The organism is Oceanobacillus oncorhynchi, assembly GCF_000821065.1.
Taxonomy (GTDB): domain Bacteria; phylum Bacillota; class Bacilli; order Bacillales; family Amphibacillaceae; genus Oceanobacillus; species Oceanobacillus oncorhynchi.
This window is the reverse complement of the sequence record NZ_CDGG01000001.1, coordinates 4321715-4379385: the sequence shown is the minus strand read 5'-3', so window position 1 is coordinate 4379385 and position 57671 is coordinate 4321715. Positions and strand designations below refer to the sequence as shown.

The 57671-nt window shown below is 39.9% G+C and carries 58 protein-coding genes, 1 riboswitch and 1 other annotated feature (2 of these 60 running past the window's edge); of the genes, 54 read left to right on the top strand and 4 right to left on the bottom strand.

Going from position 1 to position 57671, the window contains the following annotated elements; genetic code table 11:
• From cyoE to BN997_RS20970, 7 genes are all read left to right on the top strand, one after another.
• Nucleotides 1-475, top strand: the 3' portion of a protein-coding gene (gene cyoE, locus BN997_RS21000) for a heme o synthase (protein WP_042535235.1). Its footprint begins 470 nt before the window's first position; 475 of the gene's 945 nt are visible here — the last part of the coding sequence; the start codon falls outside the window, past its left edge; its stop codon occupies nucleotides 473-475.
• A gap of 65 nt (nucleotides 476-540) precedes the next feature.
• A complete protein-coding gene (gene coxB / locus BN997_RS20995) occupies nucleotides 541-1623 on the top strand; it encodes a cytochrome c oxidase subunit II (RefSeq protein ID WP_042535233.1) in 1083 nt (360 codons plus the stop codon).
• Nucleotides 1624-1665: 42 nt separating this feature from the next.
• Nucleotides 1666-3513, top strand: coding sequence for a cytochrome c oxidase subunit I (ctaD, locus tag BN997_RS20990; RefSeq protein WP_042536354.1), 1848 nt, complete (start codon nucleotides 1666-1668; stop codon nucleotides 3511-3513).
• Nucleotide 3514: 1 nt separating this feature from the next.
• The gene (locus BN997_RS20985; RefSeq protein ID WP_042535231.1) at nucleotides 3515-4138 is read left to right on the top strand and encodes a cytochrome (ubi)quinol oxidase subunit III; all 624 of its coding nucleotides are present in this window, start codon (nucleotides 3515-3517) and stop codon (nucleotides 4136-4138) included.
• 3 nt (nucleotides 4139-4141) lie between these two features.
• Nucleotides 4142-4462 carry a cytochrome c oxidase subunit IVB gene (ctaF, locus tag BN997_RS20980; protein WP_042535229.1) on the top strand — a complete coding sequence of 107 codons (321 nt, stop codon included), beginning with the start codon at nucleotides 4142-4144 and terminating at the stop codon, nucleotides 4460-4462.
• 207 nt (nucleotides 4463-4669) lie between these two features.
• Nucleotides 4670-5575 carry a cytochrome c oxidase assembly factor CtaG gene (gene ctaG / locus BN997_RS20975; protein WP_042535228.1) on the top strand — a complete coding sequence of 302 codons (906 nt, stop codon included), beginning with the start codon at nucleotides 4670-4672 and terminating at the stop codon, nucleotides 5573-5575.
• A 228-nt stretch (nucleotides 5576-5803) separates the two neighbouring features.
• Nucleotides 5804-6259, top strand: a complete 456-nt coding sequence (locus tag BN997_RS20970) for a DUF420 domain-containing protein (protein WP_042535226.1) — start codon at nucleotides 5804-5806, stop codon at nucleotides 6257-6259.
• Between the two features lie 794 nt (nucleotides 6260-7053).
• Here BN997_RS20970 and BN997_RS20965 read toward each other — a convergent pair.
• Entirely contained in the window at nucleotides 7054-7419 is a 366-nt protein-coding gene (locus BN997_RS20965; RefSeq protein ID WP_042535224.1) for a YugN family protein, read from the bottom strand.
• Nucleotides 7420-7730: 311 nt separating this feature from the next.
• Here BN997_RS20965 and BN997_RS20960 point away from each other — a divergent pair, with 311 nt between their 5' ends.
• The 7 genes from BN997_RS20960 to coaD all read left to right on the top strand — a co-directional run bounded on the left by BN997_RS20960 (nucleotide 7731) and on the right by coaD (nucleotide 12188).
• A complete protein-coding gene (locus tag BN997_RS20960) occupies nucleotides 7731-8798 on the top strand; it encodes a CAP domain-containing protein (RefSeq protein ID WP_042535222.1) in 1068 nt (355 codons plus the stop codon).
• A 372-nt stretch (nucleotides 8799-9170) separates the two neighbouring features.
• The gene (ylbD, locus tag BN997_RS20955) at nucleotides 9171-9593 is read left to right on the top strand and encodes a spore coat protein YlbD (protein WP_042535221.1); all 423 of its coding nucleotides are present in this window, start codon (nucleotides 9171-9173) and stop codon (nucleotides 9591-9593) included.
• 10 nt (nucleotides 9594-9603) lie between these two features.
• A complete protein-coding gene (locus BN997_RS20950) occupies nucleotides 9604-9837 on the top strand; it encodes a YlbE-like family protein (RefSeq protein ID WP_042535220.1) in 234 nt (77 codons plus the stop codon).
• Nucleotides 9838-10008: 171 nt separating this feature from the next.
• Nucleotides 10009-10446 carry a YlbF/YmcA family competence regulator gene (locus BN997_RS20945; protein ID WP_042535219.1) on the top strand — a complete coding sequence of 146 codons (438 nt, stop codon included), beginning with the start codon at nucleotides 10009-10011 and terminating at the stop codon, nucleotides 10444-10446.
• Between the two features lie 117 nt (nucleotides 10447-10563).
• Nucleotides 10564-10836, top strand: coding sequence for a YlbG family protein (locus BN997_RS20940; protein WP_042535218.1), 273 nt, complete (start codon nucleotides 10564-10566; stop codon nucleotides 10834-10836).
• Between the two features lie 296 nt (nucleotides 10837-11132).
• Nucleotides 11133-11702 carry a 16S rRNA (guanine(966)-N(2))-methyltransferase RsmD gene (gene rsmD, locus BN997_RS20935; protein WP_042535217.1) on the top strand — a complete coding sequence of 190 codons (570 nt, stop codon included), beginning with the start codon at nucleotides 11133-11135 and terminating at the stop codon, nucleotides 11700-11702.
• Nucleotides 11703-11705: 3 nt separating this feature from the next.
• The gene (gene coaD / locus BN997_RS20930; protein ID WP_042536352.1) at nucleotides 11706-12188 is read left to right on the top strand and encodes a pantetheine-phosphate adenylyltransferase; all 483 of its coding nucleotides are present in this window, start codon (nucleotides 11706-11708) and stop codon (nucleotides 12186-12188) included.
• A 95-nt stretch (nucleotides 12189-12283) separates the two neighbouring features.
• On the opposite strand, the gene ylbJ is transcribed toward coaD, so the two are convergent.
• Complete coding sequence (gene ylbJ / locus BN997_RS20925) at nucleotides 12284-13492, bottom strand: sporulation integral membrane protein YlbJ (RefSeq protein WP_042535215.1); 1209 nt, start codon at nucleotides 13490-13492, stop codon at nucleotides 12284-12286.
• A 289-nt stretch (nucleotides 13493-13781) separates the two neighbouring features.
• Here ylbJ and BN997_RS20920 point away from each other — a divergent pair, with 289 nt between their 5' ends.
• Nucleotides 13782-14801: a SepM family pheromone-processing serine protease gene (locus BN997_RS20920; protein WP_042536350.1), complete on the top strand. Its 1020-nt coding sequence runs from the start codon at nucleotides 13782-13784 to the stop codon at nucleotides 14799-14801.
• A 94-nt stretch (nucleotides 14802-14895) separates the two neighbouring features.
• On the opposite strand, the gene BN997_RS20915 is transcribed toward BN997_RS20920, so the two are convergent.
• Entirely contained in the window at nucleotides 14896-16101 is a 1206-nt protein-coding gene (locus BN997_RS20915; protein ID WP_042535213.1) for a nucleotidyltransferase, read from the bottom strand.
• Between the two features lie 291 nt (nucleotides 16102-16392).
• Between BN997_RS20915 and BN997_RS20910 the strand changes: the two genes are divergently transcribed.
• From BN997_RS20910 to BN997_RS20900, 3 genes are all read left to right on the top strand, one after another.
• On the top strand, nucleotides 16393-16923 hold the full coding sequence (locus BN997_RS20910) for a YceD family protein (RefSeq protein ID WP_042535211.1): 531 nt from the start codon (nucleotides 16393-16395) through the stop codon (nucleotides 16921-16923).
• Between the two features lie 46 nt (nucleotides 16924-16969).
• A complete protein-coding gene (gene rpmF / locus BN997_RS20905) occupies nucleotides 16970-17143 on the top strand; it encodes a 50S ribosomal protein L32 (RefSeq protein ID WP_042535209.1) in 174 nt (57 codons plus the stop codon).
• A gap of 161 nt (nucleotides 17144-17304) precedes the next feature.
• Complete coding sequence (locus BN997_RS20900) at nucleotides 17305-17766, top strand: RsfA family transcriptional regulator (RefSeq protein WP_042535207.1); 462 nt, start codon at nucleotides 17305-17307, stop codon at nucleotides 17764-17766.
• A 60-nt stretch (nucleotides 17767-17826) separates the two neighbouring features.
• Here BN997_RS20900 and BN997_RS20895 read toward each other — a convergent pair whose 3' ends face one another.
• Nucleotides 17827-18309, bottom strand: coding sequence for an N-acetyltransferase (locus BN997_RS20895; RefSeq protein ID WP_042535205.1), 483 nt, complete (start codon nucleotides 18307-18309; stop codon nucleotides 17827-17829).
• 329 nt (nucleotides 18310-18638) lie between these two features.
• Here BN997_RS20895 and BN997_RS20890 point away from each other — a divergent pair, with 329 nt between their 5' ends.
• From BN997_RS20890 to carB, 36 genes are all read left to right on the top strand, one after another.
• Complete coding sequence (locus tag BN997_RS20890; RefSeq protein ID WP_042535203.1) at nucleotides 18639-19019, top strand: DUF3397 domain-containing protein; 381 nt, start codon at nucleotides 18639-18641, stop codon at nucleotides 19017-19019.
• Between the two features lie 260 nt (nucleotides 19020-19279).
• Complete coding sequence (gene bshC, locus BN997_RS20885; protein ID WP_042535201.1) at nucleotides 19280-20908, top strand: bacillithiol biosynthesis cysteine-adding enzyme BshC; 1629 nt, start codon at nucleotides 19280-19282, stop codon at nucleotides 20906-20908.
• Nucleotides 20909-21104: 196 nt separating this feature from the next.
• Nucleotides 21105-21536, top strand: coding sequence for a division/cell wall cluster transcriptional repressor MraZ (gene mraZ, locus BN997_RS20880; protein WP_042535199.1), 432 nt, complete (start codon nucleotides 21105-21107; stop codon nucleotides 21534-21536).
• Between the two features lie 41 nt (nucleotides 21537-21577).
• Entirely contained in the window at nucleotides 21578-22555 is a 978-nt protein-coding gene (gene rsmH, locus BN997_RS20875; protein ID WP_042535198.1) for a 16S rRNA (cytosine(1402)-N(4))-methyltransferase RsmH, read from the top strand.
• Nucleotides 22555-22929, top strand: coding sequence for a cell division protein FtsL (ftsL, locus tag BN997_RS20870; protein WP_042535197.1), 375 nt, complete (start codon nucleotides 22555-22557; stop codon nucleotides 22927-22929). Before rsmH ends, ftsL begins: the two co-directional genes overlap by 1 nt.
• Before the next feature lie 17 nt (nucleotides 22930-22946).
• Complete coding sequence (locus tag BN997_RS20865; RefSeq protein ID WP_042535195.1) at nucleotides 22947-25220, top strand: penicillin-binding protein; 2274 nt, start codon at nucleotides 22947-22949, stop codon at nucleotides 25218-25220.
• 192 nt (nucleotides 25221-25412) lie between these two features.
• Nucleotides 25413-27347: a stage V sporulation protein D gene (locus BN997_RS20860; RefSeq protein ID WP_042535193.1), complete on the top strand. Its 1935-nt coding sequence runs from the start codon at nucleotides 25413-25415 to the stop codon at nucleotides 27345-27347.
• 152 nt (nucleotides 27348-27499) lie between these two features.
• Nucleotides 27500-28981 carry a UDP-N-acetylmuramoyl-L-alanyl-D-glutamate--2,6-diaminopimelate ligase gene (locus BN997_RS20855; RefSeq protein WP_042535191.1) on the top strand — a complete coding sequence of 494 codons (1482 nt, stop codon included), beginning with the start codon at nucleotides 27500-27502 and terminating at the stop codon, nucleotides 28979-28981.
• Between the two features lie 3 nt (nucleotides 28982-28984).
• Nucleotides 28985-30340, top strand: coding sequence for a UDP-N-acetylmuramoyl-tripeptide--D-alanyl-D-alanine ligase (locus BN997_RS20850; RefSeq protein WP_042535190.1), 1356 nt, complete (start codon nucleotides 28985-28987; stop codon nucleotides 30338-30340).
• A gap of 157 nt (nucleotides 30341-30497) precedes the next feature.
• The gene (gene mraY, locus BN997_RS20845) at nucleotides 30498-31481 is read left to right on the top strand and encodes a phospho-N-acetylmuramoyl-pentapeptide-transferase (RefSeq protein ID WP_042535188.1); all 984 of its coding nucleotides are present in this window, start codon (nucleotides 30498-30500) and stop codon (nucleotides 31479-31481) included.
• Nucleotides 31481-32830: a UDP-N-acetylmuramoyl-L-alanine--D-glutamate ligase gene (gene murD, locus BN997_RS20840; RefSeq protein ID WP_042535187.1), complete on the top strand. Its 1350-nt coding sequence runs from the start codon at nucleotides 31481-31483 to the stop codon at nucleotides 32828-32830. Before mraY ends, murD begins: the two co-directional genes overlap by 1 nt.
• A gap of 131 nt (nucleotides 32831-32961) precedes the next feature.
• The gene (gene spoVE, locus BN997_RS20835; protein WP_256706326.1) at nucleotides 32962-34086 is read left to right on the top strand and encodes a stage V sporulation protein E; all 1125 of its coding nucleotides are present in this window, start codon (nucleotides 32962-32964) and stop codon (nucleotides 34084-34086) included.
• 223 nt (nucleotides 34087-34309) lie between these two features.
• The gene (locus BN997_RS20830) at nucleotides 34310-35146 is read left to right on the top strand and encodes a cell division protein FtsQ/DivIB (RefSeq protein ID WP_042535183.1); all 837 of its coding nucleotides are present in this window, start codon (nucleotides 34310-34312) and stop codon (nucleotides 35144-35146) included.
• A gap of 198 nt (nucleotides 35147-35344) precedes the next feature.
• The gene (ftsA, locus tag BN997_RS20825) at nucleotides 35345-36628 is read left to right on the top strand and encodes a cell division protein FtsA (RefSeq protein ID WP_042535180.1); all 1284 of its coding nucleotides are present in this window, start codon (nucleotides 35345-35347) and stop codon (nucleotides 36626-36628) included.
• A 65-nt stretch (nucleotides 36629-36693) separates the two neighbouring features.
• Complete coding sequence (ftsZ, locus tag BN997_RS20820; protein ID WP_042535178.1) at nucleotides 36694-37848, top strand: cell division protein FtsZ; 1155 nt, start codon at nucleotides 36694-36696, stop codon at nucleotides 37846-37848.
• Between the two features lie 359 nt (nucleotides 37849-38207).
• Entirely contained in the window at nucleotides 38208-38786 is a 579-nt protein-coding gene (locus BN997_RS20815; RefSeq protein WP_084613002.1) for an RNA-guided endonuclease TnpB family protein, read from the top strand.
• 285 nt (nucleotides 38787-39071) lie between these two features.
• Nucleotides 39072-39992, top strand: coding sequence for a sigma-E processing peptidase SpoIIGA (spoIIGA, locus tag BN997_RS20810; RefSeq protein WP_042535177.1), 921 nt, complete (start codon nucleotides 39072-39074; stop codon nucleotides 39990-39992).
• 15 nt (nucleotides 39993-40007) lie between these two features.
• Nucleotides 40008-40727 carry an RNA polymerase sporulation sigma factor SigE gene (gene sigE / locus BN997_RS20805; RefSeq protein ID WP_042535175.1) on the top strand — a complete coding sequence of 240 codons (720 nt, stop codon included), beginning with the start codon at nucleotides 40008-40010 and terminating at the stop codon, nucleotides 40725-40727.
• A gap of 121 nt (nucleotides 40728-40848) precedes the next feature.
• On the top strand, nucleotides 40849-41631 hold the full coding sequence (gene sigG, locus BN997_RS20800) for an RNA polymerase sporulation sigma factor SigG (RefSeq protein WP_042535173.1): 783 nt from the start codon (nucleotides 40849-40851) through the stop codon (nucleotides 41629-41631).
• Nucleotides 41632-41752: 121 nt separating this feature from the next.
• On the top strand, nucleotides 41753-42013 hold the full coding sequence (locus BN997_RS20795) for a YlmC/YmxH family sporulation protein (protein ID WP_040979961.1): 261 nt from the start codon (nucleotides 41753-41755) through the stop codon (nucleotides 42011-42013).
• A 95-nt stretch (nucleotides 42014-42108) separates the two neighbouring features.
• Entirely contained in the window at nucleotides 42109-42927 is an 819-nt protein-coding gene (gene pgeF / locus BN997_RS20790; protein WP_042535171.1) for a peptidoglycan editing factor PgeF, read from the top strand.
• A gap of 12 nt (nucleotides 42928-42939) precedes the next feature.
• Nucleotides 42940-43620 (top strand): YggS family pyridoxal phosphate-dependent enzyme, encoded by a 681-nt coding sequence (locus BN997_RS20785; RefSeq protein WP_042535169.1) that lies wholly within the window; start codon nucleotides 42940-42942, stop codon nucleotides 43618-43620.
• A gap of 15 nt (nucleotides 43621-43635) precedes the next feature.
• The gene (locus BN997_RS20780) at nucleotides 43636-44073 is read left to right on the top strand and encodes a cell division protein SepF (protein WP_042535167.1); all 438 of its coding nucleotides are present in this window, start codon (nucleotides 43636-43638) and stop codon (nucleotides 44071-44073) included.
• Nucleotides 44074-44082: 9 nt separating this feature from the next.
• Nucleotides 44083-44343, top strand: coding sequence for a YggT family protein (locus BN997_RS20775; protein WP_374705734.1), 261 nt, complete (start codon nucleotides 44083-44085; stop codon nucleotides 44341-44343).
• A 21-nt stretch (nucleotides 44344-44364) separates the two neighbouring features.
• On the top strand, nucleotides 44365-45141 hold the full coding sequence (locus BN997_RS20770) for a YlmH family RNA-binding protein (RefSeq protein ID WP_042536345.1): 777 nt from the start codon (nucleotides 44365-44367) through the stop codon (nucleotides 45139-45141).
• Between the two features lie 84 nt (nucleotides 45142-45225).
• Nucleotides 45226-45729 carry a DivIVA domain-containing protein gene (locus BN997_RS20765; protein WP_042536343.1) on the top strand — a complete coding sequence of 168 codons (504 nt, stop codon included), beginning with the start codon at nucleotides 45226-45228 and terminating at the stop codon, nucleotides 45727-45729.
• A gap of 92 nt (nucleotides 45730-45821) precedes the next feature.
• Nucleotides 45822-46039, top strand: a binding site (T-box leader).
• Nucleotides 46040-46112: 73 nt separating this feature from the next.
• On the top strand, nucleotides 46113-48866 hold the full coding sequence (gene ileS, locus BN997_RS20760; RefSeq protein WP_042535163.1) for an isoleucine--tRNA ligase: 2754 nt from the start codon (nucleotides 46113-46115) through the stop codon (nucleotides 48864-48866).
• 132 nt (nucleotides 48867-48998) lie between these two features.
• Nucleotides 48999-49101, top strand: a riboswitch (TPP riboswitch).
• A 194-nt stretch (nucleotides 49102-49295) separates the two neighbouring features.
• The gene (locus BN997_RS20755; protein ID WP_175297072.1) at nucleotides 49296-50138 is read left to right on the top strand and encodes a lipoate--protein ligase family protein; all 843 of its coding nucleotides are present in this window, start codon (nucleotides 49296-49298) and stop codon (nucleotides 50136-50138) included.
• On the top strand, nucleotides 50131-51075 hold the full coding sequence (lipA, locus tag BN997_RS20750) for a lipoyl synthase (protein WP_042535161.1): 945 nt from the start codon (nucleotides 50131-50133) through the stop codon (nucleotides 51073-51075). Before BN997_RS20755 ends, lipA begins: the two co-directional genes overlap by 8 nt.
• 220 nt (nucleotides 51076-51295) lie before the next feature.
• Nucleotides 51296-51766, top strand: coding sequence for a signal peptidase II (gene lspA, locus BN997_RS20745; RefSeq protein ID WP_042535158.1), 471 nt, complete (start codon nucleotides 51296-51298; stop codon nucleotides 51764-51766).
• Nucleotides 51763-52674, top strand: a complete 912-nt coding sequence (locus tag BN997_RS20740) for an RluA family pseudouridine synthase (RefSeq protein WP_042535156.1) — start codon at nucleotides 51763-51765, stop codon at nucleotides 52672-52674. Before lspA ends, BN997_RS20740 begins: the two co-directional genes overlap by 4 nt.
• A gap of 169 nt (nucleotides 52675-52843) precedes the next feature.
• A complete protein-coding gene (gene pyrR, locus BN997_RS20735; protein WP_042535154.1) occupies nucleotides 52844-53392 on the top strand; it encodes a bifunctional pyr operon transcriptional regulator/uracil phosphoribosyltransferase PyrR in 549 nt (182 codons plus the stop codon).
• A 395-nt stretch (nucleotides 53393-53787) separates the two neighbouring features.
• Nucleotides 53788-54717 (top strand): aspartate carbamoyltransferase catalytic subunit, encoded by a 930-nt coding sequence (locus tag BN997_RS20730; RefSeq protein ID WP_042535152.1) that lies wholly within the window; start codon nucleotides 53788-53790, stop codon nucleotides 54715-54717.
• Nucleotides 54674-55957, top strand: coding sequence for a dihydroorotase (locus BN997_RS20725; RefSeq protein WP_042535150.1), 1284 nt, complete (start codon nucleotides 54674-54676; stop codon nucleotides 55955-55957). Before BN997_RS20730 ends, BN997_RS20725 begins: the two co-directional genes overlap by 44 nt.
• Nucleotides 55950-57050, top strand: coding sequence for a carbamoyl phosphate synthase small subunit (locus BN997_RS20720; RefSeq protein ID WP_042535148.1), 1101 nt, complete (start codon nucleotides 55950-55952; stop codon nucleotides 57048-57050). Before BN997_RS20725 ends, BN997_RS20720 begins: the two co-directional genes overlap by 8 nt.
• A protein-coding gene (carB, locus tag BN997_RS20715; protein WP_042535146.1) for a carbamoyl-phosphate synthase large subunit crosses the window boundary here: on the top strand, nucleotides 57043-57671 show its beginning. Its footprint extends 2572 nt past the window's final position; 629 of the gene's 3201 nt are visible here — the first part of the coding sequence; the start codon lies at nucleotides 57043-57045; its stop codon lies off the right edge, out of view. Before BN997_RS20720 ends, carB begins: the two co-directional genes overlap by 8 nt.

Genomic DNA, 57671 nt, shown 5'->3' with positions numbered 1-57671 from the left:
GAGAAGATACACATTAAACACGGCTATTGGAAGCTTGTCTGGTGCAATGCCTCCTGTGATTGGCTGGGCAGCAGTCGATCCTTCTTTTCATGTGGTTCCGCTTATCATGTTTTTAATTATGTTTATATGGCAGACACCGCATTTTCTTGCCTTGGCAATGAAGAAAAAAGAAGAATATAAGGCGGCTGGAGTACCGATGCTGCCAGTGGTTAAAGGCATGGGCATAACGAAAAGACAAATCAATGTTTATATCGCTTGTCTTTTACCGTTGCCGTTATTCTTGCTTCCTACACTGGGCTTAACATTTACAATTGTAGCAACAATATTGAATATCGCATGGCTGGTGATTGGTTTTATAGGGCTGTTTACGGAGAAGGATATGAAATGGGCTAATTTAGTATTTATATTTTCCTTGAATTATTTAACAATTCTTTTTCCGTTAATGATTATTGTCACACTGCCGATATTTAATTAATGATTGTTATTCCTTAAAATTTAAATATAAAAGGAAAGAACAAGAAGAAAGAGAGGTATTCTTACATGAGAGGTTGGATGGGAAAAACCAAAGTATTTTTCGTATTCACATTACTTGCATTATTTCTTGCGGGCTGCGGAATCGAAAATCTGACTGCACTAAAGCCTAAAGGTTACGGCGCAGAACAAGCCATGGATCTTATTATTTTGACCACATTGATCATGACAGGTGTGTTTATTGTGGTTATGGTGATTTATGTGATTACACTTGTTCGCTTTCGCAGAAAAAAAGGACAGGAAGACCATATTCCTGAGCAGGTGGAAGGGAACCACAAGCTGGAAGTAATATGGACAGTAATCCCGATTATTTTGGTGTTGATTATTGCTGTGCCTACTGTTCTGGCGACTTTTGATTTGGCAGATGACTCCAGTGCAGATGAACTCATCAATGTTAATGTAAAAGGAAATCAATATTGGTGGCATTTTGAGTATCCTGGAGAAGAAGTTCAAACAAGTCAAGACCTGTATATCCCTACAGGCGAGCGCGTTTATTTACATATGCTCTCTTCTGATGTTATTCATTCATTCTGGGTTCCATCAATTTCCGGGAAAATGGATGTCAATGCAGAGAATGTAAATACAATGTATATCGAAGCTTACGAGGAAGGTGTGTACTGGGGCAAATGTGCTGAGCTATGCGGACCTTCGCATTCATTAATGGACTTTAAAGTCATTGCTGTTTCACCTGAAGAGTATGAACAGTGGGTTGATGATATGCAGAACATAGATGCAGAAGCAGAACCTGAAACTGCGGATGCTCAGGAAGGTCAAGAGTTATTTGAAGCAAATAACTGTATGAATTGTCATGCGACAGATGCAGCTGCTTCCGGCATTGAAGCTGGCCCAGAGAATAACGGACCTTTTGGACCGAATTTATCAAACTTTGGAGACCGTTCCAATGTTGCCGGTGTGTTAGAGCATAACGAGGAGAACCTTGTAGACTGGTTAATGGATCCTGAATCTATTAAGCCGGGCAACCAAATGACGGGTCAATATCCAGAGCTGAATCAAGATGAAGCAGAAAGTATTGCAGCATATCTATTGCAATTACAGCCTTCAGAAATTACACCTGAAAACGCAGGAGATTAAAAAGTGAATGACTGTTACAAAAGGGAGGTTTAAAATTTGGGTATGACTAGTGCTCAAAAAAGCGGTTTCGGGGCTACCTTATGGGATTGGCTGACAACTGTCGATCATAAAAAGATCGGTATTCTATACCTTGCAGGCGGAGGATTCTTTTTCCTGTTAGGCGGTCTTGAAGCTGTAATTATTCGTATTCAACTTATTTCACCAGAGAATAATTTTATTAGTGCAGGGCTTTATAACGAAATGATTACCATGCATGGTACAACGATGATTTTTCTTGCAGCAATGCCAATATTATTAGGATTGATGAACTTTATTATGCCGCTGCAAATTGGAGCGCGTGACGTTGCGTTTCCGTTTCTAAACTCTTTAGGTTTCTGGTTGTTTTTATTTGGAGGATTGTTATTAAACCTTAGCTGGTTTACTGGTGCACCCGATGCCGGCTGGACCAACTATGCTCCTTTGTCAATACAATCACCGGGTCATGGGATTGACTTCTACATTATGGGGCTGCAATTATCCGGAGCAGGAACATTAATGGGCGGAATCAACTTTATTGTTACGATTGTTTTAATGCGCGCACCGGGTATGACTTATATGAGGATGCCATTGTTTACATGGACGACTTTTGTGGCTAGTATCTTAATACTATTTGCTTTCCCTGCATTGACGGTTGGATTATTTTTAATGATGTTTGACCGCATGTTTGGTTCTGCATTTTTCGATGCTGCATTAGGCGGGAATGCTATCATTTGGCAGCATTTATTCTGGATATTCGGACATCCGGAAGTATACATTTTGATTTTACCGGTTTTTGGTGTATTTAGTGAGGTTTTCCCGACATTTGCTAAGAAACGTTTGTTTGGATATACAGCAATGGTATTTGCGACATTTTTAATTGCATTTTTAGGATTTATGGTGTGGGCTCACCATATGTTTACAGTTGGCCTGGGGCCAGTTGCAAACTCTATCTTTGCAGTAGCAACGATGGCAATTGCTGTTCCGACGGGAATAAAAATATTTAACTGGCTGTTTACCCTTTGGGGTGGCAGTATCAAAATCAATACAGCAATGTTATGGTCATTAGCTTTCATTCCATCATTTACTATCGGAGGAATGACTGGTGTTATGCTTGCTTCAGCTGTTGCTGACTATCAATATCATGACACTTATTTTGTTATTGGACACTTTCATTATGTTATTGTCGGTGGAACAGTGTTTGGTATATTAGCTGGACTTCATTATTGGTGGCCAAAAATGTTTGGCAGGTATTTACACGAAGGGTTAGGACAGTTATCGTTTTGGACATTCTTTGTTGGGTTCCATTTAACATTCTTTATTCAGCATTTCTTAGGTTTAATGGGGATGCCACGCCGTTACTGGGTATTCTTGGAAAATCAAGGGCTGGATACAGGTAACTTAATCAGTACCATTGGTGCTTTCTTTATGTCATTTGGTGTTATTGTATTTTTGATTAATATAATCTACACAACCATCAAAGGGAAAAAAGCCTCTGGCGATGCTTGGGGAAGCGGGCGCACACTTGAATGGGCAATTTCATCCCCGCCTGTCCATTATAACTTTAAACAATTGCCATTAGTTCGCGGGTTAGATCCATTATGGATTGAAAAAACGGAAGGTAATAAAAAAGTGACTCCGGCAGAACCATTAGATGAAATTCATATGCCTAATGGGTCTATTCTCCCTTTCATTATGACTATTGGGTTTACGATTGCTTCCTATGGTTTTATTTATCAAACAGAAAGTAAATATTGGCTAATTGCTGTATATGCAGGAATGGCAATTGCATTAATCAGTATGTTAATCCGTTCATTAAAAGATGACCACGGACATCATATTTCTAAAGAAGAACTAGAAAGGGTGGGTGATTAATATGAGTCATGATCATTCCATTGATCCAAAGAATATGCCAAAAGATCCTTCAAAAGCAACAACAGAAGGTAAACATAAATTTATGGGCTTGTGGATATTCCTTGGTGGCGAGACAGTTCTTTTTGCCTGTTTGTTTGGTACGTACCTTGCCTTAAAAGATTCTGCTGCAGGCGGTCCGACAACGCAGGAATTATATGGCCTGGGTCTGGTATTCTTAATGACAGTTTTGCTTTTAACAAGTTCTTTAACAAGTGTGTATGCTATTTATCACATGAAAAATAATGACTTTAAAAAGATGCAGCTATGGATGGGAATTACAGCATTACTAGGTCTTGCTTTCCTTGCGTGTGAGATTTATGAATTTGCACATTATATTCATGATTATGGGTTTACATTTCGTTCTTCTGCATTTGGATCAGCCTTCTATACATTAGTTGGTTTCCACGGCGGGCACGTTGTATTCGGATTATCTTGGATTATTACATTGATGGTTCGCAATGCGAAGCGAGGACTGGATTTGTATAATGCACCAAAATTTAATACATTTGCGCTATATTGGCACTTCATCGATGTAGTGTGGGTATTCATCTTTACAGTTGTTTATCTGATGGGGATGGTGAGTTAATTTATGACAGATGAAATGAGTACAAGAAAAATTAATTCGTTCCAAAAGCAAAAGAATAAAGAAGAAATGCAAAAAATGGTAGTCAGCTTTGCTTTAATGATTTTCTTTACCTTAGTTGCATTTGCTCTTGTTATGTTAGAGGTACCATCTACGTATGTTATTCCAATATTACTGCTTCTTGCCTTTGTACAGGTAGGGTTTCAGTTTTTCTACTTTATGCACTTAAAGGATAAAGGACATGAGGTACCTGCCCAGATTATCTATGGGGGAATTTTTATTACAGTGATGGTAGCATTGACTTTTACTATCATTACTTGGTGGTAAGTAAGACAAATTGAAATCAATCCTTTTGAAATGACAAACGCTATGATGATTTATTTATTAAATCATCATAGCGTTTTGTTTATCATATGGAAAATATAGTGCGTAAAATAGAAAGATATGTTTTAAAATCGTCACAATCCCACTAGAGAATTCTTGTTTATTTTAAGGTATAATAGATAAAGTAGACTAAACTGGAGATGATTAGGTATGTGGTTAGATATACAAATATTCGGGTTTCGGGCATTATGGAGCCCTTACTTTATGATATTTACAGCTCTTATTGCACTAGCTTATTTTCTAATTACAGGACCGTACCGGCATAAGTTTGGCAATCATGATAAAGTTCCTGTGAAGCAGCAGATTTCTTTTTATACGGCAATAGTGTGTTTATACTTAGTAAAAGGCGCTCCAATTGATTTACTCTCACATATAACGCTGACTGCTCACATGATTCAAATGGCTGCTTACTTGCTGATTATCCCGATACTGGTTATCAAAGGGATACCTTCCTGGCTATGGCGAAAAGCAATTGACCGGCCTGTTATTAGACCGATTGTGGAAATAGGTACAAAACCGTTAATATCCTTATTGCTGTTTAATGGTTTATTTTCTCTTTATCATATACCATCTTTCTTTGAGTTTGCAAAGTCTTCGCCAGTCATTCATACGGTGATTCACGGGATTCTATTAATTGCAGCCTTCTTTATGTTTTTCCCGCTGCTGGCCCCTTTAAAGGAATTCGACCGGATGCAGCCGCTATTAAAAATAGGTTATATTTTTGCAAATAGTGTATTAATCACACCGGCCTGTGTATTGATTATTTTTGCACCTGAACCTCTTTACGCTACCTATACACAAGGAGGAGCATGGATGCAGGCGATGAGTCTTTGTGTACCGACAGATGTTTTACAGGGACTTGCTCCCGGTTTAACTGGACCGGAAATGTTTACACCGCTCAGTACACTGATTGATCAGCAGCTCGGCGGTATTATCATGAAGGTTATTCAGGAAATTACTTATGGAGGGGTTTTAGCAACAATTATTTTTTCTTGGGTTAACAAAGAAAAAAACACGATTGATCCGTTGCCGGCAAAACCAGCAGAATCACATTGAAAAGAGATATTTAGAAGTGGAGCTGAAGTAAAAGGATAGAAAGTATGTAGCGTATATAACGGGAGGGCAAAGCCTTAAACATCTATAATATATGGCTGCAATCTGTGTTCATATAATTATCGTTATACGGAGACATAAGCACGCTTTAAAAATGTCACTGTATGGGCATGGTTTCAAACTTTCTGAGAACTTTAGAACGCATAATTAGAAATACTGGAGGATAAAGCAATGCATTTACTACCAACAATCAGTACATTTTTTATTGCTTTGAGTGCAATACTTGTAGCAATAGGCTGGGTTTTAATCGTTAAAAATAAAAGAAAAGAACATAAAGCTGTGATGATATCAGCAGCTGTCAGTGCCCTTCTTTTCTTCATTATTTATGTATCACGTACCGTATTTGTAGGAAATACAAGCTTTGGAGGACCTGAAAGTATACAGACTTACTTTACGATTTTCCTGATTTTCCATATTATTTTAGCTACAGTTGGAGCTGTATTTGGAGTTGTAACGCTTGTATTAGCATTTAAGCGGAATATTAAGAAACACCGTAAAATCGGCCCGATAACAAGTATTATTTGGTTTTTCAGTGCGATTACGGGGATACTTGTTTATATATTTCTATATGTAATGTACGATCCGGGTGAAACCACGAGTATGATTAAAGCTATTCTTGGTTTTTAATCTGCGGATGGGATAATATATAGGCAGCATTTAAAGGATACAGTGCTTTATAAAGGAGCATGTATCCTTTTTTGAAGAATAAGAAAGTATATAAAAAATGCTGAATATATCCGCTCCAACGGGTTTCATGGGGTGAGTAATCTTAGGCCCCAGAAACACACTCCGCTTTCCGTGGGCCCCGAGCTCATCTCCTTTAAAGAAGACTTAGTGATTGGCAAGCCGACAGGCGCAGACAGAGCTAAAGTCGCACTTATGCCCCGAGGGTGAAAAGAAGACTTAGCGATTGGCAAGCCGACAGGCGCAGACAGAGCTAAAGTCGCACTTATGCCCCGAGGGTGAAAAGAAGACTTAGTGATTGGCAAGCCGACAGGCGCAGACAAAGCTAAAGTCGCACTTATGCCCTGCGGGTAGAAAAAAAGAAGGTCACTTTTTTTCCTGCGGGGTCTTCCCACTGGGAATGCGATTACTCGCCCCATCAAAACCGTCGCTAGTATTAGTGTCATTTCTTTATAAAAAGCAAATAAAACATAATTCTTCTTAGATGGGAGCGGATGTTGTCGACTCCTGCAGGAAAAGAAACAGGTAGACCTGAGCAGGAAGCGGTTTTCTTACCGTGTGGCTGAACGTTGCCCGCGGAAAGCGACTTCCCGTAGCGGACATCTCTTCGGCGAGAACACCGATGTTTTAACAAGTGGTATTCTTGGTTTTTCTTATCTGATTAAATCATTCAGAATATAAAAAGAGCTGACATATTAACTGGAGATAATATGTCAGCTCTTTTGAATGGTGTCTTTTTATTTTTTGTAATATTGCAGTTCGTCGCTAAGTTTTGCGAGTAATGTGTTCGTTCTTTCTACAACGCTTTCAGGAAAGTTCTCTTCTTCGCCATACTCAACGCCGTGTGGATAATAATGTTTACCAAGTAAAGGAGTCATTAATTTAATAACGGCGTTGCGCTTATCCACATCACCTTCGATAGCATAACCTTGCACGCGGATATAGTATGTAATACCTTCTTCGTTGGATCCGATTTTGTAATCATAGGTAACGCGTTCATAATCCCATTGCCCGGCCCGGATAAAGGCAAGATTTGCTGTTACGTGATCCAGTACCTGTACATCAATAATTGTGTCTTCTATCCCAGTGTTTTCAAATCTCATTTTACTTTCACCTCATCAATAATATTCTGCTTAATTTAAGGATAATACGAAACGGTAATAGATGCAATAGAAACCATGGACGATAGCAAAGAAAGGGTATAATATTATGATAATAGGGTATAAAATAGATAAGTAGATTATACATAGAAAGTTCAAAAAGTCCCCGAATGATAAAACAGCAATCGCTTTAGCTGACGCGTTGTATCAGATAGGAAAGAAGGATGCAGGCACCCGCCTATCGGAAATCGCCGGCTGCTTTTTGAACATGCATTGATAATGTTTTATTTATCTGCTGGATGGGGGTTCCAATCATGAAAAGGCTTCGTAATGTAATGATAATCATGATTATTGCACTCCTTGTATTTATTGTTATATACCAGATGAATTCATCACCTGTAGAGGTTGTAAGAGAAGCAGCGTCCCATCTTAATGAGGATGAAGAAACGATAGAGCCTAAAGGAACAGCAGCAGAGCTTCCTCAGATGAATTTAGAAGGCGATTTATATCAATGGATAGGAAAGACGTCAAATGAACTTACAGAAGAACTGGGAGAACCGGACAGAATTGATGTTAGTGCATATAATTATGAATGGTATGTATATAATGACTCGGAAAGCCAATATGGTCAGTTTGCTATTTTAGAAGATGAGATTGTATCTGTTTATGCCATTGGGGATAATTTAGAGATATCTCCAATTGACTCTGGAGCGGATTATATCGAAGTGGCAGATACATTTCCTTTTTTAAATGAAGTAACTTATACGGATGGCGATTCTTCGTTTACTTTCCGGTTAAACACAGAAGACCTTCAGACGAGACCGCTGGTGAAAATAAGTGACTCTACTTTTATTCAATTTTATTTTGATACGTTTACAGAAACGTTGTCGTCTATGAGGATTTCTACAGGAGATGCGCTTTTATTGCAAAGGCCATATGAAATTGAATATCAGGGAGATCTGCCTGAACAGCCTGAATTTAATGAAGAGGAATGGAGAGAAATTCAGGAAGGGATGGAGCAGCAGGTTTTTGATATTTCTAATATCATGCGTTATAAACATGACTTGCCGCACTTAGAATGGGATGATCAAGTAAGTCTTGTTGCATATGACCACAGCAAAGATATGTACGAGAATGATTATTTTTCTCATGTTAGTTTAGATGGAGATGGTTTAAGAGAACGTCTGGAGGAAAAACAGGTTGCCTATGTTGCTGCTGGAGAAAATATCGCAGCGCAATATCCGGACGCTCCTGCGGCAATGGAGGGCTGGTTAAACAGTGAAAGTCACCGGGAAGCATTACTAAGTGATGAATATAGTTATCTTGGAGTGGGTGTATACCGCTTTTATTATACACAGAACTTCTTAGGAAAACCTTTTTAACGTACTTATGTTTGTTTAACAGAGAAAGAAGCCGCACACCTGTGGCTTCTTTATTTTTTGTAGAGTAATAAAGTAAGGATAGCCGCTCCAACGGACATCTCTTTGGCGAGAACACCGGTATTTTAAAAAACAAGCGGTATACCTAGTTTTCTTGTACAGAAAATAATAAGCCGATAGCACATTTTCAACCGATTTACATAGGTTATTGTAGGAAGTTATAAATAACGCTTAGCAGGCTGAGCCTCACAAATAAAGGATTACTTTCAATGGGACTGGTAGTAGAATCGCGATTACTCGTTCCAACAAAACCATGCACATACTGTAGCTTTCATAACTGTATGCCCCTAAAGTGTAAAAAGGACGGTGAAAAAAATGAGTCAATTACATCCTAGTGTTGCAGCATTTAAAGCCTTTGTGAACCGCCATCCTAAGTTGTTGGAGGAAATCAGAAAAAGCGGTAGGGGATGGCAGGAGTTTTATGAAAAGTGGGCAATTTTAGATGAAGATGACCCGTTTTGGGATGAATATAAAACGGAAGATAAAGCGGCAAAAACAGAATCAAAGAGTCAGGGCGAATCAACAAATCAAGAAAGCAAAAAAAGTAAGAAAACGGATCATTCCGATATTATCCGGCAGATTGTAGACTATACGCAAAACTTAGATTCGGAAAAAGTACATGGACAAATCGAACAATTAAGTAAAGCGATTGGTGTTGTTCAGGAAATGATTGGTGATATGAAAAAGCCTTCCGCTAATAAAGCGCCCCGGGCTCCTTTTTCACTAAGAAAAGATTAGAGGGGATAACATGGATAATGACGTCATTGCCTACCTTAGAAAAAATCCGGAACTTGCTGAATTTGTCCGATATCATCCTATTTGGTATCGTTATTTGATGCGTGACCCCGGCCGTCTGACAGAATTGAAAAAAGAAGCAAAAAAATTTTATGGAAAAACATTTCCTCAAAAAGTGAATACCTTCTCGAATCAATTACAAATGGTAAGAATGTTCGCAGAGATGGCTAAATCGATGAAAGATTGAAGTCAGCTCTGTTTTCTTTCGAATAATAAAATGGTATGATAAAAAGGATAACTATTAATTGAGGATGCAGTAAAATGAAAGAACATCTATTTTAATAGGAAATGGCATAAACCTTACTAAGAGATTGTTTCTCTTGTTTACATTTATTCATTTATTCGCGGAGGTGTGGAAATGATTGCTACAATGGAATATGTAGATATATTAGATGAGTCGGAGCATGTCGGAAAAATGATCCTGCAGTCCGATATCATGCAGCAATACCAATCGGCTAAGAAAGTTTTGGATGAAGATAAAGAAGCACAGAGGCTGATTAGAACATTTGCAGATGTTAAAGAGCACTATGAAGATGTGCAGCGGTTCGGCAGATATCATCCGGATTATTATGATATTATGAAGCAGGTCCGTTCCAAAAAAAGGGATATGGATTTGAACGACAAAGTAGCTGCTTTTAAAATTGCTGAAAGAAATTTGCAAAATTTATTGGATGAAGTCAGCCAGTTCGTAGCAGAGAGTGTCAGTGAGCAAATTAAAGCTCCTAAAGACGGTGCAGCGTTAACAGACAGCGGCTGTGGCTGCGGCAGCGGCGGAGCTTGCGGCTGTGCCTCGTAAAATGAAACTTCCTTCCGCAGGGGGTTCCAGACGGTTATTTGTGATAAGACGTAGAGCAGGGTCCAGAAAGCGGACTGCCTGCTTTATACATATAGAAATAAAAGGAGGGATGACAGCATGGTAGAAAGACAAGGAATTGTTGTCTGGTTTCAACATATGAAGAATGTCAGGCAGCTAAAAAAACATGGTCATCTTATTCACGTATCTAAAAAGCATCGTTATGCGGTTATTTACGTTAATCGCGAGGATATTGATGCTATTGAGAAAAAATTTAATCAGTTTGCTTTTGTTTCTAAAGTGGAACGTTCTCAAAAGCCGTTTATTCCGACAAACTATGAAAACGCGAAGCCGGATAAAGCGAAGCAATACGATTATAAAATGGGAATTTAAAGAAGACGTCTAAAAAGAAATATATCAAATAAAAAGAAAAAACCTGCAGTCAAAATTACTGCAGGTCCTTTTATTTTTATGAAAAATAAAAGGCTAAAGGGAGAGGAGAAACCGGATGAAGAGCTTATGGGGAAGAATAAGCCTTCTTCCGTTTCAACTAAATCATATTTAGCTGAATCATTATGATAGTATAGACAAAGTAAAAAATAATATACATAACGAATAAAAATAATTTGCTAAAGCGGCGAATCGTGGTAGACTATTGACGAGCTAAAAGAAGCTGAGGTGATTCAGAAGTGCGCGTTATAGCAGGAATACATAAAGGAAGAGTGTTAAAAAGTGCAGCTGGTGAGTCTACAAGACCGACTTCTGATAAAGTAAAGGAAGCTGTGTTTCAAGTAATGGGTCCTTACTTTTCAGGAGGGCTAGCTTTAGATTTATTTGCGGGAAGCGGGTCTCTGGGAATCGAAGCATTAAGCAGAGACATGTCTAAGGTGATTTTCGTAGATAAACATCCCAAGGCAGTTCAAATCATTAAAGAAAATTTGAAATCGCTCCAATTAGAAGCGCAGGCAGAGGTCTATCGAAATGACGCAGAGCGTGCTTTAAAAGCCATCGCTAAACGAGAATTACAATTTGATTTAGTGCTTTTAGATCCGCCGTATAAAAGTAAAGATTATATGAAATTACTTGATTATCTTCTCGATAGCAAAATGCTGAATAAGAATGCGATTGTCTATTGTGAGCATGATAAGACAAACATGCTGCCGGATACGTATAAATCCTTGAAAGCAATCAAACAAGCAGATTATGGCGGTTTAGTTCAAGTAACGATTTACCAATCAGATAAAAGAGAGGAAGCATAAATGATGAGGAAATTAGCGATATGCCCCGGGAGTTTTGATCCGGTAACGAATGGCCATCTGGATATTATCAGACGTGGTGCTAAAGTGTTTGAAGAGATAGTAGTTACCGTGTTTAATAATCAATCCAAATCTCCACTCTTTACAGTAGAAGAAAGAATGCAGTTATTAGAAGAATCATTGAAGGACCTGCCAAATGTACGGGTCGATTCTTCGAGCGGATTACTCATGGATTATGCGGAAGAAGTAGGAGCTACTGCAGTTATTAGAGGATTGCGGGCAGTCAGTGATTTTGAATATGAGATGCAGATTACGTCGATGAACCGGAAGTTAAACGAAGATGTGGAAACCTTATTTATGATGACAAACACAAAATATTCTTTTTTAAGCTCAAGTATGGTAAAGGAAGCGGCTAAATACCAGGGAAATATTTCTGGTCTTGTTCCAGAAGTGGTGGAAACGGCACTGAAGCAGAAATATAATCAATAAAAAATAACGAACGGACGCGGATTTCATTCGTTACATATTTTCAGAAGAAGAGAGAGTCAGCGGTCAAGCGGCTCTTTCTTCTTCTTTAGGAAGAATTATTTTTTTCTGACTTTATTAATAAGGATGAAAATAGCAGCCCCTAAACTGATGATTGTCAGGCTTGGCCCAATTGCCTGTAATAGATAGTATATTTGTATCCCGATGGGGGTCTCTTGTATTGTGCCGGCAGGAATCTCGTTAGAATGAAAAACGATTCGCTCCAGGTATAACGGTTTGTATAATAAAATAGTTAAAATCACAGCAAAAGTTCCGTGTAAAAGCCGGGCGAAGAAATAAGGGTAGAAACGGATATCTGTCTTGGCTAAGATGCTGGCTACCTGTGCTTGGATGGATAATCCATTAAAGCCAAGGATGAAGCTGATCAAAATTGCTTTTTGTAATAAAGAATCCGTGGTGACCTGTGAAATTAAGTTTGATCCGACGGTAATTTCAAATAAACCAGAAATAAATGGAAGTCCCAGCTCTTTTGGCAGATCAAAAACAGGGAAAATCGGTTCAATAAATGCAGATATAAAAGATGTGATGTCCATCAGGAAAAGCAATTTAATAAGAACGGAAAAGAGAATAATAAATCCTCCGACCATCACAAGAGTCTGAATCGAATTTAATACCGCATCCCCTAATATTTCTCCGAAAGGCCGGGGATTTCTTAACCGATTTCGATGCATCTCTTGAAATGCTTTTTTCAGTGAAAAGGGCTGTCTCTTTTGTTTGGTAATCTGCTTTTCCTGCTTTCTGCCATGAAAACGCATAACAACCCCGACGATCGTATTAGCTCCGTAATGACACACAGCCAATAGAAGCCCCAGTTTGATATTATAAAAAAAGCCTGCAGAAATGGCACCGAATATAAAGAGCGGGCTTGAATTATTGGTAAAAGACACTAATCTTTCAGCTTCTATCTGTGTGACTTGCTTTTCTTCACGGAGTCTTGCTGCTATTTTGGCACCGGTAGGATAACCGCTGGCCATTCCCATAATCCAGCCGAAGCTGCCGGCACCGGGGATATTAAAAAGCGGCCGCATGATCGGTTCAAATAAAATGCCTAGAAATTTCACAACGCCAAAAGCTAATAATAATTCAGCGGTTATGAAAAAAGGAAGCAAAGATGGAAATACGACCTCCCACCACATATTTAATCCACGGATGGCTGCTTCTAATGCTTGATCTGGAAAACGTATTAAACTAAAAAACAAAAAAATGGATATGCCGCCATAGCCTAGTGTTTTCAGCTTTTGCTTCAATCTGATGTCCCCCTATTAGTGCGTGTTTAAAAAATGGATGTATTATTTTAATTCGTTTTTTTGAACATCCTTTATTCGTTAGAAGAAAGCATCTTCATGCTGTTTTTATCTTCCTGTTATGAAGTCTCGTTCTGTACAATTATGGTAGGAAGTAGTAGAATAATGCTAGCTTGTCCGATGTATCGTTTTAATAAAAAAGTTGCTATATATGATATATACGCGAATACCATCTGAAAATATGCCATAGATATATTTTTAGTAAGAGTGTCAGGAAGGGGAATAAGCAGTGTTGCGATTATCAAAACGGAGGATTATAGGATTATTAGCGGTTGTACTGATTGTTTATTTTTTGGGAGTGTATCAATTGCCGTATTATATACAAAAACCAGGCGGAGCCGATGCATTAGATCCCATTGTCGAAGTGGACGACGGCTATCCAAGTGAAGGGGATATGCATTTAGTGACCGTCAGCGGAATGCAGGCAACTCCCATTTTATATGCTGCAGCCTTCGTCCTTCCACATCAGGATATTCTTCCTTTAGATCAGGTTTTCCCGGAAGGAATGTCTCAGGAAGATTATATGGCAGCACAGCTTCAGGTAATGGAAAGCTCTCAGGAAGCTGCAACTGTGGTGGCCTATGAAACAGCAGAAAAAGATATAGATATCCATTTTAATGGCGTCTATGTGGTTGCTGCGGTGGATGGCTTGCCGGCAGATGGTAAATTAGAGAGTGGAGACCGTATCATCGGAATTGATGATGCAGAAGTGCATGAATCTCAAGATTTAATTGATTATATTGATGGAAAAGAAGCCGGAGATACAGTGACAGTTTTGTTTGAAAGAAATGATGAAGAACACACTGCCGAGATGGAATTAGAACCGTTGGATGACGAAGGAACTCGTGTGGGCGTTGGAATAAATCTTGTCACAGATCGTGAAGTAACTGTAAATCCAGAAGTTCATTTTTCCAGCGGTAATATTGGCGGCCCGAGTGCAGGGCTCATGTTTTCATTGGAAATCTATGATCAGTTAACAGAGGGGGATTTAACCGGCGGCAAGCAAATCGGCGGAACTGGTGAAATTGACTATGAAGGAAATGTCCATCGAATTGGCGGGATAGATAAAAAAGTTGTCGCTTCCGATAGAGAAGACGTTGATATTTTCTTCGCTCCGAATGAAGGCGGCCGGGAAGGGTCCAATTACCAAGTGGCAGCAGAAACAGCAGAAAGTATCGGGACAGATATGGAGGTTGTTCCGGTGGATACGTTTGAAGATGCTGTAGAATATTTAGAAAGTGTTAATGAATAAATGAATTAAATAAAAGAGGATTTCCGTATTATAATGAAGACGGAAGTCCTCTTTTTTGTAACGTCTGAAAGAATTGCTTCAACAAAATGAAGTTTCACTTTATAATAATCGGTGATTTAATCTCCTGTAAAAAGAAGTCTCTTTGCTTCTTGCCGGGTAAAATACTGTAATACGCCTTCGCAGCCCGTTCCTCGATTTCCAGGAAGGGGTGTTTGATTTGATTTATTTTTGTAATAAACGGGAGGTCCGCTTTCTTTTTCTGCTGATTAAGATAAGCCTGGCCGGTTTTATTCATGGCCAGTACCCGTATATAACCTGTCTGGGTACCAAGTATATTATCTTCTTTTCTTGTATTGGTTAAAATATGGACAAAAATACGTTGAAGCCTTGTCCATGTATAACGTTTTGTTTTTAAAGCAGTCATCCATCCTTGAAAAGAGGAAGCCTCCATAGCTGTGCGTACAATACGATGCTCCAGCCCCTCAACAATCCCTTCGATCTGCTGCAATTCTGCTAACGTCATTGTTTGTACTCGATATTTCAAAAAAGAGAAATATAACTCCCAATCATGCCAGTACCCTGAGGCATGTTTATAGCTCTGTAAAATATCTGATGTGGTCTCCGGCATAGCTTCAGCAGCTGCTTTGCTGGCAGTCGGGTTATTCAGCACTTCTTTACGGATACTTGTTGCACTTGCTATATTTCCAGTAATAGCAGTGTCGTGATAATTATTTTCGATTCGTTTTATAGTGATTGGTTTTATTGGATAATGGGCGTCTTTAATTGCCCGGACATAGCTTAATCCTAAAATATTATTTGGTCTGGACACATCCAGTATATCAGATATACCAAAAATATGCTGATATGCTTTTGTTGCTGCGTCTGGATAGGCATGTCCCTTATTTAAATATTTTTTAACAAAGGATTCGTATTGATTCTGATGCTCTTTCTGGTGCTGATAAGCATCGGAAAAAGAATCGATTATGCCTGCTTCACTTCCAAAGCATACAGCACTGACGCCAGAATGATAAAGCATATCGATTGCTCCTTTGGCGAAATAATCGCTGTGCTGTACAGCATAGACATACGGCAGCTCAACAACTAAATCAGCGCCACCGAGAATGGCCGCTTTGGCCCGGTTATATTTATCCATAATGGCCGGCTCGCCACGTTGCAAAAAATTCCCGCTCATAACCGCAACAATACAGTCTGCATCAGTTTTTTCCCTGGCTTGTTTTAAATGATATTGATGTCCGTAATGGAAAGGATTGTATTCAACTATTAAACCGCAAGCTTCCATACACTCACCTCTATTTTTTCAAGTAGCTTTATTTTAACATATTCCGGAATTTGTAGGACGAAAAGAGAAATAGAATGACAAAAAGAAAAACTGCGGTTAGAATAGTTTTAACTGTTGTTTTTTATACACTGTAACAGGGAATACTACGTATGTATGGAAGATTTAGCAATTGGCAAGCCGACAAGGGCTGTCTGAGCTATAGTCGAACTTATACCTGTGGTGTAAAGAAAATATATTGACAAACGAAGCATTTTCTTTTATCATTTATCTTGTTGCCTAGAGGTGATTTTAATGAAATTGACTGTTAATCAGATTAGAAAAGGTTCCGTAAATGAGCCATATTTCTTTGATAGCCAAGCCGATGTGTCAGAACTGGAAACGATGAGTAATGATATACGAAAAATACCTCCAGTACATGTGACCGGACAAGTAACTGTGCATGGTGAAGAATTCTATGTGAATTTTCATGTGACCGGAGAAATGACACTCCCGTGCGCACGTACATTGGTGGATGTTCCTTATCCATTTGAAATAGATGCAAATGAGGTCTTCTCTGCATCTGCTTATTATGGAAGAGAGGAAGAAGAACAAGAAATTCATCCTATTCAGGGAGAAGTTCTTGACTTAACACCATATATCAAGGAAAATATATTATTGGAAATTCCATTCCGCGTTTTTGCTGAAAACGCTGATTCGGATGAAGCAGCTCCTTCCAGCGGGAAGGACTGGGAATTTGTATCTGAGACAAAGGAAGAGAAGCCCATCGATCCAAGATTGAAAAAATTGGAATCTCTCCTTAATAATAACCAGAAAGAAAAATAAGAATCTGATTCAAGTTTTACTTTCATTTTTGAAGGAGGTGTAAGTCATGGCAGTACCTAAAAGAAGAACTTCCAAAAAAGTAAAGAACCAACGTCGTACGCATAAAAAACTACATGTACCTGGTATGGTAGAATGCTCCAACTGTGGCGAATTAACGAAACCTCACCATGTTTGCAAAGCATGTGGAAATTATGATGGAAAAGAAGTTATCAGCAACTAATTTTAATTAACGAAAACAGATCACACTGCGTGGTCTGTTTTTTTCGTTTTCCTCCACGTATATATTTTTTTAAGAGCTTTCTGGATATTTTTAATATAAAACGATTCTAGCATACCTATTTTTTGCATACATTGATAGCAAACCCTAATAGGAGGTATGTTATGAACGATACAAGGCAGGACGCGTGGACAGAAGAAGAGGACAGATTGTTAGCAGATACCGTACTTCAATGTATTCAGGAAGGGAGAACCCAATTAGAAGCTTTTAAGGAAGTTGCTGAAAAGCTATCCAGAACATCTGCAGCATGCGGATTCCGCTGGAATGCGAAAATAAGAAAGCAATGCCAGGACCAGGTGCAGGCTGCAAAGGACAAAAGAAAAGCAGGGTTAAAGCAGCGAATTGCCTATCCGGCTATCGAAACCTCATCGATTCAATCTATTGATGCTGCTATTCAGCTGCTAGAAAAAATGAGGACAGATATTCCACAGCAGGATGATTTTGTGAAGCGGGAAGAAGTAGATAAAATCTTAAAGGAAAACAAAGAGTTAAAAAAGCAGATGGAGAAATATGAAATGGTGTGGGGAAAAATAAATCAACTTATTCATACGGTCTCCAATCCATAAGAACCCCAGATAAAGGGGACGCCTTCATTTAATCTTATATGATGCAAAAAAGCACGAAGCTTATTGCTTCGTGTCTTTTTCTTCAACGCCCTCAGGCAGCCAGAGCAGTGGATTTTCTCCTAAATCGCGTTCCATTTCATAATGTGGTTTGATGAAATCCATCTTTTCCCAAAATCCATGCGAATTAATACGTGGGCTTGTTTTAATAGGAAGGTTAAAGCTTTTTGCAAAATCTACAAGCGCTTTTCCATAGCCTTTTCCTTGATAATCGGGAAGCACTTCTAATTTCCAAAGTGTCAAATAATCCTGAGAAGGCTTAAAGTAAAAATCATACTTTCTGCTCACTTCATAAAGACTCATTCTGGCTACTAAATTATCCCCGATATAAATTCCATAAAAAGGAGATTTACTATTATTCTCGATAATCTTATTCTCTAAATCTTCCATCATGGTCAATTCCTGGTTTCCATATTCACGAAAACGCTTAAATTTTTCTAGTGTTTTAAAATTAATCAGTAAATTTTCTATCTTTATATTTCCCATGTTAACCCCTCCTGAATAATTATCCTGTTATCAAAGATGAATGTAGATTTCCTTCTCTGTCTAAATTATAATACATAGGAGACAAATTTAAAATTATTTCTGTTATATTTATATTAGAAAACTTTTGCATTCATTAAAAGGAAGACTTGAAAGCGGGCTTAGTTTTCTAAAAATCGCTTCTGTTCAGAAGTGCATTTATAGGCGGACAGACGCCGGGGTTATGCAGTGGATGCCGATGCTGGTGCATTATGTCAAAATAAACTTGCATACATCAAAGCGGTCATCTTAACTTGATAGAAATAAATTGTTTAAAAGCAGGGAGGAAAAGGATGAGAGATTATATATATTATACAATAGCTCTTTTTATTGCATTCCCATTCATCATTACTTTTTTAGCATATGGGATAACGAAGCTCCGGAAACAACATACATGGAAAGCCGTACATAATGCTGTCCAGTGGTCAACGATCTTTTTTATCTTAGGTGTAGGTGTCTTGCTGCAGCTTTTGTTTGAACGAAGCTTTTTTGGCTGGATAATCCTGCTGTTTCTGATAAGTTTGACGGGAATATTGATTCATCAATATCAGAAGCAAAGTGATATAGAGATTTCAAAAGCAATTAAAATTGTTTGGAGAAGTGCATTTTTATTATTCTCTTCTGCTTATCTTGTTTTAAGTCTTGTCTATATTATCAAAGAAGTATTATCTTAAAATGCGGCAGTAAGAATATAGGTAACCAGTTAAGGGCGCAGAGCCTGGAAGAAAAGCTGTCTCTACAAGCTTTTTTTGCTTTCCGGAGAATGCTGCGCCAGCCCCGCCAAGATACGGGGGGTGAAAAGCTCTCGTTTGAGATAAAATAAACTTCTTCTGAAAAAAGTTTATTCGTTTCCCCGGAAGCAGATTAGTTTGATTCTTGCTGTTTTTTCTGTACAATACGGAATGTATTCAAATCGATATAAGGGGAAAATGATATGCAGATAAATTCGTTAACTTTGCCTGCTGCCAACAGGTTAGTAGCTGATTATAAAAAAGAAGCAGAAAATATAACACAGTTGTTTGATTACCATCCATATAATGATTTTCATAAACGATTACAAGATGTAGCTGAAAAAGATTTTGACCGGCATGGGCTGACGAATGTATTACATACATTAAACAAAGAATGGGGAGCGCCGGAAGAAACGCTTAAACAAATTGAACGTTTAAACGATAAACAGAGCACCGTTGTTATCGGCGGACAGCAAGCGGGCCTTTTGACAGGACCTAGTTATACAATCAATAAAATTATTTCTATTCTTGAACTGGCGAAACAGCAGGAAAAACTATTGGAAGCACCAGTTGTCCCGGTTTTTTGGATTGCTGGTGAAGATCATGATTTTGAGGAAATCAATCATATTTATTGTCCGAAAGACGATGGAGATTTTCATAAGCTAAAGCTGCGGACTAAAAATATAGATGCGGGGAGAAAGGCTGTTTCGGAATTAGAAATGGATAAGAAAGAACTCTCCAAATGGGTGGAAGCTGTATTTGAAGCTTTGCCTGAGACAGCATATACAAGAGACATCTACACAGTGATTCAGGAAATACAACAAAAAGCTTCTAATTACATTGATTTTTTTGCTCGTCTTATTTTTGCACTATTTCCAAATCAAGGGATTGTATTAGTGGATTCTGGCAACGCAGCATTTCGTAAACTGGAATCAGAGTGTTTTGTGGAATTAATTCAGAATCAATCTCAAATCAGCGGTTCCGTAGTCAAGACGCTGAAAACGTTAGAAAAGCATCAATATCCGCTTGCTATTGAAGCAGATACATCAGATGGGAATATATTTTACCATGATGATATACAAGGAAGAATTTTGTTAAACGTAGACGAGAGTGGAAACTGGGTCGGTAAGCAGCAGGAGATTTCCTTCAATGTGGAGGAGCTCAAGGATATTGCCAGAAATACACCGTGGAAACTAAGCAATAACGTGGTAACAAGACCAATTATGCAAGAGTATATGTTTCCTACGCTGGCTTTTATAGCCGGTCCTGGGGAGATAGCTTATTGGGCTGGATTAAAGGCGGGTTTTCATGTAATGAACCTGCAAATGCCACCAGTTGTGCCAAGGCTTTCCCTGACTTTTTTAGACGCAGCTACGAAAAAATTAGTCACAAAATATCAGCTGACGGTGAAAGATGTTATCTTAAATGGCGTTCAAGCAACGGTGAAAGATTACATGGAGAGAAATGGTCAGCGGGAAATTGATCAAATAACAGAAGACGTGGCGGAGAAAATTAAAGAAGCGCACCAGCCAATCCGGGAGATGGCTTCTGAAATGGGTGACGATATTCAGGCGCTGAGCAAAAAGAATTTAGCTTACTTATTAGAGGATATTCAATTTATGAACAAGCGGTTCCATAAGGAATTTGAAAAGAAGCATGCTAAAGTTTTATGTGAATTTAATCAGCTGGAGCAAGTGCTTCATCCGCATGGAGGCTTGCAGGAGCGCGTTTGGAATCCGTTATTCTTATGGAACCATTATGGTACAGAATTTATTTCACAGCTGACTGCCTTTTCATTTGATATGGAACAAGGGCATTGGGTGGTTGAATAAAATCCCCCACAACTCTCCCCCACAACTATATAGTTGGAAGAAAAACTGTCTATCTATTGATACGGCAGTTTTTTTTCATGTCTTAAAAAGAGATATAAAACACAATGGAAAAGAGAAATAAAATATTTTTGAAGAAATAGTGGAGCATAGTGGGGGGATGTGGTATTATGAATTTACGAAAGTAGGGGGCGTCTATATGTTCATGGGAGAATTCCTGCATAGCATTGATACAAAAGGACGAATCATTGTCCCTTCCAAGTTCAGAGAAGAATTAGGGACAAGTTTTGTATTAACGCGTGGACTCGATAAATGTTTATTCGCATACCCTAAGCAAGAATGGGAAATTTTAGAAGGAAAGTTAAAGCAACTCCCACTGACTAAAAAGGATGCCCGGGCTTTTACACGTTTCTTTTTCTCTGGTGCTGTGGAATGCGAAGTGGATAAACAGGGAAGAATAAATATTCCTGCGAATCTTCGGACCTACGCTAATTTGGAGAAGGATTGCAATGTGATTGGTGTTTCCAATCGTGTGGAGCTTTGGGCGAGCGATCATTGGAATACGTATGTGGAAGAATCTGAAGAATCGTTTGCCGAGATTGCTGAGAACCTAATGGATTTTGATATTTAATTAGAACACGCATTATAAGGATAAAAAAGTTGGTGGCTAAAATGTTTGAGCATTACAGTGTTTTAAAAGAAGAAACAATAAAAGGATTAAAAATAAAGCCGGATGGTACTTATGTAGACTGTACGGTTGGAGGCGGCGGTCATTCCTTAGAAATTGCCTCAAGATTGAATGAAAACGGCAGGCTTTTTGCTTTTGATCAAGATATTCAGGCATTAGAAGCTGCCCGGGAACGCTTACGTATACATCAAGAAAAAATTACATTTATACACTCTAATTTTGAAGGGCTGGAAAAAAGTCTGTCAGAGCTCGGGGTGGTACAAGCTGATGGAATTCTTTTTGATTTAGGGGTTTCTTCCCCGCAATTAGATCAGGCAGACAGAGGTTTCAGCTATCATCAGGATGCAAAATTAGATATGCGTATGAACCAATCTCAGGTTCTCACTGCATATCAAGTGGTAAATGAATGGACCTATGAACAATTGGTATCTATCTTTTTTCGATACGGTGAGGAGAAATTTTCCAAAGGGATTGCCCGTAAAATTGAAAAAGCAAGAGAGGAAAAACCGATTGAAACGACCGGAGAGCTGGTAGATATTATTAAAGACGCGATACCTGCACCCGCCAGAAGAAAAGGCGGTCATCCGGCAAAACGTATTTTCCAGGCGATAAGAATCGCTGTAAATGATGAGCTGGAAGTGTTTAACCAGGCACTTCATCAGGCTGCGGAATTGACAGGTGTAAATGGAAGAATTGCAGTCATCACATTCCATTCATTAGAGGATCGTCTTTGTAAGCAGGCTTTTAAAACATGGAGTACAGATAAACCTGTACCCAGGAACCTTCCTATTGTCCCGGAAACACACCAGGCTCCATTTAAATTAATAACCAGAAAACCAATAATAGCTCATACGGATGAGCTGGATGAAAATAGACGATCGCGTTCGGCCAAGCTGCGGATTGTCGAAAAAATAAATGAATGGAATAATGATTTCCGTTATGAAGAAGGGTGGAAAAAGTAATGAGTGAAAATCAGGCTAGAAAGTGGCAAGTAAATCCCCAATATAATCCCCAAGAAGAAACGAAAACGATAGTCAAAAAGGTAAAGAAAACACCTTGGATCAGTAAAGGCGAAAAAGTGATTTATTCGGTTACCAGTGCTGCGATTTTAGTATTTGGAATCGGAATGGTCTCCTACGCTTCTGGGACAGATAGCTTAAATCGGGAAGTACAGCAATTAGAAAACTCCATAAATCAGCAAAAAATCGTAAATGAAAACTTAAATTTTGAGAGAGAGGAACTGTCGCGTCCAGAGAGAATCACAGAGATCGCAGAGAAAAACGGTTTAAAAATCCAAAATTCGGAAGTGAAACAAGCAGAAACAGTTAACAACTAGCAAGGGGTTTCTTGAACATGAAAAAAAATAAGACGGCAAATGTCATGGCTAGCATTTATATGCTAGTTTTCGTTGCTTTATTCCTTGTGCTTGCAGGCAGGTTTATGTATATACAGGCAACGGGTGAAGTTAGCGGCGTTGCATTGGATGAATGGGCAGAAAACCAGCGGACAACCTCCTATAAGATGAATGCAGAGCGTGGGCAAATCATGGATAAGAATGGCATGGTATTAGCTTATGACCGTCCGGCGTATCGGATGTACGCCATCTTAGATGAAGGATACTCAGAAAATTCACCGGAAGCCCTGCACGTTTCAGACACGGAGGAAACAGCGGAAGAATTGGCATCTATTTTAGATGAGGATGAAAGTGAAATAAAAGGGATACTGGATGAAGCGGTAGAGGCGGAGAGATTTCAGGTTGAATTTGGTCAGCTGGGACGTCAGCTGTCTCAACAAGAAAAAGAAGCCATTGAAGAAGCAGAAATTCCAGGTATCTACTTTGACGAAGAGCCGATGCGGTATTATCCAAATGGTATGTTTGCTTCACATATTATTGGTTTTGCCCGCGAAGTGGAAGAAGAAACCGAGGATGGCATTGAACACAGCATCACCGGTGTAACTGGAATGGAAAATGTCATGAATGAGGTCCTTGGAGGAAAGGATGGATTTATTTCCTATCAGCGTGACCGTTTTAACAGCAAACTATTGGATCCTGATGAAATTATTCAAGAGCCGGAGGATGGGGATCAGGTTTATTTAACCATTGATCAAAAAATCCAAACCTTGCTGGAGGATTTAATGACACAGGTAGATGAACAATATAATCCTGTGAAAATGAATGCAATTATTATGGATCCAAAAACGGGTGAGATTATGGCGATGAGTACACGGCCAAGTTTTAACCCAAATAGCCCTGAAAATGTAGAGAACTGGTATAATGATCCGATTTCTTCTCCATTTGAGCCGGGATCAACATTTAAAATATTTACTTGGGCAGCAGCGATTGAAGAAGGTGTCTATAATGGAGAAGATACATTTGAATCGGGAACGTATCAGCCCAATGAAAGAATTGAGGAAATCAGAGATCATAATCAAGGAGAAGGATGGGGGACGATTTCCTACGATGAAGGCTTTATGCGTTCTTCCAACGTAGCAGCTTCTAAATTGCTTTGGGAAGATATTGGCGCAGATGAATTCTATGAATATATCCAGGCGTTCGGTTTTGAAGAAACTACCGGAATTGACCTTCCTGATGAATCTGTCGGCCGGATACAATATAATTGGCCATCAGAGAAGTTAAGAACGGCTTTTGGTCAAGGGACAACTGTTACCCCGATACAGCAGATGAGAGCTGCTTCAGCCATCGCAAATGACGGACAAATGGTAAAGCCGTATGTAGTGGATAAAATTGTTGATTCTACGACAAACAATGTACTGGAAGAAACCGAAGCAGAATACACCGGTCAGCCAATTTCACCGGAAACTGCGGAAGAAATGAAAGAATTGCTTGCTTCTGTAGTGAATGATGAGGATGGAACCGGCGCCCCATATAAATTAGATGATTATGTGGTTGGAGGCAAAACTGGAACCGCACAAATGCCGGACCCTGAAGGCGGCGGCTATTTAACTGGAAAAGAAAATCATGTGTTTTCCTTTTTAGGGATGGCTCCAATGGATGATCCTCAGTTAATGGTTTATGTATCTATTCAGCAGCCGGAATTGGAGGATACAGAATCAGGTTCCGCCCCGCTTGCGTTTATCTTTAATAATGTAGTTGAAAATAGTCTTCATTATTTAGATGTAGAGCCCGAAGAAGATGAATCTAACAAGATTCAAGAGGTGGAATTCCCTGAAGTAGCAGAGCAATCTGCAGAAAGTGTTCAGTCTGAATTAGAGGAACAAGGAGTCCAGCCAATTCTGATTGGCGAGGGAGAAACCATTGTTGCCAGTAATGTGGAAGCAGGAGAGAGAATACTGCCAAATGAAAAAGTTCTGTTGCTTACAGATGAACCAACAATGCCTGATATAACAGGATGGTCGTTAAGAGAAGTGATGAGCTTTGCTGATCTGCTGAATCTGCAGACAGAAAGATTCGGTAATGGTTATGTCACTTCACAGGGTATCGAAGTTGGAAAACCGATTCAGGAAGGTGACTATTTAGGTTTTGAATTAGAAGTTCCTTCCGGAGAATCATCTGATGAAAATGATGATGATAATGCAGGTGAAGAGGAAACAGAAGAAGGAAATAACAACGACGAAGCAGGGAACGAAGAAACTGAAGAGGAATAGAGAGAAGGCTTGCTGAAAAAAGGATTACTTTTTCAGCAAGCCTTTTTTTACGACAGTCATACTATAAGCCTAAGTTTAGGAGAATCTGTTCTCAATAGAAATACATGAGGGACAAGTAGAAAAGATAGCTTGTTCTATTCCATTTTTTACATTCATATAGTGGATACAAAGCAGGTTGAAAGGAGTTCTTTCATGAAACGCGCATCCACCATTATCATAAAAAAACGAATGATTACTGTTTTTTTATTTGCGATTTTAATTTTTCTGGTTATTATTGCAAGATTAGCCTATGTTCAACTGGTATTAAGTGATGATTTATCTGACAGTGCCAATGATTTATGGACAAGAGATATCACTTTTGCTGCAGAAAGAGGGTATATCCTTGATTCGGAGGGAGAAATCCTTGCAGAGAATGTAACTGCTCCTACGGTATTACTGATGCCGCGGCAAATTAAAGAACCAGAAAATACAGCGAAGCTTCTGGGGGAGGTCCTTGACGTGCCAGAGGACAGAATGCTGGAATTAGTTACACAGAATTCATCCAGTGTGATGGTGCGCCCTGAAGGTATTAAAATAAATAATGAGCAGGAACAGGCGATTCGAGAACTGGATTTGGATGGTGTTTATTTAGCGAAGGATTCCAAGCGTCACTATCCAAATAACAGTGCTTTATCACATGTGCTCGGATTTACAGGGATTGATAATCAGGGGTTAATGGGACTTGAATTGTACTATGATGATAAATTAAAAGGAGAAAATGGGAGGCTGTCATTTTATTCCGATGCCAAAGGTGGAAGATTAGAGCAGCTGGCAGACGAATATACATCTCCAAAAGATGGTTTGAATTTAAAAACAACGATTAATAACAAAGTAACCACCATTATGGAAAGAGAGTTAGACCAGATTGTAGCGGAATATAATCCGGATGGGGCGATGGCCATTGCAGTTGACCCTAAAACAGGCGGTGTGCTGGGGATGTCCAGCCGTCCCAATTTTGATCCGGAAAATTATCAGGACGTGGATGCATCTATATTTGGCAGGAATTTGCCTATTTGGAGCACCTATGAGCCAGGGTCAACCTTTAAAATCATTACGTTAGCTGCTGCTTTAGAAGAGGGAGTCGTTGATTTAGAAAAAGATCGTTTTTACGATGATGGCGATATTAAAGTCGGCGGAGCAACGATTCATTGCTGGAAACGCGGTGGGCATGGAGATCAGTCGTATCTTGAGGTTGTTCAGAATTCCTGTAACCCGGGATTTGTTAATTTAGGACAAATGCTTGGTACGGAAAAGCTTTTTTCTTATATTGATGCTTTTGGTTTTGGGAGGAAGACAGGGATTGATTTGCAGGGAGAAGGAAACGGAATCCTATTTAAACCAGAAAATGTCGGTCCTGTGGAGCTGGCAACCACATCCTTTGGACAGGGTGTTTCGGTAACGCCGATTCAGCAGGTGATGGCTGTTGCAGCAACGGTAAACGGCGGTTATTTATACGAACCGATGATTGCGAAAGAATGGGTGGACCCTGTGACCGGAGAAGCGGTTGAAACCTATGAGCCGCAGTTAAAGGAACAGGTTATCTCCCAGGAGACCTCCGAAACGATTCGGGAAACCTTAGAGACAGTAGTTGCTCAGGGAACAGGAAGACCTGCTTATGTCGATGGATATCGTGTCGGCGGGAAAACGGGGACCGCTCAAAAGGTAGGACCGAACGGCGGATATTTAGAAAATAACTATATTGTATCCTTTATTGGCTTTGCACCGGCGGACGATCCGGAAATTGTTGTTTATCTTGCTGTCGATAATCCAAAGGATACGATTCAATTCGGCGGTGTTGTTGCTGCGCCAGTTGTCGGAACGATTATTGGTGACAGCCTGCGGGCGATGAATGTAGAACCGCGGACAGATGGATTAGAAAAAGAATATGCCTGGCCGGACCAGCCTAAAATTGAAGTACCGGATTTTATAGGTGAAAGTACAGATAAACTGGCGGAATATCCGTTAGATCTTTCCATTGAAGTAAACGGTGAAGGGGATGAAATCATTGATCAATCCCCAAGTGCGGGAACAATGCTGGAATCTGGAAGTACGATTCGATTAATATTAGGTCATAAAAATAATCGTTAAATCGTTAAAAATTTGCTATAATAGATTCTGTTGTAAGAGGATGTTTAACAAGTCCAGCAAAAATGTGAACAGAACATTCATGACAACCCTCTTAAACGATAGTTTTTTCGAGAATACATTAAAAGGAAAAGAACAGAAATAGGGTGTAAAAAATGAGACTAAAAGAATTATTGGATGGAATCGAATTCTATCAAACATCAGAATCTATTAAAGATATAAATATTGTCAATGTAGAAATGGACTCCAGAAAAGTAGAGCCGGGGAGCTTATTTGTCTGTATTGAAGGCTATACTGTGGACGGTCATAATTTTCTGCAGCAAGCGATAGACAAAGGTGCTGCGGCTGCAGTTATTTCCAGGGACGTAAACGTCAGCGGTGATATTCCACTTATCCGGGTCAGAGACACGGGACGTGCCTTGGCGATGCTGTCAGCCGCATACTATGATTATCCAACAACGAAATTTCCGCTGATTGGGGTTACCGGCACAAATGGTAAAACAACCACGACCTATTTATTAGATACTATTTTTGAAAAACAGGGTAAGAAATCGGGTGTCATTGGCAGCATCCAAGTGAAAATTGGCGATGAAACATTTCCAGTAAATAATACGACACCTGATGCATTAGAGTTAAATCGCATCTTTCATCAAATGCAAAAAAAAGAAACAGACCAGGTTATTATGGAGGTTTCTTCGCATGCTTTAGACATGGGAAGAGTTTTTGGCTGTGATTATGACATTGGTATTTTTACAAATCTGTCGCAGGATCATCTCGATTATCATAAAGATATGGATGATTATTTGCGGGCGAAGAGTCTTCTCTTTGCCGGTTTAGGGAATGACTATCATCAAGGGAAGAAAAAATATGCAATTATCAACGAGGATGATGCTTCAAGCGACTTATTAAAACGAAGTACAGCGCAGCAGGTATTAACTTACAGCTGCAAGCAGGATGCGGATATAATGGCAAAAAATATTATGCTTTCTCCTGCCGGTGTGGCATTTAACCTTGTGACTCCAATAGGCACAGTCCATATTAAAACTGGTTTAATCGGCATGTTCAATGTGTATAATATGCTTGCGGCGAGCGGCGCTGCTATCGCATCGAAGGTGGATTTAGATGTGATTAAAGAAGCCCTGGAGAATACAAAAGGGGTAGATGGCCGGTTTGAACCAATTAATGAAGGTCAAGATTTTTCTGTCATTGTTGATTTTGCGCATACACCGGATTCATTAGAAAATGTGCTTCAATCGAGCAAGGAATTTGCAGAGCGTAAAGTGTATGTAGTTGTGGGCTGCGGTGGGGACCGCGACCGTACTAAACGGCCGTTAATGGCGGATGTTGCTGTTAAGTATGCAGACCATGCGCTGTTCACATCCGATAATCCGCGTACAGAAGACCCGGTGCAAATCCTTGATGATATGACAAGTCATTTAACGGAAGAGGAAGCAACCTTTGAAGTAATTGTGGACCGGACAGAAGCCATTAAGCATGCGGTGAAGCTTGCTCAAAAGGATGATATTATTTTGATTGCGGGCAAGGGACATGAAACCTATCAAATCATCGGCAAGAAAAAATTTGATTTCGACGATCGTCAAATTGCCCGGGAAGCAATTAAAGAGAAAGGGGAGTAAAAGATGTTATTTACTGCATCACAATTAATGAAATTATTCCCCCGGCATCAAGGGAACGTCTCCGCTGATTTAGAAATTCATGAAGTAGTCCATGATAGCCGGGTGAATACAAACCACGGGCTCTATGTACCAATTGCTGGTGAACGGTTTGATGGACATCAATTTATTGGCGGAGCAGTGGAGAACGGGGCAGCAGCAGCCTTTTGGCAGAAAGAAAAGCCGCTTCCGTCAAATCTTCCTGACTCTCTGCTGATATTATTTGTAGAGGACACTGTAAAAGCATTACAGGAGCTGGCTGTTGCGTATCGGAAGGACGTCAACCCGACTGTTATTGGGATTACCGGATCAAATGGGAAAACAACGACGAAGGACCTGACTAATGCTGTCATGCAGACAACGTTTAAAACCCATGCTACAAAGGGGAATTTCAATAATCATATCGGGCTCCCATTGACGATTTTATCGATGGACCGGAAAACAGAAGTGCTGATTCTTGAAATGGGGATGAACCATTTTGGAGAAATCGAGATGTTGAGTAAGATCGGGGAGCCGAATCAGGCGATTATTACCAATATTGATGGGCAGCATATTGAAAATTTAGGCTCTAAAGAAGGAATAGCCAAAGCCAAATTAGAAATTGTGTCGGGTATCAAGCCAGAGGGTACATTGGTTATTGATGGGGACGAACCGCTGTTAACAGATGCAGCTGTGCCTGTAGCTAAAACACGGGTCGGCTTCAGTGAAGACAATGATGTAGTGGTTCGCAATATCACCGTAGAGGAAGAAACGACAACCTTTGATGCAGGAGAGAAAACTTACCAGATCCCGCTCTTAGGAAAGCATCACGCAAAAAATGCCGCTTATGTTATTCAACTGGCATCCGGGATGGGAATAGCTCCTGAAACAATCCAGAAAGCGTTCGGACAATTAGAAATGACGAAAATGCGCTTTGAAAAGCATACAGGCAAAAATGGTATTACGATTATTAATGATGCTTATAATGCTTCTCCTGCATCTATGAAAGCATCGATTCAAGTAGTCGAAGAAATGAAAGGCTATCAGCATAAAATACTTGTATTAGGTGATATTTTAGAGCTTGGTGATTATGCAGAAGAATTTCATCGCGGAATTGCAGATGTTATTCATTCTGATATTACAGCAGTGTATACGTATGGTAATCATTCGCATTACATACATGACGAATTAAAAAAGAAAGGTACGGAGCTGATTGCTGTCCACTTGCAGGATAAGCAGGAGCTGGTGAATCAGATTGAACAATATCTGAAACCGGAAAACCTTATTTTGCTGAAAGCATCAAGAGGAATGAAATTTGAAACATTTTTAGAACAATTACGTTAAGGCATCTTATAGGTATTGTTTACATCATCAGGAAACAGAATCAGTGCGGTGGATTTGAGGATTAGAGAAGTTTCAGCAAATGCTCATAAGAATTGCACTGATTCTGGCATGCTTTGTTAACAATTCTATAAATGGTTACAAATGAGGTGGAGAGAAAATGAATATTACAGGTTTATTAATTACAATCGCAGTAGCGTTTCTTATAACAGTTCTTCTATCTCCAATTTTTATCCCTTTTTTAAGACGATTAAAGTTTGGACAGAGTATTAGAGAAGAAGGCCCTGAGTCTCATCAGAAGAAATCAGGAACACCGACAATGGGCGGAGTTATGATTGTATTCAGTATTGTGATTACATCCCTGATTATGGGAATGAGAATGGACACAGGGATCGGCTATGAGCTGTGGCTGTTACTTTTTGTGTTATTTGGCTATGGCTTACTAGGGTTTTTAGATGATTATATTAAAGTAGTAATGAAACGAAATCTAGGCTTAACTTCAAAGCAGAAGCTATTTGGACAAATTATTATTGCACTTGTATTTTATTTTGTTTTGCGCGGGCAGGAAGACTTCTCGTCAGCAATTGCCATTCCGGGAACAACGGTTGAATTTGATATTGGCTGGTTCTATGCAATTCTTATTATTGTAATGCTTGTAGGAGCCTCCAATGCTGTTAATTTAACGGATGGCTTAGATGGTTTATTAGCTGGTACTGCAGCGATTGCTTTCGGTGCTTTTGCCATTATTGCCTGGTATGGCGTGCCAAATGATATGGTAACCGTCTTTGCTTTAGCAGTTGTCGGCGCTCTGTTAGGATTTTTAGTGTTTAACGCGCACCCTGCCAAGGTGTTCATGGGAGATACAGGATCATTGGCGTTAGGGGGAGCAATTGCTGCCATTGCGATACTTCTGAAGCTGGAGATTTTATTAGTAATTATCGGCGGTGTGTTTGTTATTGAAACCTTATCTGTTATTATTCAGGTTATTTCCTTTAAAACGACAGGAAAACGTATTTTCAAAATGAGCCCGCTGCATCACCACTATGAGCTGGTAGGATGGTCAGAATGGAGAGTCGTTACCACATTCTGGTCTGTCGGCCTGCTATTTGCGATTCTTGCTATTTATATTGAGGTGGGTATCTAATGAACACATGGAAACAATTTCCCGAAAAAGTGCTTGTCTTAGGATTGGCCCGAAGCGGTACAGCTGCTGCGAATGTTTTGTTGGAGAGCGGCAAGGATGTAACGGTGAATGATGCGGCAGCATCCTATGAAGATGTACCTGTTTTGGCGCTTCAGGAAAAAGGAGCCCGTCTTGTGCTCGGCTCTCATCCGCTAAGTGTTTTAGAAGGGATAGAGATGGTTGTTAAAAACCCGGGTATCCGTTATGATCATCCGGTTGTTGCAGAAGCACAGAAACGCAGTATTCCGGTAATTACAGAGGTGGAATTGGTAGCTTATATAACCGAACAGCCGATTATCGGAATTACTGGTTCCAATGGAAAAACAACCACAACAACGTTAGTTACGGAAATGCTGGAAAAAAGTGATTGTAAGGTAAAGCTTGCCGGGAACATTGGAATTGCTGCAACGGAAGTGGCCCAAACGATGCAAGCAGATGAAAAGGTGGTAATGGAACTATCCTCCTTTCAGCTGCAGGGAATAAATACATTTCGTCCATCGACAGCAGTCCTTTTAAACATTTATGAAGCGCATTTGGATTATCACGGCGATTTAGAAAGCTATGTCAGAGCTAAATGTAATATATTTAAAAACCAGCATGCCGATGATTATCTGGTATATAATGCTGATGATCCGACACTTGAAGAAAAAGTGAAGGGTACAAAAGCAAAAAATATAGCCTTTTCGGCAACAAAAAATCTGTATCATACAGGCGCTTGGGCAGATGATACGCATGTATACTTTTTCGATGAAGCAATTATTCCTTTAGAGGATATTGTCTTGGTCGGGAAGCATAACTTAGAGAATATCCTGGCAGCTGTTGCAGCAGCAAAATTAAATGGAGCAACTAATGAAGGCATACAGCATGTCTTAAAAACTTTTTCCGGTGTCAAGCATCGTTTAGAGTTTGTCGGGCTGCTGCATGGCCGCTATGTTTACAATGATTCGAAAGCAACAAATATCCTAGCTACGCAAAAAGCATTAGATTCCTTTAAAAAGGATATTGTCCTTCTTGCAGGCGGCTTAGATCGCGGGAATGAATTTGATGAGCTGATTCCACATTTGCATCATGTTAAAGCAATGGTTGTATTTGGAGAGACGGCACCGAAACTAGAGCGAGTTGGAAAAGAAGCCGGTATCCAGGTGATTGAGCACGCAGCCGGCGTAGATGATGCAGCTAAAACCGGTTTTTCATTAGCAGATGAAGGTGATATCCTATTGCTTTCTCCCGCATGTGCGAGCTGGGATCAGTACAAAACATTTGAAGAAAGAGGAGACATATTTGTTCAAGCAGTTCATACAATGAAGTAAGGGGCTTGAACAAATACTAATCCTAAACAGCAAACCATATTCGGACAAGCCGAGAATGATACAGCATATTTAAAATGCCCCTATTTCCAAAGTTTATCTCATGGAAAGAAGGGGTATTTTTGTCTAAGTTCATTCAAAATCAAAATAAAGTAGACAGAGTATTATTTGGAATAATCATTCTCCTTTTATGTATCGGTATGCTGATGGTTTACAGCTCATCCTATATTTGGTCGGAGTATAAGTTCAATGATGCATTTTATTACTTAAAAAGACAGCTTTTATTTGCCGGCATCGGGTTTATCGGAATGGTTGTTATCTCTTACTTTCCTTATTATATATGGAAAAAGTATGCAAAGATTTTATTATTTTCTTGCTTTGTTCTGCTTCTCCTTGTGCTTATTCCGGGAATCGGCATGGTGCGCGGAGGAGCACAGAGCTGGATTGGCATCGGTGCATTCAGTATTCAGCCCTCTGAATTTATGAAGCTGGGTTTAATTATTTTTCTGGCATCTATATTATCTGATCATCAAAAATATATTACCTCGTTTAAAAAAGGGTTTTTCCCGTGCCTTCTATTGATTTTTACGGCATTTGGTCTGATTATGCTTCAGCCAGATTTAGGAACTGGAATGGTGCTGGTCTTAACATGCATGATTCTGCTTTTTGTGGCAGGTGCAAAGCTTTCTCATTTTTTTGGACTGGCCGGCATTGGAATTATTGGGTTTATCGGATTGATTGCTTCTGCACCTTACCGGATTAATCGGATTCTGGCTTTCTTAAACCCATGGGAGGATCCGCTAGGACATGGATTTCAAATTATTCAATCTCTTTATGCTATCGGTCCCGGGGGACTGATGGGACTGGGGCTGGGCAACAGCCTGCAAAAATATTTTTATCTGCCGGAGCCGCAGACAGATTTTATTTTTTCAATCATTGGTGAGGAATTAGGTTTAATTGGAGGTTGTACAACTATTTTATTGTTTTTTCTGCTATTATGGAGAGGGATTAAAATTGCTATTGAAGCTCCGGATTTATTTAGCAGGCTGTTAGCGCTGGGAATCGCAAGTATGTTAGCATTACAGGCGATGATTAATATTAGTGTAGTCATCGGATTGATTCCGGTAACGGGAATTACCCTGCCTTTTCTCAGCTACGGCGGTTCATCACTAACGTTAACACTTTGTGCGGCCGGGATTCTTCTAAGTATCAGCAGGCACGCCAAAAGTATGGAAAAAAGTACGAAGCCGATTATTTAAAATAGCAGCGAAGAACATTTATATAAAACGTAAATCCCGTCCATGGAAGAAGTAAGAAAACTTCTGCGGACGGGTTATCCGTGATAAAAAAGAAAAAACTTCAGAAACAATAGAAGTCAATGACGTGTAGCACCATAATTTATGATATAATTTTTGTAAATACTAGGGAGTAAACTGATACAGTTATATTCCCTGAAAATAATGGATAAAGGAAGAAATGGAGATGAGTGATAAAAATATCGTTTCGATTGAGGATCGAATTCCAAAATTGAAGCAAGCTAGGAAGAAAAAAGCAAACAGACGATTAATATTTTATCTATCTATATTTTTCTTTCTCATTGCTATCATTGTTTACTTGCAATCTCCATGGAGTGAAATACGCACGATTGAAGTAAACGGCAATGTATTCTTAACGGATGAGTATATAATAGATGAGTCAGGGGTAACAGAAGGAACAAATATCTGGTCCATGAATGGATCATCTGTTGCAGCCGGGATGGAAGAAAATCCCGTCATTGAACATGCATCTATTAATCGGAGTTTTCCCAGCACCGTTGTGATTGAGGTAGAAGAACAGCCTGTCCTTGGCTATGTTCAGGACGAAAGGGAATTTTACCCGGTTCTTGCAGACGGTCAAGTCATCCAGCAAAATGCACAAAACTCTATCAGCAATGCTCCATTAATAACAGGCTTTAATGAAGCGCAATTAACAGAATTGGCAACAGCCATGGATAATGTTCGCCCAAGTATTTTTAATATGATTTCTGAGATTGAACGAAAAGATTCAGATGAAGAAGAGGATACGCTGCAGGTTAGATTGTATATGAGTGATGGGTTTCTGGTAGAAGGCATTGCAGATCAAATGTTGGACAGATTGGATTACTATCCTTCTATTGTGTCACAGCTTGACGAAGAGGATAGTGGTATCATTCATATAGGTGTCGGCATTTATTTCGAATCTTTTCAAAAAGATGAAATGGAAGAAGTAGATATCGAAGATGAAATTGAAGAACTCAATGAGGAAATTAATGAAGAAAATGAAGAAACAGGAAATGAATAATTTGCAGAATGAAGTCATATATCATCCTTTTTAAACGAATGGTATAATGTCGATTTTTATAGAAATAGATTACTTGAAAAAAATAAGCATAAAATATGTTTATTTTTTATTCATTTTCTTTTAGAATTAAAGACTATACAAAGGATAACGTGGCAGTAAAAATATCGTCAGCATATTTTTACGGGGAGGTGCTCTTTTTTGAACAACAGTGAGATATTAGTTAGTCTTGACATTGGGACAAACACGATAAAAGTAATTATTGGAGAAGTACAACAAGACTCTTTAAATATTATTGGAGTAGGTACTGCAGCGTCAAACGGAATGAAGAAGGGTGCTATAATTGATATTGATCAGACTGTTCATTCTATCAGGAATGCAGTAGAACAAGCAGAACGAATGGTAGGGATGGAAATTCACCGCGTAGTAGTGGGGATAAACGGATCCCATATCCAGCTTCAGCCTTGTCATGGCGTTGTCGCTGTACAAAGTGAGAATCGGGAAATAAATGATGAAGATGTAACGAGAGTAATTGACGGAGCTCAAGTGATTTCTATTCCGCCGGAGCGGGAAATCATCGATGTGATTCCGAAGCAATTTATTGTGGATGGATTAGATGAAATTACGGATCCGAGAGGGATGATTGGTGTCCGTCTGGAGATGGAAGGAACGATTATCACCTGCTCAAAAACGATTTTGCATAATATCTTAAAATGTGTGGAACGGGCTAATTTGGAAGTATCTGATATTTGTCTTCAGCCGCTTGCTGCCGGAACAGTTGCTTTATCAAAGGATGAGATGAATATGGGCTCTGCCCTGATTGATATCGGAGGAGGCTGTACAACGGTATCTGTATTTGAAAATGATCATTTGGCTGCGACAAGTGTTATTAATTTAGGCGGAGACAATATAACGAAAGATTTATCCGTCGGCCTGCGTATTTCTACAGAAGAAGCAGAGCAGATCAAACTAAATTATGGCTATGCATTTTACAACGATGCTTCTGAAGATGAGACATTTGAAGTCACAACAATCGGAAGCAATCAAAAACAGGTATTTAATCAACTTCAATTAGCTGATATGATAGAAGCTAGATTAGAAGAAATATACACTTATATTGATAGGGAAATTCGGAAAATGGGCTTTCAGGAGCTGCCTGGCGGTTTCGTATTGACAGGAGGCACCACGGCTATGCCGGGGAGCTTGGAATTAGCGCAAGACTTGTTTTATTCTCATGTACGTGTAGCTGTCCCGGATTATATTGGTGTCAGGGAAGCACAGTTTACTTCAGGTGTCGGTATTTTACAATTTGCTTATCGTAATGCGAAAATACAAGGGAAAGAATTATATCCTGCTGTAGCAATAGATGGGGAAGCGGAGCAGCAGCCAGTGAAGCAATCCAGACCTGCAGGCGAGAAGAAAAAGAAACAAGGCAAGAAAAAAGAATCAGGATTTGCTAACCTATTCAAATATTTCTTTGATTAATTTCTTTTAACAGAAGTTGAAACGAGGAATTGTTCGTAATTAGTAGACTAGGAGGAAACCATAATATGTTAGATTTTGATACAAACATGGAAGAATTAGCAACGATAAAAGTTATTGGAGTTGGCGGCGGCGGTAACAATGCTGTTAACCGTATGATTGAGCATGGCGTAGAAGGTGTCGAATTTATCGCAGTAAACACAGATTCTCAAGCTTTAAATCTTTCGATGGCTGAATCCAAGATACAAATCGGCGGGAAATTAACCCGTGGTCTTGGAGCCGGCGCTAACCCGGAAGTAGGGAAAAAAGCAGCAGAAGAAAGTAAAGAGCAGTTAGAAGAAGTGTTAAAAGGTGCTGATATGGTTTTTGTTACTGCTGGAATGGGCGGCGGTACAGGAACTGGAGCAGCTCCGGTCATTGCACAGGTAGCTAAAGATTTAGGAGCGCTGACAGTTGGTGTTGTTACTCGTCCGTTTTCTTTTGAAGGCAGAAGAAGATCAACACAGGCGATTTCCGGTATCGATACGCTGAAAGGAAGCGTGGATACACTAATTGTTATTCCAAACGATCGACTGCTTGAAATTGTAGATAAAAATACACCGATGCTGGAAGCCTTCCGTGAAGCGGATAATGTGCTTCGTCAAGGTGTACAAGGCATATCCGATTTAATTGCGAAGCCAGGTCTTATTAACGTTGACTTCGCTGACGTGAAAACGATTATGTATGATAAAGGTTCTGCTTTAATGGGTATTGGTATCGCAACTGGCGAAACAAGAGCAACAGAAGCTGCTAAAAAAGCAATTTCTTCCCCGCTGCTGGAGACTTCTATCGATGGAGCGCATGGTATTTTAATGAATATCACAGGCGGTACAAACCTGAGCTTGTATGAAGTGCAGGAAGCAGCTGACTTAGTTACTTCTGCAGCGGACCAAGAAGTAAATGTTATCTTTGGTTCTGTAATTAATGAGAACCTTAATGATGAAATTGTTGTAACTGTCATTGCTACCGGTTTTGATGAAAATGCTCAGCCAAAAGCAGATACGCGTCAAAAACAACAGCGTCCAAATATAGGACAAACCCAGCAGGCTGCTACACAGCAAACAAATGAATCAACTCCTGTCAGGGAAAGAGAAACATCCAATCCATCACCTTCTAAGCCTCGTCCCGAGGAAGATGAGTTAGATATCCCGACTTTCTTGAGAAACCGTAATCGTAATCGATAAAACGAAAAAATACTGTGCTAAGAGAACTCTTTTAGCACAGTATTTTTTTGTTTGAAAATAAGAAAAAAGCATATAAAGACTCGGAGGCAGCTGCAGCGGACATCTGCTCGGCGAGAATACCAGTATTTTAAAGACCAAGTGTTTATCTTACAGGAAAGAAAGTAAAGTTTCCTTGCCCCTCTTTTTTATCAAAAAAAGGAGAGAAAACTCCCTCTTCAAGCGCGTAGAGGTAAGGGGGAGATGAATCTCCTATGCACAAAAGATTGCTTTGGAGTGTCTCAACTGTTCAATATTGAATCGAACAAACGTTCCGAAATCATTCTTCTTCTGATATAATAGACAGGAGGAGGTAAGAAGCCATGAAAGTAAAAAAAGCATTTCGTTTTCGTATCTATCCGAACAAAAAACAAATCACCTTCATCCATAAGACAATCGGCTGCTCCCGCTTTGTCTACAACTATTTTACAGGAAAACAAAAAGAAAAAGACCACTATTGGCATACGGTGAATGAAATGGTACAAAACGGACAGCTTCACGAAAAAATTGCTAATAAAAGAAAAGACATGTTAGATAAAATCTCCACCGAGATAATCAAAAACCACGATATCATCGGAATAGAAGATTTGTCTGTGATAAACATGTTGAAAAATCATAATCTTGCAAAAGCGATTAGCGATGTATCCTGGTCAACGTTACGAACGATGCTGGAATATAAAGCGGCCTGGTATGGAAAGCAGGTTGTTGTAGTTTCGAAAAGCTATCCATCCAGTCAGTTATGTTCTCATTGTGGACACCAAAACAAAGACGTTAAAAATCTTGCTTTGCGTGCATGGACGTGTGATAGCTGTCAATGCCATCATCAAAGAGATATTAACGCAAGCAGGAATCTTCGTAAAGAAGCATTACGAATAACCGCAGGGACTGCGGGGCTAGCCTAATCCATAACTGACCGGTAGGTTGGTGTTCTTAGGAATTCTCCACTTCAAGCAATCGTTAAGTTTGCTAAGTGGGGGTAGTTCAATCCAAAAATCGTTAGACATTATTTCTAAGAATAAGTGTTAAATAGCTTAATTTTGCACACAAGAATTGACAGACTTTTCTCTTTCAATTGTCTATACTTTTCATCATATATTACTTCCTTTCTATGAATTTCATGATCAGCAACGTACGCAGAAGATGATAATCTCTTCTGATTAGCAGCAATTTAGGGGGTGCAACAGAGATTGTCTATTTACTTAGACGTTATTTGGGCATTAAATTTTATGGTAGATTTAATGCTGCTGATGCTCGTACAAATACTTGCCCGGAAACCAGTCAAACGAAGGCGCTTATTTCTTGGTGCATTTATTGCTTCCTGCATTGTTCCACTGACGATTTTGTATCCAAATTCGTTTTTTAACCATGTTGCCGGCAAGCTTCTCTATTCGGTTATTATTATTTTCAGCACATTTGGATTTAAGAGTTTGTATCGCTTTATTAAGCTGACATTCCTCTTTTATTTTGTATCCTTTGCCATTGGAGGAGGGTTAATGGCAATCCATTTTTTCCTGCAGCGTCCGGTGACCGTTTCCCTGGAGGGGATAATCACTTTTAATCAAGGCTATGGCGACCCTGTCAGCTGGATTTTTGTTATCACCTGCTTCCCGATTATTTGGTATTTTACAAAGAGACGAATGGACGAGCACGTTGGAGAACAAGTGAAATATGACGAAATGTACAAGGTGATATTGACAATGAATCATCAGTCTTTTGAATCCATTGGCTATATCGACAGCGGGAATCAGCTTGTCGATCCGTTAACCAGACAACCTGTCGTCATTTGTGATCAGCCGTTTTTAAAGCAATGGTTCGATGATGAAGAGTGGGAGGAGCTGAAAAATGTGAAAGAGCATTTGGATTTCAGCCAGCTGCCAAAGAAATGGGAGGATAAGCTGCATTTGATTCCTTATCAGGGAGTAGATGGTTCGCATTCTTTTATGCTCGCCATTCGTGCTGAGGAACTGACTATCTTTTATAATAAGGAGGTTCTGCAGGCTGCAAATGTATTCATTGGGATTCAATTTGGAGTATTGGAAAGGGATGGGCAATATCATTGCTTGCTGCATCCCCTCATCATTAAGCAATCTATCATACAATCTGCATAAAGGAGTGTGCGTCAAGTGGCTACTTGGAAATTCAAATTAAAATTACGCTGGTATCAATTTCTCAAAAAGATTGGATTAAAGCCAAAGGAAATTTATTATATTGGCGGAAGCGAGGCATTGCCCCCGCCGCTGACAAAGCAGGAAGAACAGGAATTGCTAAAAAAACTGCCTGAAGGAGATAAAGCGGCAAGATCAATGCTGATTGAAAGAAATCTGAGATTAGTTGTTTATATTGCCAGAAAATTTGAAAACACAGGAATTAATATCGAAGACCTGATTAGTATTGGTACGATTGGGCTGATTAAGGCAGTGAACACATTTAATCCAGAAAAAAAGATTAAGCTGGCAACCTATGCTTCCCGCTGTATTGAAAATGAAATCTTAATGTATCTGCGCAGAACGAATAAATTAAAGACAGAGGTTTCCTTTGATGAACCGCTGAATATTGATTGGGACGGCAATGAACTTTTATTGTCGGATGTGCTGGGGACAGAGGAAGATATTATTACAAAAAGTATTGAATCAAATGTGGATAAATCCTTGCTAAAATCAGCATTAGGCAAATTAAATGCACGTGAAAAACAGATTATGGAGCTGCGCTTTGGATTGATTGGCGATGATGAAAAAACGCAAAAAGATGTAGCGGATATGCTCGGAATTTCCCAGTCTTATATTTCCCGTTTAGAGAAGAAAATTATACGTCGATTAAAAAAAGAATTTAATAAAATGGTTTAACTTGATATATCAATTGTTCGCCGCATAGGTTGACTTTTTTTACATGATTTTCCTGCATAAAAACTTTTCCCGGGGAGATACTGTCCTTGAACAGCATCTAAGATTGGGGAGGTTTTCGGGAATGGCAAGACATAAAGTTGAAATATGCGGGGTTGATACATCCAAACTTCCAGTACTTAAAAACGAAGAAATGAAAAAACTATTTATCCGGCTGCAAGAAGAAAATGATATTATTGCCCGGGAAGAATTGGTAAACGGCAATTTACGCCTTGTTCTTAGTGTTATTCAGCGTTTTAATAACCGGGGAGAATATGTCGATGATTTATTTCAGGTCGGTTGTATTGGTTTAATGAAATCAATCGATAATTTTGATTTGTCCCATAATGTACGTTTTTCTACCTATGCTGTTCCGATGATCATCGGTGAAATCAGAAGGTACTTGCGGGATAATAATCCAATTCGTGTATCCAGATCGTTACGTGATATTGCTTACCGGGCTCTGCAGGTCAGGGAACAATTAATCAGTAAAACATCCAAGGACCCATCTCCAGCAGAAATCGCCAAGGAAATGGGAGTGGAACAGGCTGATATTGTCTTTGCGCTGGATGCCATCCAAGACCCTGTTTCGCTTTTTGAACCAATTTACAATGATGGCGGCGATCCGATTTTTGTCATGGATCAGCTGAGCGATGAAAAAGATAAAGATTCCTCCTGGGTTGATAAGCTATCACTAAAAGAAGGAATGCACAGATTGAATGCTAGAGAAAAGATGATATTAAATAAACGCTTTTTTCAAGGGAAAACACAAATGGAAGTGGCGGATGAGATTGGCATATCCCAAGCACAAGTGTCCAGACTTGAAAAAGGAGCTATCCATCAGATGAATAAGCAAATGTTTGAATAAGGAATTAAAAGCCTTGTCCCCGCGGCAAGGCTTTTTGCATGCAAAAATAACTGTTTCCTTTTTATTTTCCATGAAAAAAAGCATGTTCCAATGCATAGGATAAGAAGAGGAGGGAGCTGGCATGGTGAAACTATCTGAACTGCAAATAAAAGAATTGATTGTAATGGATGATGGAACAAGGTTAGGGCATATCATTGACTTAGAGATAGATGGAAGAACCGGAAGAATCATTGCAATTATTGCGGAAGCCAAAGGGAAAAAATCAGGCATGTTTGCGAAAGCAGGCGAGCTTTTTATCGCCTGGGAAAAAATTGTTCGGATTGGGGAAGATGTTATTTTAGTCGAGAAAGTAAAAGGGCCGGATCTTTATACCGAAGATTAAGAAGAAATTATCGATATAATGTGTTAAAATAAGACACAAATTTGAATTTAAGATAATGTTCAATAGGAGAAATTATAGGGAAAAGAGGGAAAAACATGGAGCCATTTCAGCTTAAAAGTGAGACAAGACTTCATTTATCTTCATTGGAGGAAGAAATTCCAGGTCTGGTAGCAGGCTTTACAACAAAAAATGGCGGTGTAAGTAAGGGGGCTTATAAGCAATTAAATATGGGGCTCCATGTATTGGACGACGAGAATAAGGTGCTGGAAAATCGGCGGATTCTGAGCAAGGAATTAAATATTCCCCTGAACCGCTGGGTTTGCGGTGAACAAGTACATGGAACAAGCATCCATTTTACAGGGGAAGAAGATGCGGGAAAGGGCAGTATTTCCTTTGATTCCGGTATATCCGGCGTCGATGGATTAATTATCAATGAGGCGGATTCTCTCCTCGGCACGGCTTTTTTCGCAGACTGTGTTCCATTATTTTTTGCAGACCCGACCAAAAGAATAGCGGGTATTGCTCACGCCGGCTGGAAAGGAACAGTCGGTCAGATCGCCCGGGAAATGGTACAGAAATTGAAAGAAGCCGGTGCCTCTATAGAGAATCTGAAAGTTGTGATAGGCCCGAGTATTTCCAAAGAAAACTACGTTGTTGACGATGTTGTTTTATCACATCTAACTGGTGAACAGAAACAAAAATTTACGAAAGAAATATCGCCAAATCAATATTTCATCGATTTAAAAGAGCTTAATGTCGATATCCTTGTACAATCTGGCGTCTTTCGTCATAATATAGAGGTAACAAAATATTGTACATTACAAGATGAGAGGCTATTCTTTTCTCATCGGCGCGATAATGGAAAAACAGGAAGAATGCTCGCGTTTATCGGATTTGAGAAACAGAAGAAGTAATGGAGGATAAGAATGGTTGCAGTAAAAGAAAATCTAATGGAAATTCAAGCAGATATCGAGCAGGTTGCAAGGAGAGCAGGCAGAAATAAAGAAGATATTAATATTATCGCAGTGACGAAATATGTTACAATAGAACGAGCTAAAGAAGCATTATCTGCCGGGATAGTTCATCTGGGTGAAAATAGAAATGAAGGATTTTTAGCGAAATTTGAAGAGATCAGGGACAGTGCCACTTGGCATTTCATTGGCTCCCTGCAATCCAGAAAAGTAAAAGATATGATACATCATATTGATTATATTCATTCACTAGACAGAAAATCTTTGGCGAAAGAGATTAATAAGCGGGCAGAAAAAACAGTGCCCTGCTTTGTTCAAGTCAATGTGAGCGGAGAAGAATCGAAACACGGATTAGATGAAGGAGAAGTTGAATCGTTTATTAAAGATTTAGCGGCATTTGAGCATATACAGGTGGCAGGTTTAATGACGATGGCTCCGCATGTCGATAATCCGGAAGAAACCCGGCCGCTGTTTAGAAAATTGCGTTTGCTGAGAGACCGTATAAAGGGGCTTGGTTTAGACTATGCACCATGTGAATACCTGTCTATGGGAATGAGCAATGATTATGAAATTGCTGTAGAAGAAGGTGCAACACATATTCGGATAGGTACCAAGCTGGTCGGCAGCGAATTATAAAGTGAGGTGCAGTAAATGAGCTTTAAAAAGAAGCTTAAAAATTATTTCACGATGGACGATGAATATGAGTATGAATATGCCGAGGAAGAACAAAAAGAAGAAATACCCCAGGTTCAGGAAAAAACAGCAGGAAGCAAAAATGTTGTGAACCTTTCCAGTATACAAAATACGAATTCAAAGGTTGTATTAGCTGAGCCGAGAAATTATAATGAAGCTCAGGACATCGCAGATAATATTGTTAACAGACGAGCTGTAATCATTAATCTGCAGCGTGTGGATCGTCAGCAGGCAAAGCGGATCGTTGATTTTCTGAGCGGAACGGTTTATGCCGTAAAAGGAGATATTCAAAAATTAGGATCAGAAACATTCCTGTGTACGCCGGATAATGTAGAAGTATCCGGCAGTATTTCTGAAATGTTATATGAGCAGGAAGATTATGATAAAGGATGGTAGCAGGAGATGTTGGCACAAATCGTTTCACTAATAAGCTTTGGTTTAAACATTTATAGCTTTGCACTAATCGTGTATATTTTTATGTCCTGGTTCCCTGGAGCCAGAGAATCTCAATTTGGAGAATTACTCGGAAAAATTTGTGAGCCTTACTTAGAAATTTTCCGTAAGTTTATTCCGCCGCTTGGTATGATTGATTTTTCTCCAATTGTTGCGATATTATTATTGCATTTTGCAAGAATGGGATTTATCCAATTTGCAATGATGCTTTAGGCTTGAAGGAAAGGAATGACCATGGAAGTTTATCAGCATTTTCGAAAAGAAGAACAGCCATTTATTGATCAGGTTCTTTCATGGAAAGACCAGGTGGAGCGATCGTATATTCCAAAATTGACTGATTTTTTGGATCCGCGCGAACAAGAAATCGTGCAGATGCTGTTAGGCACTAATCACGACGAGCTTCAGGCAGCTGCTTTTGGCGGATCCGAGTACAGTGAACGAAAAAGAATGGTGATTGCTCCTATTTATGAAAGCATTACAGAAGATATGTTTCAAGTAGAGCTGCTGGAGGCATCTTACCCGGAGAAATTTGTAAGTCTGGAGCATCGGGATGTAATGGGTGCTTTTTTATCACAGGGTGTGAAGCGAAAAAAATTAGGAGATATTACAGCAGCAGATGGGAAAATTCATTTACTTGCAGCGGGAGAGGTCGTCCCTTTTATCAAGATGAATTTAACATCTATTAAGAAATCTCGTATATCTTTCAAAGAACAGCCGCTCACTTCGCTGGTTACAGAAAAAAAAGCCTGGAAAGAATATGATAAAACTATTTCTTCCCTGCGTTTAGATACAGTTGTTAAAGAAATATATGGTGTCTCCCGAAAAGACGCTGCTGCTTTGATTCAAAAACTGCTCGTAAAGGTAAATTACCGGGTAGTAGATGATGTGAAATTCCAATTACAAGAAGGGGACATGCTCTCTGTACGCGGAAAAGGCAGAAGTAAAATTACAGCGATACGCGGGAGAACCAAGAAAAATAAAATCAAAATGACGGCGGCAATTTTGCAATAAATGCTGGAAATTTAGCTGGAATTATTGAATAATAAAGAGAGAAATCGGAAGCTCAAGCAAGCACCGATTAGGGAGGTGGAGATGGTGGCACTATCACCATTAGATATTCATAATAAAGAGTTTGCAAGAGGATGGAAAGGCTATGACGTGGATGAAGTAAATAAATTTCTTGATCAAGTGATGAAGGATTATGAAATTGTTATACGTGAAAGAGATGAACTGGATCAAAAAGCGAAAGAGCTTCAGGAACGATTAGGACACTTTACGAACATTGAAGAAACATTAAATAAATCTATTCTGGTTGCTCAGGAAACAGCAGAAGATATTAAAGGCAGTGCGCAAAAAGAAGCAAAATTAATTGTGAAAGAAGCAGAAAAAAATGCTGACCGTATTGTCAACGAAGCATTAAGTAAAGCGCGTAAAATATCCCTTGATGTGGAAGAGTTGAAAAAGCAGGCAAAAGTATTTCGATCAAGAATGCGCATGCTTGTGCAGGCTCAATTAGAAATGCTCGGTACAGATGATTGGGAAGAATTATTTGATACTGAAGTGGATGAAGATTTAGAATTGATGGAGCATGAATCTTAAAGGCTTGACTTAGGCTTGTATATTACATATAATTCATACAAGTATCATGTTTTTTGACATTTAATTTATGCTAAAAATTTCATAATCACTATCGTTATACAATGAAAGAGAAAGTATAGAAGATGACTCTGTGTAAGCGAGTCAGGGGCGGTGGAAGCCTGATACAGAAGTCTTTTAGAAAATCACTCTGGAGTAGCTATTATGAAAATAATGTAGTAATAGCCGGCTGTCCACGTTACGGATTTCGAGTGAATTTAATGCCGTGCATTAAATTTATAAGGGTGGTACCGCGAGTCTTCTCGTCCCTTTAGGGATTAGAGGACTCTTTTTGTATATAAAAATTTAATCTACGATGTGTCATGAAAATAACAGGAGGGAATATCTTGGAATATAAACAAACATTATTAATGCCGAAAACAGCTTTTCCAATGCGTGGAAATCTTCCAAATAAAGAGCCGGAGCGCCAACAGAAATGGGAAGAAAGTGAACAATATCAAAAAAACTTAGAACGTACAAAGGACAGAGCCTTATTTATTTTACATGATGGACCGCCTTATGCGAATGGAGATATCCATATCGGTCATGCACTGAATAAAATCTTAAAGGATTTTATTGTCCGTTATAAGTCCATGACAGGCTATTATGCACCATATGTTCCAGGCTGGGATACACACGGGTTGCCGATTGAAACAGCATTAGCGAAAAAGAAAGTAAAAAGGAAAGAAATGTCTGTTGCAGAATTCCGCAAGCTTTGTGAAGAATATGCACTTGGACAAATTGAGAGCCAGCGTACACAATTTAAAAAATTAGGTGTACGTGGTGATTGGGATAATCCATATATCACCTTAACGAAGGATTATGAAGCTTCTCAAATTAAGGTGTTTGGAGAAATGGCACGAAAAGGCTATATTTATAAAGGACTTAAGCCGGTATATTGGTCTCCGTCTTCTGAATCTGCCCTTGCAGAAGCAGAAATCGAATATCAAGATAAACGCTCTCCATCTATCTATGTTTCCTTCGAAGTAACGGATGGAAAAGATGTGCTTGACGGCGGCGAGAAGATTATTATCTGGACGACAACTCCTTGGACGCTTCCAGCGAACTTAGGAATCAGCTTACATCCTGATTTAAGCTATGTAGTAGCACAAGTAAATGATGAAAAATATGTCATTGCAGAAGCTTTATTAGAAGATGTGAAAGAAGTATTAGGCTGGGAAGATGTAACGGTTGTGAAGAAATTCAAAGGGCAGGAAGCGGATCGTGTAGAAGCACAGCATCCATTTTACAATCGTAAATCCCTTGTTATGCTTGGAGAACATGTTACAACTGATGCGGGGACTGGATGTGTTCATACAGCTCCTGGTCACGGAGAAGATGACTTCTATGTTTGCCGCAGATATGGAATCGATGCATTTTGCCCAGTGGATGAAAAGGGTGTCTTTACGAGTGAAGCGCCAGGATTTGAAGGTTTATTTTACGATGCAGCAAATAAAGTTATCACAGAACAATTGGATGAGAATGGCGCCTTATTAAAATTAGAATTTATCACACACTCTTATCCGCATGACTGGAGAACAAAGAAACCAACTATCTTCCGTGCAACTTCCCAGTGGTTTGCATCTATTAAAGATTTCCGTCAGGATATTCTTGATGAAATTAAAAAAGTGCATTGGTATCCGCATTGGGGAGAAACAAGACTTTATAATATGGTGAGAGACCGTGAGGATTGGTGTATTTCCAGACAGCGTGCCTGGGGAGTTCCGATTCCAGTATTTTATGGGGAAGACGGAACAGCAATCATTACAGATGAAACGATTTCGCATGTATCCGAACTCTTCCGTGAGCATGGTTCCAATGTCTGGTTTGAAAGAGAAGCGAAGGATTTATTGCCGGATGGATTTACATCAGAGCATAGTCCAAATGGCAAGTTTACTAAAGAAGTCGATATTATGGATGTTTGGTTCGATTCAGGCTCCTCACATGAAGGTGTACTGATGAACCGGGAAGAACTTGATCGTCCGGCTGATGTATATTTAGAAGGAAGTGATCAGTATCGCGGCTGGTTTAACTCTTCATTATCTACTTCCGTCGCAGTAACGGGTAAAGCGCCATTTAAAAATATTATCAGTCATGGGTTCGCCCTGGATGGAAATGGCCGCAAGATGAGTAAGTCATTAGGAAATACGGTTGATCCGTCCAAAGTACAAAAACAATTAGGTGCTGATATTTTGCGTCTGTGGGTTTCCAGCGTGGATTATCAGGCAGATGTGCGTATCTCGGATGCTATTTTAAAACAGACTTCAGAAAGCTATCGTAAAATCCGGAATACCTTCCGTTTCTTACTGGCGAACCTTGCTGATTTTGATCCTAGCAAAGATCGCGTGAAGGATGAAGAATTGCAGGAAGTAGACCGTTATATGCTTTATCGTCTGCAGCAGATCTTAAATAATGCACGTGATAATTATGAGCACTTTGAATTTGCACCAGTAATCAGCCAAGTCCATAATTTCTGTGCTGTTGATTTAAGCTCCTTCTATTTAGATTTTGCGAAGGATATCCTGTATATTGAAGCTGCAGACCACCCGCGCCGCCGCAGTCTTCAAACAGGCTACTATGAAATTTTAACAACACTTGTGAAATTGCTTGCTCCAATTATTCCGCATACAACGGAAGAAGTTTGGGAATACATTCCTGGAGTGGAGGAAGAAACGGTTCACTTAACAGATATTCCTGAGCCGCGGGAGGTTGCAGGTGCAAAAGACATTGTCGGAAAATGGGATCACTTTATGGAAGTAAGAGATGATGTTCTGAAAGCACTCGAAGAAGCAAGAAGCGAAAAGGTTATCGGGAAATCATTGGAAGCTAAAATTACAATCGTGCCACTTGATGAAGAAACGAAGCAGGTGCTTGAAAACATTTCGCATCTGCATCAATACTTTATTGTTTCAGAAGCAGTTATCGCAGATGAAAAAGGAACAGGCAAAGCATATGATTATGTTGAGGTTGCTGTTGAAAAACATCCTGGAGAAACGTGTGAACGCTGCTGGGTTGTTTCAGAAACAGTAGGCGAAGACAAAGATCATCCAACACTATGTGCTAGATGTGCCAGTGTTGTCAAAGAAAATTATGAGAATTAAAAAACAGGAGCCAGCTTTCTCAAAAGCTGGCTCCTGTTTTTACATATCTGCAAATTGTAAATGCTAATTATTGTATTTTTTCTTTACAATTATAAAAATTACCAGTAGACTTAATTTGTAAACTGAATAAGTATTATGCACTGGGGGAGCTGTTAAGCTGAGAAAGACATTCTGTATTGACCCTTGGCACCCGAACTAGATAATCCTAGCGTGGGGAATGTGCAGTCGTTAAGGAATTAGATAATTTATCCATTTATCAATAAATCTATCAAAGGCTGCATTCTATGGAATGGGCTCTTTTTTTATTGAATATATTCCCCATTTCGCTTGTATCTTTTAAGCTTGATGATCAGGAAGGGCCGCTAAGAAGCTTGGCATAACAGGGAGCAGCTCCTGCAACAAGTAATTTGTTCATTGGAGGTGACGAAATTGAAGAAACAGTGGGCGTTTATCGATACAGGATTCCGTGGTGCTGCATGGAACATGGCTTTTGATGAGTGCTTGATCAATTGGCATCAAGAAGGTAAAATTCCGCCGACATTACGTTTTTATGGCTGGGAAAAGCCCAGTTTATCGATTGGCTACTTTCAAAAAGTCGATAAGAAAATTGATCTGGAAGCAGTGGAGCGCCATCAGTGTCAGTTCGTCCGTCGTTTAACCGGCGGCAGTGCTGTGCTTCATGACGATGAATTAACGTATAGTCTGGTTATTACAGAGAGTGATCCAGATATTCCTGTATCTGTACAAGAGGCCTACCATGTACTGGCAGAAGGAATATTTGAAGGATATCGCAATTTAGGGATTCCTGCAGAATATGCAACACTGGACAGAGAAAGTGCCAGAGGAAGGACAGCAATATGCTTCGAAAAACCTGCGTTCTATGAAATGGTTGTTGACGGTAAAAAGCTTTCTGGAAACGCACAGACAAGGAAAAAAGGTGTATTGATGCAGCATGGTTCTATTCCTATGAGCATGAATACAAACATGCTTTTTGATTTATTTGTATTCTCTTCCGAAAAAATAAGAGAACGAAGCCGGGCAGCATTTTCTAAAAAAGCGGTGACGATTAATCAATTAACGAATCGAGAGCATCGGTATGATATGCTGACGGATGCATTCAAAGAAGGGTTCAAGGAAGGTTTAGGTTTAGAATTTCATCCTCTGCAATTAACCAAGGCTGAGTGGGATGAAGTAGAGCAATTAGCACAATCAAAGTATGAAACGGAAGCGTGGAATATCAACTCAAACAAGGAGCGTGCTGGCATTGGCTAAACAATCAGAATATATTCGTAAACCAGAATGGCTGAAAACAAAAATCAACACCAATGAATCATACAAAAAATTAAAGAACTTAATGCGGGATAAACGGCTGAACACAGTTTGTGAGGAAGCAAAGTGTCCGAATATTTATGAATGCTGGAGCGAGCGAAAAACGGCAACTTTCATGATTTTAGGAGATACCTGTACACGCGGCTGCCGATTCTGTGCCGTAAAAACTGGTCTTCCAAGCGGAGTTGACCTGGGAGAACCAAAGCGGGTCGCTGACTCTGTTGAAATTATGGGATTAAAGCATGTCGTTATAACAGCAGTTGCGCGTGATGACCTGGAGGACGGGGGAGCTGCTGTTTTTGCCAACACAGTCCGTGCAGTTCGTCATCAGAATCCAGGCTGTACAATAGAAGTTCTCCCTTCGGATATGAAAGGGGACTATGAAAGCTTACATACACTGATGGACAGCGAACCGGATATTTTCAATCATAATATTGAAACGGTGAGACGTTTAACGAAACGTGTTCGGGCAATTGCAAGATATGACCGGTCCTTGCAGCTGTTACAGCGTGTTAAAGAAATTGCTCCGGACACTCCTGTGAAATCAAGTATTATGGTAGGCTTGGGAGAAACAAAAGAAGAACTTATCGAGGCAATGGATGACCTGCGGGCGCATGATGTGGATATAGTTACTATCGGGCAATATTTACAGCCGACCAAAAAGCATTTAAATGTGGAACGGTACTATCATCCCGATGAGTTTGAAGAATTGAAAAATATCGCCCTTGAAAAAGGCTTCTCGCATTGTGAAGCTGGACCGTTAGTACGCTCCTCCTACCACGCGGATGAACAAGTAAGCCAGTCAGCCGCCCAAAGGCGAATTAAATATATGAAAGGCTATGAGTCACAGGAAGATACAAAGGTTGATTTTCAATTTTAAATGATATATTTTCTGATAATATTCCTCTCTGCCCGTTTATAAAACGGCCGGAGGGGATTTTTTATATGCTCATATGCTTACGAACCGATGAATGCAGCTGTCAGAAAGAAGGAAAGCCGTATTGTTTCTTGAAAATTACCAGCAGAAAGGATAAGATAAAGAAAGCTTGGTAAACGAACCCTGAAAAGGCGCAGATTTGCTTTAGATTGGAGAAATGAACATGTGGAGATATTATCTGATTACACTTGTCCTGATTGGGATAGACCAATGGACAAAATGGCTTGTTGCTGCACGAATGGAAATAGGTGAATCAATCCCGATTGTGGAGGACTTCTTTTATATTACCTCACATCGGAATTCAGGAGCAGCATGGGGTATTTTAGAAGGACAAATGACGTTATTTTACATTATTACGGTTATTGTGATTGCCGGGTTAATATACTTTTTACATACACATGGAAAACAGGACCGCCTGATTGCTGTCGGGGTCAGTGTATTGATTGGAGGGGCGGTCGGGAATTTCATCGACCGTATTTTATATCAAGAAGTAGTAGACTTTGCAAACTTCTATATTTTTAATTATAATTTTCCGATATTCAACGTCGCAGATGCATCTCTTACAATTGGTGTGGTGATTGTGATGATTGCAATTATTTTGGACGAGAGAAAGCGGGGGAAAGAGAAAAAATGACAGTAAACCAGCATACAGTGACAGAAACAGAGCATAAAAAAAGAGTGGATAAAATACTGGCGGATGTGCTGCATGAATATTCGCGTTCTCAAATTCAGGGCTGGATTGAAGAAGGCAATGTCAAGCTGAATGGAGAAGCAGTGAAAGCAAATCAAAAATGCCAAACCGGAGAAAGCCTTACATGGGAAATACCTGAAACCAAACCGCTTGTTTTAGAACCGGAAAATATTCCTTTAGATATCGTTTATGAAGATGAGGACCTGCTGGTGGTGAATAAAGCAAAAGGGATGGTTGTCCATCCTTCTGCAGGTCATCATACCGGGACATTGGTCCATGCGTTATTATATCATTGCACTGATTTATCAGGAATTAACGGTGTGGAGCGCCCCGGGATTGTCCACCGTCTCGATATGGATACGAGCGGACTTTTAGTTGTTGCGAAGAATGACTACGCCCATCAGTATCTATCAGAGCAGCTGCAGGAAAAGACATTAAAAAGAACGTATGAAGCAATTGTTCATGGAGAAATTGGCCATGAGACCGGGTTAATCGATGCACCGATCGGCAGAGATCCGAAAGACCGTCAAAAAATGGGGATCGTTGAAAACGGCAAACAGGCGGTTACTCATTTTCGCGTGCTCGAACGTTTCCCTGACTATACGCATGTGGAATGCCAATTAGAGACTGGCAGAACACATCAAATTCGTGTGCATATGCAATATATTGGTTTTCCGATTGTAGGCGACCCCAAATACGGTCAGCGGAAATCGTTAGATGTCCAAGGGCAGGCTCTGCACGCGAAGCAAATTGCTTTTATCCATCCGAGGACAGAGCAGCAGATGGAATTTGAAGCAACACCGCCTGATGTCTTCATGGAAGCACTCGACCAAATCCGCAAAATGTATTGACAGGCTCGTCATATTCTGACATAATAAGTAACAACAAATAAAGACCTTTAACAATAGTCCTGTGAGGCTAGGAAGGCTGCGATTAGCAAGTTTGCTTACGGTACACGTATGCCCTTTTCCATCAGCAGGAAAAGGGCATTTTTATGCAATTTGGAAGGGGCGGGCTAATTTGAAGAAAAAAACAGAGATTCTTGATGCTGCAGCGATAAATAGAGCATTGACCAGGATGTCCCATGAAATCCTGGAAAAGAACAAAGGCGGAGAGAACCTTGTTTTAATTGGAATCAAAACAAGAGGCGTTCCACTGGCGAAAAACATTCAAGAAAAAATCAAGCAAATTGAAGACATCGAAGTTCCGTTTGGCGAATTAGATATTACCATGTACCGGGATGATTTGGAAAAAAAGGATCATCACGAAGAACCGCGAATCAACTCGGTTTCTATTGATATGGACATAACGAACAAACAGGTCATTCTGATTGACGATGTTCTTTATACAGGCAGAACTGTCCGTGCGGCAATGGATGCTGTAATGGATGTCGGCAGACCGGCGGCGATTCAGCTTGGGGCTTTGGTAGACCGCGGGCACCGCGAGCTGCCTATTCGGGCTGACTATGTTGGCAAGAATATACCTACTTCTGAGCAAGAAATTGTTGTTGTTCAGCTGAGTGAAAAAGATCAAGTAGATCTTGTTTCTATTTATGAAAAGAATACATGATAACTTTTAATCAGATCCAGAGAGATTTGAAAGGTTGTTCAGAATAGCGAATGCTTATAGGGTATTCGTCTAGCTCTCTGCAGCCTTTGCAGGGAGCTTTTTTTTAGGAAGTTCAAAAAGTCACTAAATGATAAATGAAGAGCCCTTTAGTTGACTTGCTTTATCCGATGGGGCTGCGGTTACCGATGTTGTCAGGTTAATGAATTTTATTAATTTTGATATAGATAGTAATAAAACCTATCTAGCGTAGTGTTTTTCCGCAGCGGTCGCGCTAACCTGACAACATTGCTGCGATTACTCGTCCCATCAAAACCCGTTAGCAACTTTTTGAACATATATATTTGTATAATGAAAATCAATTTTAAAGAATGACACCAAAGAGGGAGAGATGAATCGTGAAACATTTTATTTCGATGCAGCAGCTGTCGAAGGAAACGATGAATCAAATTCTGAAAGAAGCCGAATTGATAAGAAAATCACCAAGAACCATGAATAAACAGTTATTTGCTGCCAACCTGTTCTTTGAACCAAGTACAAGAACGAAAATGAGCTTTGAAGTTGCACAGAAAAAAATTGGTTTAGAGATGCTCGATTTTCATACCGAAGCTTCCAGCCTTGTCAAGGGAGAGTCCTTATATGACACAGCGAAAACCTTTGAAGCGATTGGTGCCAATGTGTTAGTCGTCCGTCATCCATCTGATAAGTGGATAGCTGAAATTGAGAAAGAAGGTTACTTGAGCATACCGGTTATCAACGCCGGCTCCGGAAAAGAAGAGCATCCTACTCAGTGCATGCTGGATTTACTGACAATGTACCAGGAATTTGGCCATGTTGAAGGCAGGAAGGTTGTTATCGCTGGCGATATCAAGCATAGCAGGGTAGCAAGGTCGAATGCGCTTGCTCTGGAGAAATTAGGAGCTGAAGTTTACTTGAGTGCAGCACCAGGGTTTGAAGATACCAGCTTACATTATCCATATATCCGAATGGATGAGGCAGTAGAAATAGCGGATGTCGTGATGCTGCTGCGAATTCAGCATGAGCGTCATATTCATAAAGCAGAAACTTCAGATTATCTCACCCTTTATGGTTTGACAATGGAAAGAGCTGCAAAAATGCAGAAGCATGCAATAATTATGCATCCCGCCCCAATCAACAGAGGGGTGGAAATTGACAGCAGGCTTGTAGAAAGTAAACAGTCACGTATTTTTAAACAGATGGAAAATGGTGTCTATGTCCGAATGGCAATTTTAATTCACGTATTAAAAGAATGGGGGATTATCAATGAAAACGAAATTAACGAACGCAAAACGCTTAACATCATCTAATGAATTGGTAAACTGTGAGGTGCTTATCGAAGACGGGAAAATCAAGAAGGTGGCCCCGGAAGTAACAGAGCAGGCGGATAACACAATTAATGCAAAGAGTAATCTTGTTGCTCCAGGATTTATCGATGTGCATGTGCATCTGCGTGAACCAGGCGGAGAGTATAAAGAAACCATTCGTACAGGAACAGAAGCAGCTGTCAAAGGAGGATACACTACTATTTGCGCAATGCCAAATACGAATCCGGTTCCGGATAGCCCGGAAACATTGGAGCAGCTGCTTCAAAAAATTAAAGAGGATGCTGTTATCCGTGTTCTTCCTTACGCTTCGATTACCAAAGGTTTAAAAGGTGAAGAACGTACAGATGTTAAGGCACTGTTTGAGCAGGGAGCTTTTGCCTTTACAGATGATGGGGTAGGAATTCAGACTGCCAATCAAATGCTTCAGGCCATGAAAGAAGCAGCTGCATGCGGTGCGGCAATTGTTGCTCATTGTGAAGATAATTCCCTGGTCTATGGCGGAGTAACCCATGATGGAGAAGTAAGCAAGCGTCTAAACCTTCCGGGGATTCCGTCTTTAAGTGAATCGGTACAAATTGCCAGAGATGTTCTGTTAGCTGAAGCTGCCGGCTGTCACTATCATGTTTGTCATGTCAGCACGAAGGAATCGGTTCGCGTCATTCGTGATGCGAAAAAAGCTGGTATTCATGTTACAGCGGAGGCATCTCCACACCATTTAATATTAAACGAAACTGATATTACTGAAAATGATGCAAATTTCAAAATGAATCCGCCGCTAAGAGGAAAGGATGACCAGGAAGCACTGATTGAAGGGCTTTTAGATGGCACACTGGATGCTATCGCCACAGACCATGCGCCGCATGGAGAGGAAGAAAAAGCAAATGGCTTTTTAGAAGCACCATTCGGAATTGTTGGATTAGAAACAGCTTTTCCATTGTTATACACTCATCTGGTACAAAAAAACGTACTAAATTTACATGAATTGATTGATAGAATGACGAAAAAGCCGGCGGATGTGTTCGGACTTCCTTATGGAACGTTGGAAGAAGGAGCGCCAGCAGATTTAACCATTATTGATTTAGGAAAAACAGCAAAAATCGATCGCTATCAATTTGCTTCTAAAGGGAAAAATACACCTTTCCACGGCTGGGAGGTAACAGGATTCCCTGTCCTGACAATGGTAGATGGCAAGGTCGTATTTGAGGAGGGCAACCATGCGTAAACGTAATTTAATTTTGGAAGATGGAACAGTTTTTGAAGGATACGGTTTTGGAAGCGAAGAAGTTTCCAAGGGAGAGATTGTTTTTAATACAGGAATGACTGGATATCAGGAAGTTATCACCGATCCAAGTTATTGCGGACAATTTGTAACGATGACGTACCCTCTCATTGGAAACTATGGAATCAATCGAGACGATTATGAAACAGTGACACCATTTATTCATGGTTTGATTGTGAAAGAATATAGTGAGCAGCCTTCCAATTTCCGGAATGAAGAGACCATCGACAGCTTCTTAAAGGCGAATAATATTCCCGGGATCGCCGGAATCGATACGAGAAAATTAACACGGATTATTCGCAAGTATGGAACGATGAAAGCAGCTATCCTTTCTGCGGAAGAAGATGTAGAAAAAGCAGTAGAAGAATTGAGAAATGCGGAATTTCCTAGAGACCAGGTAAAACAGACATCGACAAGTAAGCCTTACGTTGTTCCGGGCAGAGGAAGCCGTGTGGTACTGGTTGATTTTGGTGCAAAGCATGGTATTCTGCGGGAATTAACGAAACGGGATTGCCAAATTACGGTGGTTCCTTATAACTATCGTGCAGAGGACATTCTGCGTCTCCGTCCAGACGGCATCATGCTGACAAATGGACCAGGAGATCCAAAAGATGTACCGGAAGCGATTGAAATGATCAAAGAGATTCTTGGGCAGGTGCCGATATTTGGAATTTGTCTTGGACATCAGCTTCTGTCTTTAGCCTGCGGGGCAAATACAGAAAAGATGAAATTTGGACATCGCGGTGCGAATCATCCAGTGAAAGATTTAGAGAATGATAAAACGTACCTTACTTCTCAGAATCATAGTTACGCAGTAAATCCAGATTCCCTTGAAAATACGGGACTTGAACTGACACAAATCGCCATCAATGATGAAACCGTAGAGGGAGTTAGACATACGAAGTATCCGGCATTCTCGGTACAGTACCACCCGGAAGCATCTCCAGGACCAGAGGATACCAATTATCTTTTTGATGAATTTTTAAAAATCATGAAACAGCAAGGGAAGAAGCAGGAGGTTCATATTCATGCCTAAACGTACAGATATTCAAAAAATTCTCGTGATTGGATCTGGCCCGATTGTCATTGGACAAGCGGCCGAATTCGACTATTCTGGAACTCAGGCTTGTCAAGCATTGAGAGAAGAAGGTTATGAGGTTATTTTAGCCAACTCCAATCCGGCAACGATTATGACAGATAACACAGTTGCAGATAAAGTATATATGGAACCTTTAACAGAAGAATTCTTAACAAAAATTATTCGTAAAGAGCATCCCGATGCTATTTTGCCGACATTAGGCGGACAAACAGGCTTAAACCTTGCTATGGAGCTTGTCCGTAAAGGGGTATTGGAAGATCATAAAGTACAGCTTCTGGGAACCGCACCGGAATCGATTCAGCAGGCCGAGGATAGAGAGCTGTTCCGTACCCTGATGAATGAGTTGAATGAGCCAGTGCCGGAAAGTGAAATTGTACATACCGTGGAGGAGGCTGTTAATTTCGCCAATACCATCGGCTATCCACTCATTGTGCGCCCGGCATATACGCTTGGCGGTACCGGCGGAGGAATGTGCTACAGCGAGGAAGAGCTGAAGGAAATCACACATAACGGACTGGTGCTTTCTCCAGTAAACCAGTGCCTGATTGAACGAAATAT

Bases quoted from the DNA above. Each gene is read 5' to 3' on its own strand.
- coxB (WP_042535233.1), top strand. From the start codon at position 541: ATGAGAGGTTGGATGGGAAAAACCAAAGTATTTTTCGTATTCACATTA.
- ctaD (WP_042536354.1), top strand. From the start codon at position 1,666: ATGACTAGTGCTCAAAAAAGCGGTTTCGGGGCTACCTTATGGGATTGG.
- BN997_RS20985 (WP_042535231.1), top strand. From the start codon at position 3,515: ATGAGTCATGATCATTCCATTGATCCAAAGAATATGCCAAAAGATCCT.
- ctaF (WP_042535229.1), top strand. From the start codon at position 4,142: ATGACAGATGAAATGAGTACAAGAAAAATTAATTCGTTCCAAAAGCAA.
- ctaG (WP_042535228.1), top strand. From the start codon at position 4,670: ATGTGGTTAGATATACAAATATTCGGGTTTCGGGCATTATGGAGCCCT.
- BN997_RS20970 (WP_042535226.1), top strand. From the start codon at position 5,804: ATGCATTTACTACCAACAATCAGTACATTTTTTATTGCTTTGAGTGCA.
- BN997_RS20965 (WP_042535224.1), bottom strand. From the start codon at position 7,419: ATGAGATTTGAAAACACTGGGATAGAAGACACAATTATTGATGTACAG.
- BN997_RS20960 (WP_042535222.1), top strand. From the start codon at position 7,731: ATGAAAAGGCTTCGTAATGTAATGATAATCATGATTATTGCACTCCTT.
- ylbD (WP_042535221.1), top strand. From the start codon at position 9,171: ATGAGTCAATTACATCCTAGTGTTGCAGCATTTAAAGCCTTTGTGAAC.
- BN997_RS20950 (WP_042535220.1), top strand. From the start codon at position 9,604: ATGGATAATGACGTCATTGCCTACCTTAGAAAAAATCCGGAACTTGCT.
- BN997_RS20945 (WP_042535219.1), top strand. From the start codon at position 10,009: ATGATTGCTACAATGGAATATGTAGATATATTAGATGAGTCGGAGCAT.
- BN997_RS20940 (WP_042535218.1), top strand. From the start codon at position 10,564: ATGGTAGAAAGACAAGGAATTGTTGTCTGGTTTCAACATATGAAGAAT.
- coaD (WP_042536352.1), top strand. From the start codon at position 11,706: ATGAGGAAATTAGCGATATGCCCCGGGAGTTTTGATCCGGTAACGAAT.
- BN997_RS20915 (WP_042535213.1), bottom strand. From the start codon at position 16,101: ATGGAAGCTTGCGGTTTAATAGTTGAATACAATCCTTTCCATTACGGA.
- BN997_RS20910 (WP_042535211.1), top strand. From the start codon at position 16,393: ATGAAATTGACTGTTAATCAGATTAGAAAAGGTTCCGTAAATGAGCCA.
- rpmF (WP_042535209.1), top strand. From the start codon at position 16,970: ATGGCAGTACCTAAAAGAAGAACTTCCAAAAAAGTAAAGAACCAACGT.
- BN997_RS20900 (WP_042535207.1), top strand. From the start codon at position 17,305: ATGAACGATACAAGGCAGGACGCGTGGACAGAAGAAGAGGACAGATTG.
- BN997_RS20895 (WP_042535205.1), bottom strand. From the start codon at position 18,309: ATGGGAAATATAAAGATAGAAAATTTACTGATTAATTTTAAAACACTA.
- BN997_RS20890 (WP_042535203.1), top strand. From the start codon at position 18,639: ATGAGAGATTATATATATTATACAATAGCTCTTTTTATTGCATTCCCA.
- bshC (WP_042535201.1), top strand. From the start codon at position 19,280: ATGCAGATAAATTCGTTAACTTTGCCTGCTGCCAACAGGTTAGTAGCT.
- mraZ (WP_042535199.1), top strand. From the start codon at position 21,105: ATGTTCATGGGAGAATTCCTGCATAGCATTGATACAAAAGGACGAATC.
- rsmH (WP_042535198.1), top strand. From the start codon at position 21,578: ATGTTTGAGCATTACAGTGTTTTAAAAGAAGAAACAATAAAAGGATTA.
- ftsL (WP_042535197.1), top strand. From the start codon at position 22,555: ATGAGTGAAAATCAGGCTAGAAAGTGGCAAGTAAATCCCCAATATAAT.
- BN997_RS20865 (WP_042535195.1), top strand. From the start codon at position 22,947: ATGAAAAAAAATAAGACGGCAAATGTCATGGCTAGCATTTATATGCTA.
- BN997_RS20860 (WP_042535193.1), top strand. From the start codon at position 25,413: ATGAAACGCGCATCCACCATTATCATAAAAAAACGAATGATTACTGTT.
- BN997_RS20855 (WP_042535191.1), top strand. From the start codon at position 27,500: ATGAGACTAAAAGAATTATTGGATGGAATCGAATTCTATCAAACATCA.
- BN997_RS20850 (WP_042535190.1), top strand. From the start codon at position 28,985: ATGTTATTTACTGCATCACAATTAATGAAATTATTCCCCCGGCATCAA.
- mraY (WP_042535188.1), top strand. From the start codon at position 30,498: ATGAATATTACAGGTTTATTAATTACAATCGCAGTAGCGTTTCTTATA.
- murD (WP_042535187.1), top strand. From the start codon at position 31,481: ATGAACACATGGAAACAATTTCCCGAAAAAGTGCTTGTCTTAGGATTG.
- BN997_RS20830 (WP_042535183.1), top strand. From the start codon at position 34,310: ATGAGTGATAAAAATATCGTTTCGATTGAGGATCGAATTCCAAAATTG.
- ftsZ (WP_042535178.1), top strand. From the start codon at position 36,694: ATGTTAGATTTTGATACAAACATGGAAGAATTAGCAACGATAAAAGTT.
- BN997_RS20815 (WP_084613002.1), top strand. From the start codon at position 38,208: ATGAAAGTAAAAAAAGCATTTCGTTTTCGTATCTATCCGAACAAAAAA.
- sigG (WP_042535173.1), top strand. From the start codon at position 40,849: ATGGCAAGACATAAAGTTGAAATATGCGGGGTTGATACATCCAAACTT.
- BN997_RS20795 (WP_040979961.1), top strand. From the start codon at position 41,753: ATGGTGAAACTATCTGAACTGCAAATAAAAGAATTGATTGTAATGGAT.
- pgeF (WP_042535171.1), top strand. From the start codon at position 42,109: ATGGAGCCATTTCAGCTTAAAAGTGAGACAAGACTTCATTTATCTTCA.
- BN997_RS20785 (WP_042535169.1), top strand. From the start codon at position 42,940: ATGGTTGCAGTAAAAGAAAATCTAATGGAAATTCAAGCAGATATCGAG.
- BN997_RS20780 (WP_042535167.1), top strand. From the start codon at position 43,636: ATGAGCTTTAAAAAGAAGCTTAAAAATTATTTCACGATGGACGATGAA.
- BN997_RS20770 (WP_042536345.1), top strand. From the start codon at position 44,365: ATGGAAGTTTATCAGCATTTTCGAAAAGAAGAACAGCCATTTATTGAT.
- lspA (WP_042535158.1), top strand. From the start codon at position 51,296: ATGTGGAGATATTATCTGATTACACTTGTCCTGATTGGGATAGACCAA.
- BN997_RS20740 (WP_042535156.1), top strand. From the start codon at position 51,763: ATGACAGTAAACCAGCATACAGTGACAGAAACAGAGCATAAAAAAAGA.
- BN997_RS20725 (WP_042535150.1), top strand. From the start codon at position 54,674: ATGAAAACGAAATTAACGAACGCAAAACGCTTAACATCATCTAATGAA.
- BN997_RS20720 (WP_042535148.1), top strand. From the start codon at position 55,950: ATGCGTAAACGTAATTTAATTTTGGAAGATGGAACAGTTTTTGAAGGA.